Genomic DNA, 56,238 nt, shown 5'->3' with positions numbered 1-56,238 from the left:
AGAACTGGCGGCCGCGTTTCCCCCGGGCAACCTGCTGAACGTGACGCGGATGCTGGCGCATGCCCAGGGCGTCTGGGCGTCCTATGCGAAGACCGGCGGCCTTCTCGCGACGACGACGCTGCTGCCGGCGCGGCTGCGGGAACTGGTGATCCTGCGGATCGCTCATCTGCAGGTGTGCTCCTACGAGCTCGCTCAGCACGAGCCGCTGGCGCGCCGGTACGGCGTGACCGAAGAGGAGCTCGCCGCGCTGCGCGTCGATGGAGAACTCGACGACGGCGGGTTCGACGAGACGGAGCACGCGGCACTCGAGCTTGTCACGGAGATGATCCTGGAGAAGGACGCCGCCGACCGGACGTTCGACCGGGCGCACGCGGTGCTCGGCGACCGCGGCACGGTCGAGCTCCTGCTGCTCGCCGGTCAGTACGCGGGCCTGGCGTTGTTCCTCAACACGCTGAGGGTGGACGTCGACACGGACGCCGTCCCGGCCGTTCCCCGGATGTGATCGGCCCCTGCCCGTCGGCCCGTGATGACCCGCGCCCCCGCGGCGGCCGCCGCGGGGGCGCGGGTCACGCCGGTGACACCTGGGTCAGCCGGCGATGGGCGTGGGCGGCGGCGGGCCGGCGATGGAATGCCCGGCGGTGGTCTGTGCGGACCGTGCGCGGGCTCGCTTGGCGAGGATGAGCACGGACCCGAGCGTCACCAGAGCCAAGGCGATGATCAGGCCCGCGATGGACAGGGAGTTGTTGCCGGTGGCCTCCAGCAGCGCCACCATCGCCAGCGGCGAGAGCCCGCCTGCGAGGGCCGAGCTGACCTGGTAGCCCATGGAGGCGGCCGTGTAGCGGACCTCCGGGTCGAACAGCTCCGTCATCAGAGCGGTGTGCGGCCCGGACATCAGGGTCGACAGGATGCTGTAGCCGATGATGGCGGTGGCGATAAGACCGCCCTGGGCGGTGTCGATGAGCAGGAGCATCGGGACGGCGACCAACGCGACGGCCACCACTCCGGCCGCGAAGACCTTGAACCGGCCCACCCGGTCGGACAGGGCGGCCGCGGCGGGCACGAAGAACAGCGCGATGAAGCTGTTCACCAGGAATATGCCGAGCATCGTGTCGCGGGACACGTGCAGGACGCGGGTCGTGTAGTCCAGCAACCCGTTGGCGGTGATGTAGGTGCCGGCGCTGATGAGCAGCGTCGCGCATCCGGCCAGCACCACGGTGCCGAGGTGATGGCGCAGCACCATCCCGATCGGGGACTCGGCCTCCTGTTCGGCGGAGGCGCGTGCGGCGATGACCGCCCGCGAGTCGGGCGACTCCTCGACCACGCGGTGGACGTAGTAGGCGAGCGCGATCGTCAGGAAGCCGACCAGGAACGGCACGCGCCAGCCCCACTGGAGGAACGCCGCCCCCGGCGCGAGCTTGGAGGCCAGCAGGGCCACGCCCTGTGCCACGAGCGACCCGATCGGGGCGCCCAAGGTGATGAGGCTGCCGTAGACGCCACGCTTGTTCTCCGGAGCGTGTTCGGTGGCGAGCAGAGATGCCCCACCCCACAGCGCGCCCATCGACAGGCCCTGCAGAATGCGCAACACCACCAGCAGCAGGGGTGCGGCGACGCCGATGGTGGCGTACCCCGGCAGCAGGCCGATGCATCCGGTGGCGATGCCCATGAGGACGAGCGCGCCGACGAGCATCGGCTTCCTGCCGTACTTGTCGCCCAAGTTGCCGGCGACCAGTCCGCCGATCGGCCGGGCCAGGAAGCCCACGGCGAAGGTCGCGAAGGAGGCCATCACTCCGGCGGCGGCGTTGGTGGCTGGGAAGAACTCAGGTCCGAATACCAGCGCGGCGGCGAGTCCGAAGGTGAAGAACTCGTACCACTCGACCGCGGCTGCCCCCGCGACCGCCCCTACTACTCGTCGTCTGCGTGTGTCTGACAGGTTGTGCTCAGCCGAGCCCGGCATGGACCCTCCTCAACGTTCACCGTCGAACCACCCCAGGAGTGGCAGTGGTGGCCGGAGTGTAAGCCGAATCACTTAGCGAGCGCTAGATAAATTTCGCGGCTGTGTCATCCGTGTATTGATCGCCGGAATCCGGCGGTGAGAGTCCTTGAGTGTTCCCGGGGGGCCGCCTAGAATGCACTTACTTAGCGATCGTTAAGTAATTGAAAGTAGAGGTGCCCGATGAAGAGACGCCTGTTCACCGAGGAGCACGACGCTTTTCGGGATATGTGTCATCGCCTGCTGGCCGAGCGGGCCGCGCCGTACGCCGAAGAGTGGGAGGCCGCCGGCATCGTGCCCCGCTCGATCTGGACCGAGGCGGGCAAGCACGGCCTGCTCGCCTTCGAGGTGCCGGAAAGGTTCGGGGGGCTGGGCGTCTCCGACTTCCGGTACAACATGACCCTCAACGAGGAGATCGTCCGTACCGGGACCGTGGGAGTGGGCTTCACCCTGCACAACGACGTGGTCCTGCCGTACCTGCTCGAACTCGGCAACGAGGAGCAGCACGAACGCTGGTTGCCGAAGCTGGTCACGGGTGAGCTGATCACCGCGATCGCGATGACCGAGCCGGGCACGGGCAGCGACCTGAAGGCGATCACCACGACCGCGCGTCCCGACGGCGACCACTACGTGCTGAACGGCGTGAAGACCTTCATCACCAACGGGATGCTGTCGGATATGGTCATCGTCGCGGCCAAGACGGATCCCGCCGCGGGCGCCAAGGGCATCAGCCTGCTGGTGGCCGAGCGCGGCATGCCGGGGTTCGAGCGCGGCCGCAAGCTGGCGAAGGCGGGGCTCAAGTCGCAGGACACCGCGGAGCTCTTCTTCTCCGAGGTGCGGGTGCCGCGCGCCAACCTGCTCGGTGAGGAGGGCAAGGGGTTCTCCTACCTCATGCGCAATCTCCGCCAGGAGCGGCTGTCCATCGCGGTCAACGCGGTCGCGGTCATCGAGCGGGCGGTCGAGCTGACCCTGGACTACTGCAGGCAGCGCCACGCCTTCGGGCAGCCGATCGGAGCCTTCCAGAACACCCGGTTCACACTCGCGGATCTGACGACGAAGGCCGAGGTCGCAAGGGCATACGTGGACAGGTGCGTGGAGGAGATGCTCGCGGGCGAGCTGTCGGCGGCGGACGCGGCGGGCGCCAAGCAGTGGACCACCGACCTGCAGGGCGAGGTGATGGACACCTGCGTCCAGCTGCACGGCGGTTACGGGTTCATGGACGAGTACGAGGTCAGCAGGCTCTGGCGGGACAGCCGGATCAGCCGGATCTACGGCGGCACGAACGAGATCATGAAGGAAGTCGTCGGCCGCGCGCTCGGCGTCTGATCGGCAAGCCGCCCCCGACGGCCCTGGCGCACGACCACCGCGTCCACGTGGATGAGGAGGCCTTCGCGCCGCTCTCCACGTGACGCGCTCATCCGGTGGGGGACCGGTTGCGCCGCCGGGAGGCGGGGCGGCGCAACCGGGGATCTCTTCCCGCCCGGCTCAGCCGGTGACGCCCCAGTCCCGCAGGACGGCGCCGGCGCCGGTGCCGGCGCCCGGCTCCGGCGGAGCGGATGGCTCGGCCGGCCGGCTGCGCGAGAACCGCGGAGCCGGCGCGGCCTGTGGCACGCCGCCGTAGGAGGCGATCGTGCCCCGGGCGCCCAGATGGGCGTCCGTAGCGGCTTCGGCGAAGGTCAGCACGGGTGTGACGCAGGCATCGGTGCCGTCGAAGACCTTCGCCCAGTCGTCCCGGGTACGGCCGGCGAACGCCTCGGCGAACACAGCGCGCAGCATCGGCCACCCATCGCGATCGTGCTGCGCGGGCAGGCGCGCCGCGTCGAGGCCGAGGCCGTCGAGAAGCTGAGCGTAGAACTGCGGCTCGATCGCGCCGACGGCGACGTACCTGCCGTCGGCGCAGGTGTACGTGTCGTAGAACGGCGCGCCGGAGTCGAGCAGGTTCGAAGCCGGCGTGTCGTTCCAGGCGCCATGAGCACGCATCGCCCACAGCATCTGGGCCAGCGAGCTGGTGCCGTCGACGATCGCCGCGTCCACGACCTGGCCGTTCCCGGACCGCTCGCGTTCCCACAGCGCGGCGAGGACCCCCATGACGAGGTACATCGACCCGCCGCCGAAGTCGCCGACCAGGTTGAGCGGCGGGGTGGGGCGGGCGCCCTCCGTGCCGATCGCGTGCAGCACTCCGGTCAGGGAGATGTAGTTGATGTCGTGGCCGGCCTGCCGGGCCCGGGGGCCGTCCTGTCCCCACCCTGTCATCCGGGCATAGATCAGCCGTGGGTTGCGGGCGAGGCACTCGTCCGGGCCCAGCCCGAGGCGCTCGGTCACGCCGGGACGGAACCCTTCGATGACCACGTCGGCCCTGTCGATCAGGGCCAGGACTGTGTCCCTCCCGGCTGGGTCCTTCATGTCGGCGGCGATCGAGCGACGCCCCCGCATGAACCAGTCGCGCGCCGTCTCGGACGCCGGCTGGACGCCGTTGGACGGACGCTCGACGCGGACGACCTCGGCGCCGAGGTCCGCCAGCAGCATGGCCGCATGCGGACCAGGGCCGATGCCGCCGAGCTCGATCACCCGCAAGCCACTGAGCGGACCTGGCACGGCTCTCACTCCTTTCAGGGAATGGACGGCTCAGCGGGGGGACATCCGGATCGCGCCGTCGAGCCGGATGGTCTCGCCGTTCAGCATCGCGTTCTCGACGATGTGCGCCGCGAGAGCGGCGTACTCGGCGGGGTCGCCCAGCCGCGAGGGGTGCGGGACCTGCGCGGACAGCGAGGCGACGGCCTCGTCGGAAAGCTGGGCGAACAGCGGCGTGCGGAACAGGCCGGGGGCGATGGTGTTGACGCGGATCTTGAGGCTCGCGAGGTCGCGGGCTATGGGGAGGGTCATGCCGACGATCCCACCCTTGGAGGCGGAGTAGGCGGCCTGGCCGATCTGCCCTTCGAACGCGGCGACCGACGCGGTGTTGATGATGACGCCGCGCTCGCCGTCGACCTCGGCGGTCTGGCTGATGCGGTACGCGGCCAGCCGGATCACGTTGAACGTGCCGACGAGGTTGACCCGGACGACCTTGTCGAAGTCCTCCAGCGGGAACGGGCCGTTCTTGCCGACGGTCCTGATCCCGTTGCCGATGCCCGCGCAGTTCACCGCGACCCTGAAGTCGCCGAGCGACTGCGCGGCGCTCAGGGCGGCCTCGATCTGCTCGGTGTCGGTGACGTCCGCCGCGGCGAAGACCACGCGGTCGCCGAGCTCCTCGGCGACGGCCTTGCCACGCGAGGAGGGCAGGTCGACGATCACCACGCCGGCCCCCGCGGAGCGCAGCCGCCTGGCCGTGGCGAGGCCGAGGCCCGACGCGCCGCCGGTGACGAGTGCGACGCTCTTACTGATGTCCATGAGTGCTCCGTAGGGTGTGGGTGCTCAAAGCCGTTCGATGATGGTCGCGTTGGCCATGCCGCCGCCCTCGCACATGGTCTGCAGGCCGTAGCGGCCGCCGGTCGCCTCCAGCTGGTTGACCAGCGTGGTCAGCAGCCTGGTGCCGGAAGCCCCGAGCGGGTGACCGAGCGCGATCGCGCCGCCGCGCGGATTGAGCCGCTCGGGGTCGGCGCCGATCTCGTGCTGCCACACCAGGGGGACCGGCGCGAACGCCTCGTTCACCTCGTACGCGTCGATGTCGTCGATGGACAGCCCGCTGCGGGCGAGGATCTTCTGGGTTGCCGGGATGACGCCCGTGAGCATCAGCAGCGGATCGCTTCCGGTCACCGCGAAGCTGTGGAAGCGGGCGCGGGGGCGCAGACCCAGCGCCGACGCCCTCTCCTCGCTCATGATCAGGGCGGCGGAGGCGCCGTCGGTCAGCGGGGAGGAGTTGCCCGGGGTGATCTTCCAGCCGATCTCGGGGAACCGCTCACCGACGGCCTCGTCGTAGAAGGAGGGCCTGAGCCCGGCCAGGCCCTCGACGCTCGTGCTCGGTCGTACGGTCTCGTCCACGGTGACGACGTGCTCGGCGCCGTCCGGGCCGGTCACCGTGATCGGCACGATCTCGTCGTCGAATCCGCCGGCGGCGGCGGTCGCGGCGGCGCGGGCGTGCGACCGCGCGGAGAACTCGTCGAGCAGGTCGCGGTCCTGCTTCCACCGGCCGGCGATGATCTCCGCCGAGACGCCCTGATTCACCAGGCCCTCGGGGTAGCGGGCGGCGACGGCGGGGCCGAATGAGTCCTTGCCCATGGTGGAGGAGCCCATCGGGACACGGCTCATCGACTCCACGCCGCAGGCGATGACGATGTCGTAGGCGCCGGCGATCACGCCCTGTGCGCCGAAGTGCGCCGCCTGCTGGCTGGAGCCGCACTGCCGGTCGACGGTGGTGCCGGGAAGCGACTCGGGGAGACCCGCGCCCAGCACGGCGCTGCGGGCGATGTTGCCCGACTGCTCGCCGCCCTGCGACACACAGCCGGCGATCACGTCGTCGATGAGGCCGGGATCGAGGTCGTTGCGCTCCACCAGGGCGCGCAGCACCCGGGACAGCAGGTCCGCGGGGTGGATGCCGGAGAGCTGCCCGCCGGGCTTGCCCTTGCCGGAGGCGGTGCGGACGACGTCGACGATAACCGCGTTGGTCATGGCGGCCCTTTCTTCAGGTGAGCGGGGAATTCAGCGTCCGGTCCAGCCGGGGAGGCGCTTTTCGGCGAAGGCGCGGGTGCCCTCGGCGGCGTCCGCGCTGGTCACCAGCGCGGACATCTCGTCGTCGTTGAGCTCCCACAGCCGCGGGTCGAGGTCGGAGCCGTACTCGGAGTTCCGGTACAGCATCCGCTTGGTGGCGACGACGGAGAGCGGGGCGTTGGCGGCGATGGCCTCCGCCAGCTCGATCGCGGCGGCCACCGTGCGTTCGGCGGCCACCACGCGGTTGACCAGCCCGAGCTGCCGCGCCGTCTCGGCGCTGATCGGGTCGCCCGTCAGCGCCAGCTCGACGGCGATCTTGAAGGGGATCTGGCGTGGCATGCGGATCAGCCCGCCGCCGGCGGCCATCAGACCGCGCTTCACCTCGGGCAGGCCGAAGGTCGCCTGCTCGCTGGCGACCACCAGATCGCAGGCGAGAACGATCTCCGTCCCGCCGCCGAGGGCGAATCCGTTGACCGCGGCGATGATCGGCTTGCTGACGAAGCGCTTGATCAGGCCGGCGAACCCCCATTCGGGGTGGCCGTCGGCGGCGGTCGAGCGCCCCGCGGCGATCTCCTTGAGGTCGGCGCCCGCGCAGAAGGCGCGTCCGGCGCCGGTGATGACGCCGACGCGGAGATCGGGGTCCTTCTCCAGGGTTTCCATAGCGGCGCCCACCGCGGTGCTCAGCGCCGCGTTCACCGCGTTGAGCGCCGAGGGGCGGTTGAGGGTGATCAAGGCGACGTGACCGCGCCTTTCCAACGTCGCGGCGGCCTCAGCGGCCGAGGAGCCGTTCGCCGGCGTTTCCATGTGCCTCCTTTGGAGCGAATTCTACTTAGCGCTCGCTAAGTGCCTTGCACGGTAGGTCCCCCGGAATCCGCCTGTCAACCTCGCCCAGGGCGGCGTTCACAGCATGGTTCGCGACATGGTTCGTGGCATGGTTCTCGGCATCGTTCACCACGTGGCGGTCAGCCCGCCGTCGACGACGAGCGCCTGGCCGACCATGAAGTCCGAGGCGGGGGAAGAGAGGAAGAGGAATGCCCCGGCCAGGTCGTCCGCGGTGCCCCAGCGGCCGATCGGGGTGCGCCTGCGCACCCGCTGATCGAAGGTGGCCCTGCTCTTGACGTCGGCGGTCATCTCGGTGTCGATCCATCCCGGGCACAGGGCGTTCACGCTGACGCCGTGCCGGGCCCACTCCGCGCCGAGCGCCCTCGTCAGGCCGAGCAGACCCGCCTTGCTCGTGACGTAGGCGCTGAGGTGGGTGTCGGCGACGAACCCCAGCACGCTCGCGACGTTCACGACCTTGCCCCAGCCGCGTCCGGCCATGCCGGGGGCGAGCGCGCGGGTCAGCAGGAACGCCGAGCGCAGGTTGAGCCCCTGGACGCGGTCCCAGTCCTGCTCGGATAGATCGATCGCCGAGGCCGCCACGTTCGCCGCCGCGTTGTTGATCAGGATGTCGACGACGGCGGAGTGCCGCTCCAAGCCGCCGACCAGCGCGGCAACCCCGTCGCCGGACGTGAGGTCGGCTGTCACGACCAGCGGTTCGTTCCGCAGGGTGGCCGCCACCTCTTCGAGTCTCGCGGTGTCGCGCGCGCAGAGCACGACCCGGGCGCCCGCCGCGTCGAGGATCCGCGCCGCCCGCACGCCGATGCCCCGGCTCGCCCCGGTGACCAGCGCCGTCCGGCCGCTGAGGTCGAACAGCGCCGCCGCTGACGACGGCTTCTCCGGTCCCGCCATGGTCATGATGGTTCCGTCCCTTCGTGGTCTCGAGCGTCACCGGCCGGCGTCACTTGTGCTCCGCCGTACTGGCATGCTCTTATTCTTTTAGCGAACGCTAAGTAAGGAGTGTAGGGCTTCGCGTGCGGGAGATCCGCGCCGCCCGGCCCGCGCATCCGCACCACAGCAAGGGAGCCTCGGTATGTCGCGCGATCAGCCGGTGACGGCCGCCGCCGGTCCGGCCGGGATCGAGCCGCCGGCGGTGAGCCGGTGGCTGGCCGGACACATCGAGGGCGTGGCCGAGCCGGTCGAGTTCTCGCTGGTCTCGGGCGGTCGGTCCAACCTGACGTACCGGGTCACCGACGCCGCCGGCGCCGTGTGGGCGTTGCGCCGCCCGCCGACAGGCGGCGTGCTGAGCACGGCGCACGACATGAGCCGCGAGTGGAGGTTCATCAGCGCGCTCGCCTCCACCGGCGTGCCGGTGCCCCACCCGCTGGGCTACTGCGCGGACCCGGCGCTCACCGGCGCCGAGTTCTACGTCATGAGCTACGTCGACGGCGTGGTGCTCGCCGACGAGGAGTCCGCCGCGCGGCTGTCACCGGCGGCGCGACGAACGGCGGGCTTCGCGCTGATCGACGTGCTCGTCGCGCTCCACGCGGTCGGCCTCGACGCCACCGGGCTGGGCGACCTCGCACGCCCCGAGGGATATGTCGAGCGGCAACTGCGCCGATGGCGGCGCCGGCTGCATGAGCACGGCTCGCCCTACCTGGCGCTGCTCGACCACGTCCACGACGCTCTAGCCGCCCACATCCCGGAGCAGACGAGCGGAATCGTGCACGGTGACTACCGTCCCGGGAACCTCGCGTTCGCCGAGGACGGCCGGGTCGTCGCCGTCTTCGACTGGGAACTGGCCACCGTGGGCGATCCGCTCGCCGACCTCGGCTGGCTCATCGCCTCGTGGGGACAGCCCGGCGACGACCGTCCGGCGACGATGGAGAGCCCCAGCACGGCGCCTGGCTTCCCGGCACGGGACGAGCTCGCCGGCAGGTACGCGAAGCTGTCCGGCCGCGACCTGTCCGCGCTGCCGTACTACGTGGCTTTCGCGCGCTGGCGGATGGCCTGCATCAACGTGGGCGTGCGCGCCCGCTACCTGGCCGGCGTGATGGGCGACGACGGCTACGACGTCGAAGCGCGCGCGGACCTGGAGCGCCGGCGGGCCGAGGCCGCCCTTGAAGACATCGAACGGCTGGGCCTGGCCTGACGGGCACGCCCACGATCCCGCACCGGAGTCACAGCCCCGTCACCGCCGCCGTCAGGAAGGAACCAAATGGCCTGGGATTTCTCGACCGAACCGGAGTTCGAGGAAGAACTGCGCTGGATGCGCGACTTCGTCCGCGCCGAGATCATGCCGCTGGAGACCCTCGACCTGGAGCAGGACGCGCTCGACCGCGCGACCGCGCCGCTCAAGGAGGAGGTCAGGCGACGAGGTCTCTGGGCGGCGCACCTGCCGCCGGAGCTGGGCGGCGGCGGATTCGGCCAGGTGAAGCTGGGCCTGATGCACGAAGTCCTCGGGGCGTCGACCCATGCCCCGGCCGTCTTCGGCAACAGCGCGCCCGACTCGGGCAACGCCGAGCTGCTCGCGCTGGGCGCGACGGAGGAGCAGAAGCGGGAGTGGCTGTACCCACTGCTCGAAGGCAAGCTCCGCAGCGCCTTCTCGATGACGGAACCCGGCGCCGGAGCGGACCCCACCCTGCTCACCACGCGGGCCGTACGCGATGGGAGCGAGTGGGTCATCAACGGCCACAAGTGGTTCACGTCCAATGGCTCCATCGCCGATTTCCTGATCGTCATGGCGGTGACCGACCCGGATGCCGAGCCGCGCCGCCGCGCGTCGATGATCGTGGTCCCGGCCGGCGCCCCCGGCGTGCGTGTGCTGCGCGACGTGCCGTCCATGGAGGACCCGAGCGGGCGGTTCGGGCTGGCGGGCGGCCACGCCGAGATCCGTTACGACGACGTCCGCGTGCCGATGGCGAACCTGATCGGCGGCGAGGGCGACGGCTTCCTGCTCGCGCAGAAACGCCTGGGGCCCGGCCGGATCCATCACTGCATGCGCTGGCTCGGCCAGTCGCGGCGGGCGTTCGACATGCTCTGCGAGCGTGCGGTGACCCGGTACGCGCACGGCTCGGTGCTCGCGGACAAGCAGATGATCCAGGACTGGGTGGCGAGCTCGGCCGCGGAGATGCGGGCCGCCCGCCTGATGACCCTGCACGCGGCCTGGACGATGGACACGCACGGCTCGCGGGCGGCTCGCGCCGACATCGCGATGATCAAGTTCTACGGCGCTTCGGTGCTCTACAACGTGATCGACCGGGCGATCCAGGTGCACGGCTCCCTTGGCTACACCACCGACCTTCCCCTCGAATCGATGTATCGGTACGCCAGGGCGGCACGGATCTACGACGGGCCCGACGAGGTGCACAAGGTGACGCTCGCCCGCATGATCCTCAGCCGGTACGACCCCGCGGAAGTGCCCACCGAACACGTGCCCACGCGCCGGGAGGCCGCCCGGGCCAAGTTCGCCGCGCTGCTCGGCCAGTTCTCCGCGGACGACTGAGCCTCCGACCCCTGACCATCGCGACAAGGAGTTTCACCATGGATTTCGATCTACCGGAGGAGCTCGCCGGGCTGCTCGGCGAGCTGGACGCGTTCATCGACAGGGAGATCCGCCCGCTGCAGGAGCAGGACGACAACGAGCGCTTCTTCGATCACCGGCGCGAGTACGCCCGGACCGATTTCGAGGCGGGCGGGACGCCGCGGGCGGAGTGGACCGAGCTGCTGCACGAGATGTTCCGGCGGGCGGACAGGGCCGGCTGGCTGCGGTACGGCCTGCCGAAGGAGGCCGGGGGGAGCGGCGGCTCGAACCTCGCGATGGCGGTCATCCGCGAGCACCTCGCGAGCAAGGGCCTCGGCCTGCACAACGACCTGCAGAACGAGTCCTCGGTGGTGGGCAACTACCCCTTCGTCCACATGCTGCTGGAGTTCGGCACTCAGGAGCAGAAGGACGAGCTCCTGGAGGACATGATCACCCGCCGCAAGGGCCTCGGGTTCGGCCTCACGGAGCCGGGACACGGCAGTGACGCGACCTGGCTCGACACCACCGCGGTCCGCGCCGGGGACGACTGGGTCATCAACGGCGTCAAGCGGTTCAACTCCGCGATGGACACGGCCACCCACGATGTGATCTTCGCGCGCACCTCCGGCTCGCCCGGCCAGGCCAGGGGGATCACGGCGTTCATCGTGCCGGTCGGGACGCCCGGCTTCTCCGTCGACTTCCACTGGTGGACGTTCAACATGCCGACCGATCACGCCGAAGTGACCCTGCGCGACGTGCGGGTGCCGTCCTCCGCGATCTTCGGAGAGGAGGGAGAGGGGCTCGCCGTGGCGCAGACGTTCGTCCACGAGAACCGGATCCGGCAGGCCGCGGCCGGGGTCGGCGCCGCGCAGTTCTGCATCGACCGGAGCGTCGAGTACGCCCGGGACCGGGTGACCTTCGGCAAGCCCCTGGCCGAACGGCAGGCGATCCAGTGGCCGCTGGTGGAGCTGCACACCGAGGCGGAGCTGGTCCGCACGCTCGTGCGCAAGACGGCCTGGGAGCTCGACCGGCGCCACCACATGGAGATCAGCGACAAGGTTTCCATGTGCAACTACCGGGCCAACCGGCTGGTGTGCGACGCCGCGGACCGGGCGATGCAGGTGCACGGCGGCCTCGGCTACACCCGGCACCAGCCGTTCGAGCACATCTACCGCCACCACCGCCGCTACCGGATCACCGAAGGATCCGAGGAGATCCAGATGCGCAAGGTGGCCGGTTACCTGTTCGGCTTCGCGGGGCCGCGCAAGCGATGAAGGACGTCGAGGGCACAGACCTGGCCGTACGGCTCGCGCGCCGGCTCGGCGAACTGTACGGCGCGCCGGTGGAGGTGTCCAGGCTGCGCCGGTTGCCCGGCGGCGCGAGCATGGAGACGTGGGTGCTGCGGGCCCGGCCCCAAGGCGGACCCGCACGCGACCTGGTCCTCCGCAGGGAGCCGCCCCGCGACCACGAGAAGCCGGGCACCGTGATGGCGCGTGAGGCGGCCGTCATCGCCGCGGCGGCGAGGGCCGGAGTGCCGGTCGCCGAGCTGGTGGACCACGGCGTGGACGACGCCGCACTCGGCTCGCCGTACCTGCTCACCGCTTTCGTCGAGGGGGAGACGCTCGCGCGGCGCATCCTGCGCGACGCGGAGTTCGACGGGGTGCGCCCGGCGCTCGCTCGCGAGTGCGGCCGAGTGCTGGCGCGCGTCCATTCGATCCCGCCGTCCTCCCTGCCCGGTCTGCGGCGGCGGGCCGATCCCTTGGAGGAGCTGGCGAAGACCTGGGAGAGGTTCGGCGAGCCGTCTCCCGCCATCGAGATCGCCCTGCGCTGGCTACGCGAGAACCGGCCCGCGCCGGCTCCGGACGCCGTGGTGCACGGGGACTTCCGCAACGGCAACCTCATCGTGCACCCCACGGGGCTGCGCGCGGTGCTCGACTGGGAGCTCGCGCATCTCGGCGATCCACTCGAGGATCTCGGGTGGCTCTGCGTGAAGGCATGGCGATTCGGAAGCGCGTCGCCGGTCGGGGGCTTCGGCACCCGCGAGGAGCTGTTCGCCGGATACGCCGAGGTCGCCGGAGCCCGGCCTGATCCGGCCGCGGTCCGCTGGTGGGAGGTGTACGGCACCGCCGGCTGGGCGGTCGGCTGCCGCGTCATGGCCGAGCGTCACCTCAGCGGCCAGGTCCGCTCCGTGGAGCCGGCGGCCGTGGGCAGGCGGGCGTGTGAGCAGGAGCACGACCTGCTGCTGGCCCTCGGTGTGCCGCCGCCCGTCGTTCCCGGCATGGCCGCGGCGGAGATCGACGCCGCCGACCTTTACGGCAGGCCGAGCGCCGCCGAGCTGGTGGAGGCGGTCGCGGAGTTCCTGCGGACGGAGGCGGCGCCGGGCACCGAGGGCCGCGTGGCCTTCCTGTCGCGGGTCGCCGCCAACGTGCTCGACGTGGTTCGCCGGGAGCTCGACATGGGTGAGCGGCAGCGGCGGGAGAACGCGGGCCGCCTCGCCACGCTCGGGTTCGCCGGCCGTACGGCACTGGCCGAAGCGATCCGCGCCGGAACCGTGCCGATCGACGACGCGCGGGTCATCGCGGCGGTCCGGGCCGAGGTCACCGACCGTCTCACCGTGGCGAATCCCCGCTATCTGTCCCAGCCGGCCGATGCCGAGGGATACCCCGGCGTTCGAAGCTCGATCGTTTGCAAGGAGAGTCTGTGATCAGGACGCGGTTCTGTACGGTGTTCGGAATCGAGCACCCGATCGTCCAGGGCGGCATGCAATGGGTCGGCCGGGCCGTCCTGGTGGCCGCCGTGGCCAACGCGGGCGCGCTGGGGCTCATCACGGCCCTGACCCAGCCCACACCGGAGGACCTGGTCAAGGAGATCGAGCGCTGCCGCGATCTCACGGACCGGCCGTTCGGCGTGAACCTGACGATCCTCCCGGCCATCAAGCCGCCGCCCTACGCCGAGTATCGCGACGCGATCATCTCCGCGGGTGTGCGGATCGTGGAGACGGCCGGGTTCAACCCCGCCGAGCATGTCGGGCACTTCCACGCCGCCGGGGTGAAGGTGCTGCACAAGTGCACCAGCGTCCGCCACGCGGTGAAGGCTCAGCAGCTCGGCGTCGACGCGGTGAGCATCGACGGTTTCGAGTGCGCGGGGCATCCGGGAGAGGACGACATCCCCGGGCTGGTCCTGATCCCGGCCGTCGCGGACAAGATCACTATCCCGATGATCGCGTCCGGCGGTTTCGCCTCGTCCGCGCGACGACATGAATGAACGTTCGCTAGAATCGCGGCGTGGTGAAGAAGGCGGATAGCGCGGCGGGCGCCGGTGGCTGGCGGGTCTACGAAGAGCTCAGCCTGCCGCCGATCCTCGCCAACGCCATCGAGGCGTTCGAGGAGCACGGCTATCACGGGACCACCGTCCGGGACATCGCCCGGCGTGTCGGGGTCACCGTGCCCGCGCTGTACTACCACTACGAGAACAAGCAGGCGTTGCTCGTCGAGCTGCTGATGTCCTCGATACAGACGCTGCTCGAACGGTGCGAAGCCGCTCTCGCGGAGGCCGGCGACGACCCGGTGAGGCGGTTCTCCGCGCTCGTGGAGTGCGTCGTCCTGAACATGGCCTATCGGGGGTCGCAAGGCCTGCTCGACTCGGAGATCCGGAGCCTGGAGCCGGAGAACCGGGAGAAGTACGTCGGCCTGCGCGACGAGCTCGAGGCGAAACTGCACGCCATCATCATGGAAGGCGTGGACCTCGGCGTCTTCCGCACCGAATACCCCGTCGAAGCCGGCCGAGCCGTGCTGACGATGTGCCAGGCCGTGGCCAGATGGTACCGGCCGAGCGGTCCGCTGCCTCCTGGCGAGCTGGCGGAGCGATACGTCGCCATCGGCCTTGGAGCGGTCGGCTACAAGCCGCCCACGAGGCGCAAGCCGCGCCCCGGGGCCGACGCCGGGAAGCCGGGCGAACGCTGAGCCGGGCGAACGCTGAGCCGGGGGAAACGCGCAGCGTGGGGCGGGCGCGGAGCCCCTGGTGAACGCTGGGCGTCGCGGGCGCCGAGCCATGCCCGGCCGCGCGCTGTTCTTCGCCGCCCCGTCTCCTGCCGGAATGACGCCGGGTCCCATTTCACTATTGCTGTCTTAGCGATCGTTAGGTAAGTTCCCACTGAGTGCGTGATGCGCCGAGAGGGCGACACGCGACGACGGTGTGGTGAACAGGGCACCGTTCCTCGAGTCCGATCCGCTCACCGTCTCCTCGCCATCCGGTACGGCCGGCATGCGCGCTGCTCGGTGTCTACAGGAGAGTCGAATGTCTGGATCAGTGACCGTTCCCCCTGATGTCCTTGTGTCCCAGACTGACGCGATCGCGACGGTGACGCTCAACCGCCCCCACCGTAAGAACGCGGTGAACGCCGGGATGTGGCGGTCGCTCGCCGCAGCCTTCACCCGCCTCGGTGAAGATCCGGAAGTCAGGGTCGTCGTCCTGACGGGGGCGGGTGGCGACTTCTGCGCCGGCGCCGACCTGTCCGGCTCGCCGGGGGAGGCGCATCCGCTGGAGGCGATGCGCCAGGTCAACCGCGTGGCCACGCTGCTGCACGAGATGCCCAAGCCGACGGTGGCGAAGGTGTCCGGCGTGGCGGTGGGCGCGGGATGGAACATGGCGCTGGCCTGCGACCTGGTGATCGCGGCCACGGACGCGAGATTCTGCCAGATCTTCGCCAAGCGCGGCCTGTCACTGGACTTCGGCGGCTCCTGGCTGCTGCCCCGGCTGGCCGGCATGCAGCGGGCCGCCCGGCTGGCCCTGCTCGCCGAGTTCGTCAGCGGGCGGGAAGCCTACGACCTGGGCCTGGCCGCATGGGCGGTCGAGCCGGGCGAGCTCGACGCGTTCGCCGGCCACATCGCGGCCAAGCTGGCCGCCGGGCCGCCCGTGGCGCTGGCCCGGACCAAAGCCCTGCTGCACGCGGGATCGAGCTCCACGATGTCGCAGGCACTGGAGGCGGAGGCGGTCAGCCAGGTGGCCAACTTCGCGTACGCCGACACGGCCGCGGCGTTCGAGGCGTTCGCCAGCCGCACGGAGCCGGTGTTCACCGGCCGGTGGTCACGGGAACCGGCCAAGTCGTCCTGAGCCGATGTCCTGAACCGATGTCCTGAGCCGACGTCCTGAGCGCTGTGGAAAGGAGCCCCGATGGCCGGCGACGCGTACAGCGAGATCACCTACGAGCTGGACGGGCACATCGCGACGATCACGTTGCGCCGCCCCGAGCGGCTCAACGCGTTCACGCAGGAGATGGCCCGGGAGCTGGTCGACGCCTTCGACCGCGCCGACACCGATGACGAGGTGCGAGTCGTCGTGATCACCGGCGGAGGCCGGGCCTTCTGCGCGGGCGCCGACCTGTCCTCCGGCGGCAGCACGTTCGACCTGGACACGCGGCCTGATGAGGAGCCCGCGCCAGAGACGATCGACGGCGTGCCGCGCGACGTCGGCGGCGTCGTCTCGCTGCGCGTCGCGGCCATGCTCAAGCCGGTGATCGCGGCGATCAACGGGCCCGCGGTCGGCGTGGGCGTCACGATGACGCTGCCGATGGACATCAGGCTGGCAGCCGAGTCGGCGCGGTTCGGGTTCGTCTTCGCCCGGAGAGGGCTCGTCCCGGAAGCGGCGTCGAGCTGGTTCCTTCCCCGTGTGGTCGGCATCGCGCAGGCCATGGAGTGGGTGGCCACGGGCCGGGTGTTCGGAGCGGAGGAGGCCAGGGCGGGCGGGCTCGTCTCGCGCGTCTATCCCGACGCGGACCTTCTGCCGGCGGCCTACGCGCTGGCCGCCGAGATCGCCGAGAACGCCTCGCCGGTGGCGGTGGCGGTCTCCCGCCGGCTGCTGTGGGGGATGCTCGGCGCGGCCGGTCCATGGGAGGCGCACCGGCTGGACTCCAAGGCGATCTACGAGCTCGGCGGGTCCGCCGATGTCGCCGAAGGAGTCACCGCGTTCCTGGAGAAGCGGCCGGCCCGCTTCCCGTCGCGCGTGAGCACAGATGTCCCGGACGGCATTCCCCGCTGGCCTGGGCGGGACCATCCGGCGCGCTGACGACGAAAGGACGGCGATGACGATGAGGACGACGAGGACGACGAGGACGACGAGGACGACGAGGACGACGATGGGTATGCGGGACGACGAGGTGGTGGCGGCCGCGGGGCGCATGTCCTTCGGCAGCCAGCTGGCACGCACGGCGCGGCGGTTCCCCGGCCGTACGGCATACCAGCTCGATGATCGGGTCTGCACCTACGCCGGTCTCGATGAAAGGGTCAGCCGGGTCGCGAGGGCGTTGCGAAGCCGCGGGGTGGGTCGCGGGGACCGCGTCGCGGTGCTCATGCGCAATCGCCTGGAGACGGTGGAGGCCTACTACGGCGTGTGCCGGCTGGGGGCCGTCGTCGTGCCGATCAACTTCCGGCTGGTGGCCGGCGAGGTCTCCTACATCCTGCGGGACTGCGCGGCGACCGCGCTCATCGTCGACGGCGACTCGGCCGGCGTCGCGGCGGCGGCTCTTTCCGAGGCGGACTCCGTGCGGGTCGTGCTGGCGACCGATTCGGCGGAGGACGTGTTCCCGGTTCGAGCCGGGGCGGAGGCATACGAGACCGCGCTCGCCGCGACCCACGGGGACGCCCTCGACGTCAACAGCGACGTCAACAGCGACGTCAACACGGACATCGACATGGCCGTCGACGTAGCCGAGTCTGACGCGGCGTTCCTCATGTACACCTCCGGCACGACCGGCCGCCCGAAGGGTGCGGTGCTGACGCACCAGAATCTGGCCATGGCGTGCATGCTGCAGGGTCTGTCGATCGGCGGGACACCCCCCGACGGCGAGGTCGCGATGCTCGGCGTTCCGATGTTCCACATCGCCGGCGTCGGCACCATGCTGCCGTCGCTTCTCAACGGCGGCCGGGTGGTGGTGTACTCCGCCCCCGCCTTCGACCCGGTGGCCGTCCTCGACCTGCTGGAACGCGAGCGGATCACCAGTTGCTTCTTCGTGCCGAGCCAGTGGCAGGAGATCTGCGCCGTGCCCGGAGTCAAGGAGCGTGACCTGGCGCTGCGCAAGCTGTACTGGGGCGCCGCGCCCGCGGCTCCGTCGCTCCTGCGCGCACTCGCCGACACGTTTCCCCAAGCGCCGGCCTACTCGGCCTTCGGCCAGACGGAGACGAGCGCGACCACGTGTCTCCTCCGGGCCGAGGACGCCGATCGCAAGATGGGATCGGTGGGCAGGCCGTTGCCCGGGGTCGAGGTGCGGATCGTGGACGAGGCGATGCGGGACGTGGCCCCCGGAGAGGTCGGCGAGATCGTGTACCGCGGGCCGACCGTGATGCGGGAGTACTGGAGCAAGCCAGAGGCGACCGCCGAGGCGTTCGCCGGGGGCTGGTTCCACTCCGGGGACCTCTGCCGGATGGACGACGACGGCTTCATCTGGGTGGTGGACCGGAAGAAAGACATGATCATCTCGGGTGGTGAGAACATCTACTGCGCCGAGGTCGAAGCCGCGATCGACAGCCATCCCAAGGTCGCCGAGGTCGCGGTGATCGGCGCGCCGCACGAGAAGTGGGGCCAGACGCCGGTCGCCGTCGTGACGGCGGCGGACCCCTCGGATCCGCCGAGTGAGCAGAGCGTCATCGACCATTGCCGGGCCCGTCTGGCGTCGTACAAGAAGCCGACGGCGGTGGTGGTCGTCGAGGAGATGCCGAGGACCGCGACCGGCAAGATACAGAAATTCGAGCTACGCCGGCTGTTCGCCCAGGGGAACTGATCACCCGAATCCCGCAAGTCACATCGCCGGCTCGTTGCGAATTTAACGAGCGCTAAGTAATTTCAAACGGCAGGCCGCAAACGGCGGGCAGGAGTGGAAAATGATGGATCTTGGCAGTGCCGCCGGGGCGGCGCCCGGCAGGCCGGCCGTCATCATGGCGGAGTCGGGCGAGGTCACCACCTATGCCGAACTGAACGCGGAGTCCAACCGCGTGGCCAACCTCCTGTTCGACCTGGGGCTGCGCCGCGGCGACCATATCGCGTTCATGCTGGAGAACCGGGCCGAGCTTCTCGCGGTGGCCTGGGCGGCCCAGCGTTCCGGCCTCTACTACACCCCGGTCGGCACTCGCCTGACGGCCGACGAGGTGGCCTACATCATCGGCAACTGCGAGGCGCGGGTCTTCGTGACCTCCGCCGCGTTCGCCGAGGTGGCCGGCGTCGCCGTACGGTCATGCCCCGGGCTGAAGCTGCGGCTCGCGCTCGACGGGGAGATCGAGGGGTTCTCCGGCTACCGTGAGGCCGTGGGCCGCTTCCCGGGCACTCCGCTGGCGGAGGAGTGGGAGGGGCAGTCGATGATCTACTCGTCCGGCACCACGGGCCGCCCCAAGGGCGTCAAGAGAGCACTGAGCGGTAAGCGGCTCGGTGACGACCCCGCGCAGATCGGCGTTCTCCCTTTGCTGTCGATGCTGGAAGACGTCGTCTACCTCTCCCCGGCCCCGCTGTACCACGCCGCGCCGATGAACATGTGCGTCGCGCTGCTCCGCCTGGGGGCCACTCTCGTCATCATGGAGCGGTTCGACGCGGAGAAGGCTCTCGAGGCGATCGAGCGCCACCGGGTCACGCACACCCAGATGGTGCCGACGATGTTCATCCGCCTGCTGCGGCTGCCGGCGGAGGTGCGATCCCGCTACGACCTCGGCAGCCTGCGCCTCGCCATCCACGCCGCCGCCCCCTGCCCGGTGGACACCAAGCGGCGGATGATCGAGTGGTGGGGGCCGATCCTGACCGAGTACTACGCGGGCACCGAGAACATCGGAATGACCCTGTGCGACTCGGAGGAGTGGCTGGGCCATCCCGGCACAGTCGGCCGTGCCATCGCGGGCACGCTGCACATCCTCGACGAGGACGGACAGGAGCAGCCGGCGGGGGTCCAGGGCGCCGTCTACTTCTCCGGCGGCGCCGACTTCGAGTACCACGGTGATCCGGAGAAGACCGCGGCGGCGCGGGATCCGCTCGGCCGGGGCTGGGCCACCCTGGGCGACATCGGCTACGTCGACGCGGACGGGTACCTCTTCCTCACCGACCGCCGGGCCCACATGATCATTCGCGGCGGGGTCAACGTGTACCCGCAGGAGAGCGAGAACATCCTCGCCATGCATCCGAAGGTCGGCGACGTCGCGGTCATCGGCGTGCCCGACCCGGACCTCGGCGAGGTGGTCAAGGCCGTGGTGCAGCCGGTCGACCAGGCCGACGCCGGTCCCGCGTTCGAACACGAGTTGCTGGCGTACTGCCGGGAGCGGCTCGCTCGCTACAAGTGTCCTGATTCGGTCGACTTCGTCAGTGAACTGCCGCGTCAGGCGACCGGCAAGCTTCACAAGCGGCTGCTCAGGGATCGGTACGCGGCCCCGCAGGCGTCCGCCGGTCGGTGATCGGCCGTCCGGACGCGGCCCGCGCGCCGGGCTCCGACGCCGGAGCGGTTACAAGCTCAAGAAACCAGGAGGTGGCATGTCCGCGGAGAGAAGCCGTGAAGTGATGCGGCTCTACGTCGAAGAAGTGCTCGGCAAGGGCAAGGTCGAACTGCTGGATGACATCGCGGATCCCGATGTCGTCGACCACGCCGCGATCAGGTACGGATGGCGGCAGGGCATCGACGGGTGGCACGACCATGTCCGGCACTTCCTCGTCGGCGTGAGCGATCTGAGGGTCACGCTCGACAACGTCGTGGCGACCAGGAGCCGGGTGGTCGGCGTCTGGACCTTCACCGCCGTCCACTCCGGGCTGTACATCGGCATCCCGGCCACCGGCCGGACCATCACCGGCACCGCGGCGAGCATCTTCACGTTGCGTGACGGCAAGGTGGTCGACTACGCCGTGGTCTCCGATCACGGCGCGGTGCGCGCGCAGATGGGCGTGGACGATCCCGCGAGCGCCGGTTGAGCACACGTTGAGCACACGCGGGCGTCCGTACGGAGGACACGCCGAGCCGCCGACGGCTCGATCACTATTGGAGATATGCCGTGAGCATGCTTGACCTGAGCGCCGACGAGGTGCTGAGCACGACTCGGGCGGTCCGGCGGCGCCTGGACCTGGAACGCCCGGTGGATCGGCGCCTGATCGAGGAATGCCTCGAGATCGCCGTCCAGGCGCCGAGCGGGAGCAACAGCCAGCAGTGGCGCTTCGTCGTGGTGGGCGATCCGGAGGTCCGCGGCCGCATCGCCGAGGTCTACCGCAAGGCGTTCGAGGACTACCGGAACAGTCCGTACAACGCGGGCAACCTGTTCGCCGGCGACCCCGGACGTCATGCGGAGCAGCGACGGGTCTTCGGCTCGGCCGAACACCTGGCGGACAACCTGCATCGGGTCCCCTACCTGTTGATCCCGATAGCGAAGGGGCGGTGCGAGCGGCTGACCACCGCCGGCGAGCAGGCCGCCTACTGGGCCGGAATCCTGCCCGCGACCTGGAGCTTCATGCTCGCCGCCCGTGCGCGCGGGCTGGGCACGGCCTGGACGACCATGCATCTGCCGTACGAGCGGGAGATGGCCGAGATCATCGGCAATCCGTACGAGAAGACGACCCAGGTGGCGCTGATCCCGGTGGCCCATACGATCGGCGTCGACTTCCGCCGGGCGCGCCGGCAACCGGTGGAGTCGGTGACGCACTGGGACCAGTGGTGACCCGCTGAACCGGTCGCCGCCGCCGCGTACCGCTATTATCGGCGCCTCCGAAAGCCCCTTGACGGTCGCCCAGCCCCAAGAGATCATTTCCGTGTCACGAGTTAGAAAAGTTTATTAACTAGCCTGGTGACACTGGCGACAGCGATTCGGCGCCCGGCAAGGGCACTTGGGGAGGTGGGCCGGTGTCCAGGCCGCGGTGGGGCGTGACGGGTGTCTTCGCGCTGTCCGGAGTGTGCTGCGCCCTGTGGAGCGCCACGCTGCCCACGCTGATCGGGCATCTCCGCCTGAGCCCGGGGCGGATGGGCACGGTCCTCCTGCTGACCGGTCTCGGGTCGATCCTGGTCATGCCCCTGGTGGGGCGGCTGTGTGACCGCTTCTCCAGCCGCGCCCTAGTCACGGTGTGCGCTCCGGCGGCGGCGCTGTGCCTGCTGGCCCCCGCGACGGCGGGCGGCTACCCGGCGCTGCTGGCCGCCGGGCTGCTGGTCGGCGCCGGGCTCGGCGCGCTCGACGTGTCCATGAACGCTCAGGCCGTCGCCGTAGAGACGGCGGAGGGCCGGCCGCTGATGTCCGGGTTCCATGGGGTGTGGAGCCTGGGCGCCGTCGCGGGAGGGGCGGCGGTCGCCGCCGGGCTCGCCGCCGGTCTCGACCTGCGTGTCCTGCTCGCAGCCGCCGGAGTGCTCTGCGCCGTCCTGTTCGCCGGACCGCTGCCGCTCCTCCGCGTCCCCGCCGGAGCGGCCGTCGTCGGGGGGAGCGTCGCGGCAGGCGGGAGCGACGTCGCGGCAGGCGGAGGCGGCGCGACCGGGCACGGGGAGTCGCCGGCGTCCCGCGCCGCGGGCCGGGCCCCGCTCGCGTCGGCGCTGATCCTCCTGCTGGGGCTGCTCGCGATGGCGGGCTTCATCACGGAGGGCGCAGGCTACAGCTGGGCAGTCCTCCACGCCACCAGCGACGTGCACGCGAGCCCGGCGACGGCGTCGCTCGTCTACGCCGTCTTCGCCGCCGCGCTCACCTGCTCGCGCCTGGTCGGCGACCGGGTGCGCGCCCGGCTGGGGTCACGCCGGGGGATCGCCGCCGCGGGGGCGACAGCGAGCGCCGGCTACGTGCTGGTGCTGCTCGCGCCCCATCTGCGGGCCGGGGGAGTGGCCGCCGAGTTCGCCGGGTGGGCGGTCGTGGGCGTCGGCCTGGCCACCGTCGTGCCGACGCTGTTCAGCGCGGCCGGGTCGGGTGGCGGTGAGGTCGGCCGCGCCCTGTCCCGGGTCACCACCCTCGCCTACGTCGGGGCGCTGGCCGGGCCCGGTCTGGTCGGCCTGCTCGCCGATCGGACCTCGCTCACCACCGCTCTGCTGCTGCCCGCCGCCCTCGCGCTGGCCATCGGTCTCCTCGGACCCTCCGTGGTGGGCCGGGCGGCCGGTGACGGCCCGTCCCCGGCCGCCGAATCGGCCGGCGCCGCCGTCTCGCCGACCGTGGCGACCTCCGAGCCGTAGCCCCGCCGGCGCCTCCAGGACGCGGGCACAGGTAGGGCCTCCGCCGGAGCCGGCACGCCGTACAGATATCGCCGTACAGACACCGCCGTACAGACATCACTGAGACCGCCACCGCCGCCGACGCCCTGGTCACGCCGACCCGACCCGAGTCCGAAGGGGAGTCTCTTTGAACCACCACACCCGCCCGGCCGAGCTGGTCATCCCCGACGACATCGCCCTCGATTCCGCGACGCCCCCGGCCGGCTCACCCGGCGCCGCCCTGCTGGCGATGAGGGGTCTGTTCCGCGGCCCCTCCGACCTTGTCGACCCCGCGCTGTACGCCCAGGTCGGCTCGGGGGCCGCCACGCTGGGGCGCACCCGGATGCGGCTGGAGCCCGCCACGACGGTGAGCGGCAACACCTACTTCGGGCGCTTCCCCGCGTCCCACTGGCAGCGGTGGACCAGGATCCCCGAGGTCACCGTACGGCTGACCGCCACCGGCTCTGGCCGGTTGCTGCTCGGCGCGTCCGACTCCCACGGCGGCACCCGGACGGTGGACGCCCACACCGTCACCGAGGCGGCGGACACCGAGATCACGCTGACCGCCCAGCTCGACCGTTTCCTCGACGGCGGAGCCCTCTGGCTGGACGTCAGCACCGGCCCCGGAGAGCGGTTCACCGTGGCGGACGTCCGGTGGACCGTCCCCGCCCCGGCCCGGCCGCGCCGTACGGCGGCGACCATCTGCACGATGGACCGCCCCGACGCCTGTCTGGGCAATCTCACCGCCCTCGCGGACGACCACACCGCCCTTTCCACGCTGGACGCCGTGTACGTCGTCGACCAGGGCGGTGACCGGGTCCGCGACCGGGCCGGGTTTCCCGAGGCCGAGCTCGCCCTCGGCGGCCGGTTGCGCTACCTCACCCAGCCCAATCTCGGCGGCGCGGGCGGCTTCAGCCGGGGCCTGTACGAGGTGGCGGGGATCGCGGCGGACGGCCAACTCCCGCCTGATGTGCTGTTCATGGACGACGACGTGCTGCTGGAGCCCGACCTGCTGGTCCGCATGACGGCCTTCGCGGCGAGCGCCGCCCAGCCGCTCATCCTCGGCGGCCAGATGCTCACCCTGCTGCACCCGAGCCGGCTCCACGCCGGGGCCGAGTTCACCGACCTCGACCGCGCCAGGCCCGGCGCCCTGATGCCGCACAGCCCGCACGAGGCCGACCTGATCGCCCCCGACCCGCGCACGGGCCACCCCGAGCGTCAGGAGCTGCGGCTGGACGCGGGGTACAACGGCTGGTGGGCCTGCCTGATCCCGGCCGAGGTGACGGCCGCCATCGGCTACCCGCTGCCGCTGTTCTTCCAGGGCGACGACGCCGAGTACTCCTACCGGGCCCGCGCCCACGGCTTCCCGACCCTCACCCTGCCGGGCGCCGGGCTGTGGCACACCGACTTCGCCTGGAAGGACCGCGACGAGATCAACCGCTATTTCATCGTCCGCAACTACACCATCATCTCGGCGTTGCACGGCCGCTTCCCGCTGCCTACGCTGGTCCGCACGCTCGTGGCCGAGGTCGTGCCGTACCTGCTGGGCATGCAGTACGGCGCGGCGGCCACCGTCATCGCCGCCGTGGAGGACTTCCTGGCCGGTCCGGAGGTGCTCGCCGACGGCGGCCAGGAGGCCCTGGCCCGGCTGCGGCGGCTGCGCGCCCGGCATCCCGAGACCCAGTGCCATCCGGCCACCGACGTGCCGGGGCTGCCCTCCAACGCGATCGTCATCGCCGACCCCGCTCCCGGCCCCCGCCTGCGCGACCTCGCGCTCCTGAAGGGCCTGCTCGCCCCGCTCCTCGCCACGCTGGGGGCGCCGGGCCGTACGCCCGCGCGCCGTCCCCATGGTGTGACGGGCCTGCCGAGCGATGGGGGAGAGGGGCAGGGCGGGCGGGTGTACGCGGCGGTGCGGCACGCCGACGCCCACTGGTGGCACGTCGCCGCGCTGGGCACGGCCGTGGTGACCGACGCCTCGCAGCGCGGGGTCCGGCTGCGGCGCTACGACTCCGCCCGCCAGACCAGGCTGACCAGGGCGGCCGCCGCCGTCCTCTGGCGGCTGCTGCGCGAGGGGCCGCGGGTGCGCGAGCGCTACCGGGCCGCGCTGCCCGCGCTGAGCAGCCGGGAGAACTGGGCCCGCCTGTTCGGCTCGTCCCCGGACGGAGCCCGCTGATGCGCCGCGGGCCCTTCGCGGGAGCGGATCTGGTGGTCGTCGGGGCCGGGTTCTTCGGACTCACCGTTGCCGAGCGGGTCGCCGAGGAGCTGGGCCGCAGGGTCGTCGTGCTGGAGCGGCGCGGCCACATCGGCGGCAACGCCTACTCGGAGGTCGAGCCGCGCACCGGCATCGAGGTGCACCGGTACGGCTCGCATCTCTTCCACACGTCCAACACGCGGGTGTGGCGCTACGCCCGCCGCTTCACCCAGTTCACCGACTACCGCCACCAGGTGTGGACGGTGCACCAGGGCCGCGTCTATCCGATGCCCTTCAACCTCGCCACCATCTGCGGATTCTTCGACCGGCAGCTCAGTCCGCAGGAGGCCAGGGCGCTGATCGCCGAGCAGGCCACCGAATATGACCCGCGGACGGCCGACAACCTGGAGCACAAGGCCATCTCCCTCATCGGGCGGCCGCTGTACGAGGCCTTCGTGCGCGGCTACACGCGCAAGCAGTGGCAGACCGACCCGGACCGGCTTCCCGCCGACGTGATCACCCGGCTGCCGGTGCGGTACACGTTCGACAACCGCTACTTCGACGACCGCTACCAGGGACTGCCCCGGGACGGTTACACCGCCTGGCTGACCCGGATGGCCGACCACCCGCGCATCGACGTGCGGCTGGACACCGACTTCGCCGCCGTCCGCGACCGCGTCCCGCCCGGCGTCCCCGTGGTCTACAGCGGGCCGATCGACCGCTACTTCGGCTACCGCGAGGGCGTGCTCGGCTGGCGGACTCTGGACTTCCACACCGAGGTGCTCGACGTGGGGGACCACCAGGGCACCGCCGTGCTCAACTACGCCGACGAGTCGGTGCCGTACACCCGGGTGCACGAGTATCGCCATCTGCACCCCGAGCGCCACTATCCGGAGGACCGCACGGTCATCGTCCGGGAGTACTCCCGCTTCGCCGGCCGTGAGGACGAGCCGTACTATCCCGTGGCCACGGCGGAGGACCGGGCCCGGCTGCTGCGCTACCGCGCCCTGGCCGAGCGGGAGAAGGACGTGTACTTCGGCGGCCGGCTCGGCAGCTACCGCTATCTCGACATGCACATGGCCATCGCCTCCGCGCTGTCGCTGTATGGGAACCGTCTGGCCCCGCGCTGGGGCGTATGCCCCGATCCCGCCGATCTGGCCGACCCGGCGGACCACGGCCAGACGGGAGCCGAATACGATTCCCGGGCCGACCCAGTGACTGCGTCTCTTACCGGCCCCGTGCTGCCGGACCCCGCCACCATCGCCACCGGACCACGACCCTGAGGACATCGCCGCACATGACCGCTGGAACGCATCCCCGCCCCCGCCTCATCGCGACCGACCTGGACGGCACGGTCGTCCGCAGCGACGGCACCATCTCCGCGCGCACCACCGCGGCCTTCGCCCGGATCGAGCCGGCCGGCGCCCAGTTCGTCTTCGTCACCGGCCGCCCGCCCCGGCTGATGGGCTCGGTCGCGGACGCGGTCGGCTCGCACGGCACCGCGATCTGCTCCAACGGGGCCTTCGTCTACGACATGCACACCCACACCGTCATCGACGAGTACGCCATCGACACCGCCACTCTCGCCGAGGCCGCCCGCCGCCTGCGCGAGGCGATCCCCGGCATCGGCCTGGCCGTGGAGTACGCCCATGAGATGGCCGGCGACGAGCTGTACGAGCCGTGGGACTGGGAGGCCGACATCACCGTGCAGCGGCCCGGCGAGGACAAGCTGTGGAGCCGCCCGGCCCCCAAGCTCGTCGGCCGCCACCCGACCCTCTCCGCCGACGACCTGCTGGCGCTCGCCGCCCCAGCCATCGGCGACCTGGTCACCGTCTACCACTCGAACGGCCTGCGCCTGGTCGAGGCCATCGCCCCCGACGTCAGCAAGGCCCACGCGCTGACCCGTTTCGCCGGCGGGCTCGGCATCACCCCCGACCAGGTGGTGGCCTTCGGAGACATGCCCAACGACCTGCCGATGCTCGCCTGGGCCGGGACCTCGTACGCCGTCGCCAACGCCCACCCCACCGTCCTCGACGCGGTGAGCCACGTCATCCCGTCGAACGACGAGGACGGCGTCGCCAAGATCATCGAGGAGTTGTTCCCGGCCTGACCGGCTCTTCCGCGATCACGCCGCTCAAAGGTTCCCAACCCCCAGCGGCGTGATCGCTTCGAAGGTGCGCTGACAACCTCGGTCTTCCATCGCGGCGGCTGGGCGCGCGTCAGGGGCTCCAGTCCGGTGGGGCCGCGCCTCCACGATGTCCAGCGCATGTCCGGGAAGCCGGTCACGACAGTGGCCTGGTTCCCGGCAGGTCGCCGTTCAGCGCCGTGTTCGGGTCGTAGCCGAGATAGATGATCGGCTGCCAGTAGCAGGGGTGTGTGTCACCGTGCAGGCTGGCGCCCAGGCGCGAGTACGGCGCTGCGACCTGTGCGCCGCTGTCCAGGGTGGACGCGAACGCCCAATCCGTCGAGACGGTCTTGTCCAGCGTCACGCCGACGTAGTTACCGCGGATAAGGGGCTACGGCCCCAGCCTGGGCGGAACGCGTTGCGCCTTACGCCATGAGGGCGGCCACCGGTGAGTAGTCGATGTAAATGCGGTAGTCGTGCACCAGGCCGTCGTGGAACTTGAAGGTGACGCAGCAGGGGACGCTGACTGACGCGCCGTCGGGTTGTCTGCTGTAGCGGACGGTCATCGCGGTCACGATGACGTCCTCGTCGCCGCCGGCCTGCCAGACATCGTTGATCTCGTGCCGCATGTTGATCGGCCTCTGCGCGGCAGATCGCGCGGAGGCGATGAGTGCCTCCTTGCCCTTGATCGGCTCGCTGTTGGCCGCGACGAGGAGGACGTCGTCGGAGACGGCGGCCGCGATGGCGTCGATGTCATCACTGTCGACGGCGGCAAAGAACGACCGGGCCCATTCGGCGGGCTGTGAAGGCTTGAGCACGTCTGTCCTCTGGTCAGGCAGGTGGAAGTTGTCAGGAGAAGTAGGCGGTGGATTCCGGCGAGGAGTGGCCGCTGACGGTTACACATCACTGGACGCGTGATCCAGTGGCACGCCCGGCTCCCGACCCCCGTCATCGGGACTCGCCGGTCTGCGACGCGGCCGGCTCGTGGCCGGTGACGGCATGCGGACGGGCGAAGCGGACAACCTCGCCCGATCGGGCGGAATCGATTATTACCGCTAGAGTCGATCGTGGGCAAGCCCTCGTCGGCCGGCGTCCGGGTGTCTCTGGCGCCGGGGCGGGGCCGTAGGGCCTCCGCGCGATCGGGTCGCCGTCCACTCCACCGGCGTACGGCCGGAAACACGGGAAGGGCCGGCCGGGGAGGTCGTCGGTGGACCCCGTGCGGCAAGGCGCGGTGCCGGACGAGGTCCAGCCGATCGGTGAGATCCGCGCTGGAGACAAGGGCGACTTCGTCATCGACGACCGCCGCTGCCGGCGCGGATCTCAACCGTCCCCACGGCACTGTCCGCGGGACATCTCCTAGTCGACGACCTTCACGTAGTCATGCGCTTCGGAGTAGCCGAGACGGTTGTTGCCGTTGAACTTCACGCGCCAGGTGCCGGACCGGTAGGCCCGGACGTTGGCCCGGAAGCTGCCGCCGGAGTCGGTTGCGATCGTTCCGACGTTCCTCCAGTCACCGGAGCCGCTGGAGTGGAAGTAGACGCTGATGCGCTGGCGGCCGACGTGGTACCCGTCGGTCGCGCGGCTGCGCAGCCTGCCGCCGAGAGAAATCCGATCACCCTTGTGGACTCGCTCCGGCGTTACGTAGAAACCGGTGATACGGGTTTCCCGGCTGTCATTCCGGGAGTGGTGCCACTTGATGTGCAGGCCGCCCTTGTGGCCCCACTGGTTCCAGGAGTGGTCGTAGTTCCAGTAGTGGTTGCCATAGTTCCAGTCGTTGTCGTTCCACCAGTTTCCGTGGTGGTTCCACTGGTGGTCGTCGTGGTTCCCGTGGTGGTTCCACTGGTGGTCGTCGTGATTCCCGTGGTGATTTCCGGCGTGGTCGGAGTTGTCGTCTGAGTCGTTGTCGGAGTGGTGGTCTCCGTCGTTGTGGTGGTTGTTGCCGTGGTCCCAGTCGTGGTCGCCATGGCCGTCTCGAGTCTGGCGGTCTCCGGTGAGTGCCCGCGAGGAGGAGTCGGAGTTTCCGGGGACGACCTGCTGGGTGTTCGTGCTGATGAGCAGGTTCTTCTGCTCCTGCCCGTGCCCGGACGCCACGTCCGCGTACGCCGGAGCTGAGGCCGCCGCGAGCGCGAGAGCGCCGACGGCGACCGCACCAATGGTGGTGGCGATTTTCCGTGCCATTTTTGCTTCCTTTCTCCGTTGAAGCGCACCCGATCGGGTGTATGTAAACCATAACGCCCCATTCTGGGAGACTATTGCCAGGAAAGGAGTCTGATAAATCACATGTGTCATTTGGCACATATACAGCCGGCCGCCCCCGCGAACAGCAAAAGCCCGCGCAATCGCGATCCCGCACGGAAATCGCGGGATGGCGGTTGCGCGGGGTACGCGGTTTACGCGATGTATTAGGAGCGGCCGTGCCTGGCCCGGCGTGCGGGAATCAATGCGGCACTCACCACGGCAACAATTCCGACGGCGAAACCGATCAGGAAAACAGTGCGAAATCCGTCCTTCGAAGGCACGGCGATGCCGCGGAAGGACTGGCTGGTGCTGGCCAGCACCACCCCGCCCACGGCGCTGGAGGTCGAGGTGCCTATCGCCCGCATCAACGAGTTGAACCCGTTGGCGGCCGCCGTCGCCGACGGCGGGATGGCCCTCATGATCAGGGCGGGCATCGCCGAGTAGGCGAACGCGATGCCGGTGCCCGTCACGGTCGAGGTCAGGACCACCTGCCAGGCCGCCCCCATCAGCTCCAGGCCCAGCGCGTAGCCGGTGGTCGCGATGGCCGCACCCAGCAGCAGCGAGGTCTTCGGGCCCCGTGCCGCCGACAGGCGCGCGGACAGGGGAGAGACGACCATCATCACCAGGCCCGCCGGAGCCATGCACAGCCCCGCGGAGATCAGCGACATGCCGAGCCCGTAGCCGGTCGCCCGGGGCAGCTGCAGCAACTGCGGAAGCACCAGGGACTGCGCGTACAACACGAACCCGACCAGGATCGAGGCGACGTTGATGAGCAGGACCGGTGAGCGTCCGGTGGCGCGGAGATCCACCAACGGCTCGGCGGTGCGCAGCTCGACGACCGCCCAGACGGCCAGGACGATGACGGCGGCGGCGAACAGGCTCATGACCGTGGTGCTGGTCCAGCCCCAGTCGCCGCCCTTGGAGATCGCCAGAAGCAGGCAGATCAGCCCCGCCGACAGGCCGAGCGCGCCCGGAACGTCGAAGCGGCCCGGTGACCGCATCTGAGACTCGGGCACGAAGAACGCGGTCAGAACGATCGCGGCAACCCCCAACCCGGCCGAGATCACGAACAGCAGATGCCAGTCGAGGTGCTGGGCGATCGCGGCGGAGGCGGGCAGGCCCAGCGCGCCGCCGATGCCCAGGGAGGAGCTCATCAGCGCCATCGCCGACCCCAGGCGTTCCTTGGGGACCTCGTCGCGCATGATGCTGATGCCCAGGGGGATGACGCCCATGGAACTGCCCTGCAACGCCCGGCCGATGACCATCGGCAGCAGCGACGAGGTGGCCGCCGAGACCAGCGAACCCGCCACGAGCAGGCCGAGGCTCACGAAGAAGATCCGGCGTTTGCCGTACATGTCGCCGAGCCGGCCCAGGACGGGGGTGGCGACGGCACCGGACAGCAGAGTCGCGGTGATGGCCCACGTGGTGTCGGAGGCCGGGGCGTGCAGCAGGACCGGTAGCTTCGGCAGCAGCGGTGCCAGCAACGTCTGCATGACCGCGACGACGATGCCCGAGAAGGCCAGGACGAGCACGGCGGCGCCACCGCGCCCGGTGGCGGGTTCAGGTGGGGAGGCCATGGGCTTTCCGTTGACGTCGACGGCGCCGGGGGTGACCTGAGTCCCCGAAGCGCTCATCATGACGGCTGCTTCGGGGGCGCACGCGCTGGGGGAGTGGCTCACCTGGCGTACCGACCACGCGAATCGGTCGGTACGAAGCACACGCGCGCCATGACACGCCCCCCTAGATGGTCTGTTGTGCAGATTGTCTCGACTTAAGACTGTGCATGGCGTGGTGGTTTGTCAAATCGTTCGCGGTTTATTGCTGCATGTCGCTGTATGAGGCAGATCGTCCTGTTCTGAAGGTTCGCGCCTGTCGCGGTGATCGCCTCTCAGCCCTCGGGGTCGGGTCTTGACGTCACGGGAACCTCCCCTAAGTTCCGTAACCAGACCGTGCCCGGTGGCGAGGAACACGTCGTCGCGTCCGGGAAGCCGGTCGATGACGGGCAGGCCGTCGGGCAGCAGCGGGCAGCCGCCCGGACAGTCCCTAATCCTCGTTGAGACCGTCGTCGGTGTCGTCCACGTTCGGGGCGGCGGGGTTGATTGGGCCGCCCGCTGGTGCGGGTGCGGTTGGACCAGCTGCGGTACGCCTCCTTGCGGGCCCGGCCGGCGTCGACTTGGGACATGCCGGAGTAGTAGAGGAGGTCGGCGGCCTCGTCATCGAACTCCTTGGACCGTTCGGGCAGCCGTCTCGCGGCTCTCCTGAGGGCAGAGGCGGACATCCCCAAAATGTGGGCGGCCGCATGGATGTCACCCTCCGCGAGGAGGTCGACGGCCGTACGTTTGCCCTCCTGGGCCTCCTGAAACAGTCGCTCCGCCTCGACCGTGGTGTCAGGGACGCGACCCGCAGGGGCGGATGGTGAGCGAGGCCGCCTGGGCTGTCTCGGTCAACAGCCCGGTCACCTCGGCGGCGATAAGCTGCCCGGCGGCATCGGGATCCCCCTCATGCGGGGAGCTGCCCCCGCCGCCGTCGGCGATCGCGCCGAGCAGGTCCTCGTCGTAGCCGAGCCCATACCCGAGCGTGGTGACCGAAACGTCTGAACCAGCACGGTGACCTCGTCATAGCGGTCCAGCGGGACCGCACAGCGACATCGCGCTGGCTCGCAAGGACGCGGACGCCCTCAAAGCCGAGTCTCGCTTCAGTCAGGCGGCCGAGGTGCTGGCGCCACTGGTGGAGCCCGCCACGCGCACGTTCGGGCCGACGAACCCGGACGTGATCGAGCTGCGCATCGAGCTGGCCGACGTGCTGTTCCCGGGCGGCGACTATCGGCGTGCGGCTGTCGAGTTCGCCACGCTCGCGGCTGACCTGGCCGAGCGGGGTCGGCCGGACAACGATCTCGTGCTGCGCTTCCGGCTGATGGAAGCGAACTGTCACGCGGCGGCGGGGGAGACGACCTTGGCACTCGAACAGCTCGGCAGGCTGCTGGAGGACGAGAAGCGGTTCGGCGTGGACGAGGATCGGGTGCTGGAGCTGCGACGCCAGATCGGTCTCCTGGAGCTTGGCGCCGGGCACCTCGTCCAGGCCAGTAATGCGCTGACGGACCTCTTACCCGATCTGGAGCGTCGGTACGGCCTTCGCCACCCAGGCGTGATCAAGGTCCGGGAGATCCTGGACGGCTTGGACGGTGACCGCTGACATGGCCAAGCTCGGAATCGACAGGGGCTTCCTCCGCGACTTCGGCAGTTCGGCTACGCCTGACGAGCAGGCGGCGGCCAGTTGAACGACCCGCCGCGCCAGGCCTCATCGGGTCGTGAGCTCTTCAGCGACCCGGCGCCAGGCGTCCAGGGCTGTGTCTATCTCCCATGGGCCGATGTCGCGGTGGGTCACCATACGGACCTGGCCGGCGACCGTGCTCACCAGGACGCCGCAGGCCGCCATCGCCGAGACCCACGCCGAAACCGGGCGGCCCGTGGACGTCACGTCGGCGAAAAGGATGTTGGTCTGCACGTCCGCCGGATCCAGGGAGCCCGGCAGGATGTCGGCGACGCCCTCGGCCAGCCTGCGGGCGTTCGCATGGTCGTCGGCCAGCCGCCGCGGGCCCTCCTCCAGCGCGATCAGCCCGGCCGCCGCCATGATCCCCGCCTGCCGCCAGGCCCCGCCGAACACGACCCTGAGGCGGCGGGCCTCGCGGATGAACTCGGCGTCGCCGGCCAGCAGCGAGCCGATCGGCGCGCCCAGCCCTTTGGACAGGCACACCATCAGCGCGTCGACCTCCGCCGCGTACTCGCTCACCTTCGCGCCGGTCACCGTACACGCGTTGAAGAGGCGGGCACCGTCCAGGTAGAGCGGCACGCCGCGGTCGGCGCACACCGCGTGGATGGCGCGGACGTCCGCGACCGGCATCGCCGCGCCGCCGCCGACCTGGTGCGTGTTCTCGATGGTGACCAGATCGACCCTGGTCACGTCGTACGGGTCTGGTTCGAGCGCGGCGGCCACCTGCGCCGCGGTCAGCAGGCCCCGCGAGGCCGCCCGGACGCGGCGGAACGCGATCCCCGACAGCACGGCGGACGATGACGCCTCCACGCCGCAGGTGTGCGCGGACTCCTCCGACACCACCAGATGGCCGGAGCGTGCGAACACGTGCATCGCGACCTGGTTGCACATCGTTCCGGTCGGCAGGTAAAGGGCCGCCTCACGCCCGGTGAGCTCGGCGAGCCGTTCCTGAAGGCGGTTCACTGTGGGATCGTCGCCGAACCAGTCGTCACCGACCTCCGCGTCGGCCATCGCCCGGCGCATGGCCGGCGTCGGCTTGGTCACCGTGTCCGAACGAAGATCGACGTAGGGGCCGTCCGAGACTGATCTCATAGAAACCCATTCTTCATCCAATGGCGTCGATCTCCTATGCCGCCGGGGCCGGCTGCCGGCTCAGGGGCCCGCAGCCTTGGATGGCCGTTGTGCGATCCGGCGGCTGCGGCGTCACAGACGAGGTACGAGGCCCTCGGGACGCCAGACGACGCCGCGGCGCTCATGGGCCAGCAGTCGCTCCACGGCGTGTGCGATGCGCGGCCGAGTTCGCGTTCCAGCAGGTGGAGCGCGAGGTCAAGACCGGAGGTGACACCGGCGCCGGTCACAAGGTCGCCGTCGACCACCCGGGCGTCTACCGCGACGGCGCCGGTGGCCTCCAGGACGTCCATGCCCATGTGGTGGGTCGGCGCGGTCCGCCCGTGAGAGTCGAAGGTCCCACCGCGCGAGGACTTCGGTTCCCCAAGGCCGAGCCGTACGGCACTGCTTCGCTGTCATGGAAAGGAGTTTGCTTGAGCCAAGCGAAGCGACAGCGAAAGGGGCCTGACATGGCGATCATCGAGGGACGCGACCACCAGGGCGAGCACGCGGCCCCGGCTCCCGCACTTCCCACCGAACTCCACACCACGAAGCCCGTGAACTACGTCTGGGCAACCGCCCGGATCGCGATCGGGTGGGTCTTCCTCTGGGCCTTCGCCGACAAGTTATTCGGCCTCGGCTTCGCCACCCCCGGGAAGCGTGCCTGGATCAACGGCGGCAGCCCCACCACGGGATTCCTGAAGGGCACGGCCGACCACACGTTCGGCGGATTCTTCTCGGGCCTGGCGGGACAGGGCTGGGCTGACTGGCTGTTCATGATCGGACTCGCCGGCATCGGCGCGGCCCTGATCCTCGGCGCGGGAGTCCGCATCGCGGCCGTCACCGGCGGGGCGCTGCTCGTGCTCATGTGGGCCGCCGAGCTGCCGCTGGCCAACAACCCCTTCGTGGACGAGCACCTGATCTACGCGATCGTGCTGGCCGGCCTGGCTCTCGCCAACGCCGGAGACACCGTCGGCATCGGCCGGTGGTGGGGAAACACCGACCTGGTCAGGCGCTACCCGATCCTCAAGTAGCTCGATTCCCCTCAACGCCCGCAATCCCTCTCCCCTTAATCCCCCATCAACCAGCCCGGCTCCCCGCGGCGCCCGCTCTCACCGAGAGGGGGCGCCGCCGCCTGAGCGGGCAGTGGCCGTACGGCCCGCCGACACTTGTCCCGGCGTAGAAGCTCAAGGAAGACACGATGATCAGATCGCGGAAACGGTGGCAGGATCTCTCCGAGCGGCAGAAGGCGGTGATCCTGACCGTCGCCTCCATCGAGCTCTCGCTCACCGCGACGGCCGCCGCGGACCTGTTCACCAGGCCGGCCAGTGGGATCCGAGGGTCCAAGGCGCTGTGGTGGCCGCTCCTGCTGGTCCAGCCGTTCGGCCCGATCGCCTACCTGACACTCGGCCACAGACGAACCCCCTGAGGGGGACCGACGAAGGTCCCGCCGCCACGGGGAAGAACGTCTCTGGCGCCGGGGCCGCCGGAGAACGATTGTGTGTATGACGCCGAACTGATGTCCGGCCGCGTCGCGCGGCCGGTGAACCCCCCGAGGAGACGTCATGGCGACGAGATCGGCGCTCGTGCTGGTCGCGGTGCTCGGCCTGGCCGCGTCCGGCGCCGCCGTACCGGAAAACAGGCCCGCGCCGGTGTGGCATGCGGTGTCCGCGAGCGGGACGGTGCACTCCGGCGTGCCCGCGACCGCGAGCCGGATCGCGGAGCCGGGTTCGGCCGGCGCGCGAACCGCCGATGCCGCCGCACCGGCCCGTACGCTGAAGCCGGGGGACAAGGGCGCGGACGTGCTGGCTCTGCAGCGCAGGCTCACCGAGCTGGGGTATTGGCTCAGCACGCCGAGCGGCACCTTCGGGCCGCTCACCACCCAGGCGGTTTACGCGCTGCAGAAGGCGGCGGGCCTGCCCAGGGACGCGGTCGTCGGGCTGCGGACCCGCCGCGCCCTTGAGCTGGGCGTCCGGCCGGGGGCCCGCACGGACAGCGGGAAGGTCGTCGAGGTCGACCTCGCCAGGCAGCTTCTGCTGCTGGTCCGCGACGGCGACGTGGTGCAGATCTTCAACACCTCGACCGGCAGCGGACAGCTTTACACCAGCCGCGGCACGGTACGGCGGGCGGTGACTCCGGCCGGCCGCTACCACTTCTACCGCAAGGTCGACGGGTGGGACTCGGGGCCGCTGGGCGCGCTCTACCGGCCGGTCTACTTCAATGGGGGAATCGCGGTCCACGGCTACGGCTCGGTGCCGCCCTACCCCGCTTCCCACGGCTGCGTGCGCGTCAGCCTGGCCGCGATGGACTGGCTCTGGAAGACCTCGTGGCTCCCCATCGGGCGGACCGTACTGGTGCGGTGACGGCCCCGTGCCGGCGTCGGCCCGGGGGGGTCGGCCGTGCCGAGTGGGGCCGGGCGTGGATCATTGTCGGGCCGGGGGGCCTGCCGTATGGTTCGGCTACACGCCGCCGATCGCCAGGGAGAAATCTTGCCCGACCTCGTGGCCCCCCAGCTCGTCGTCAACAGCCGGATGATCTACTTCGGGTGGGTGCCGGCCGATCCCGAAGCCGTCGCTGCCCTGGTGCCCGATGGCCTCCAGCCGATGGCCAACCGGCAGGTCTTCATGAACCAGTACGTCGTCGACCGGCCCGAGCAGACCTCGGGCTTCGGCGCGTACTCGCTGACCTACATAGGCCCGGACCTGGAAGACGCCTATGCCCCCGACGGCGTCACCCCCGGCCGCTGGTGGACGCACTACTTCAACTCGAGCGCCGTGGTGCGGGAGTACGCGAAGGCGCGTGGCGTTCCCGCCACCGTCGGCCGCACGACGATCGAGGTCACGGGCAAGACCCTGGTCGCGACCACCGAGTCCGGCGGGGTGCCGGTGATCCGCACGACCGCGCGGGTCGGTCACACGGGTACGGCGGTCAACCGCGGCCAGCTCCGCTACATCACAGAGGTCGGCGGGCACAAGGTCAGCGGGAACTACCCGTTCGTGGCGGAGCCGGTCGATCCGTTCGAGGTGGTGTCGCTGGAGTTCCTGGAGCCGAGCCACTCCGTCTACGCGCTTCGCCCCGCCGACCCGCTGCAGATCACGTGGGGCTTCTACTCGCCCCGGTCGTCCTTCGCCTATCCCGGCGGAGAGTCCGTGATGGACTGACGCGGGCCGTACCGGTGCGGGTTACGCCGAGGGCGGCCTGCCGTATCAGCAGAGGGCTGCGAGGTGCGCGAGGCCGGCCAGGGCCGGGTGGCCGGGCCCGACCCGCGTTTCGAGGATCTGGTGCGCTTCGGCCGCCAGCGCCGACGCGCGCCCGGTTTCCCCGCGCTCGGCGGCGAGGACGGCCAGGTTGTTCAGCGTCAGCGCCACCTCCGGGTGGTCCGGCCCGAACGCACGGCGCTTGCCGTCCAGTGCGCGCAGGTAGAGCGACTCCGCCTCGCCGTACGAGCCCTGGCCCGCGAGTACGGCGGCGAGGTTGTGCAAGTTGACGAGGACGTCGTGGTGCTCCGGGCCGTACCGCTCGCTGAAGAAGCCGACGGCCCTCCTCAGCAGCGGCTCCGCCTCGGCTAACGCGCCACGCGCCTGCATTAGGACGCCGAGGTGGGCTTCGTCGGCCACGACAGCCGGATGATCAGGGGGAAACGCCACGCGGTGCAGCGCGAGCGAGCGCCGAGCGTACTCCTCGCCCTCCTCCAGGTCGCCCCGGCTGTGGGCCAGGCCGGCGAGGTTGTGCCAGAGACCGGCGAGCGCGGGGTGGCCGGGGCCGTGCGCCTCTTCCAGTACGGCAAGGGCACGCGTGTAGCAGGCGTGAGCCTCGTCGAGGCGGCCGGCGAACTTGTAGAGAACGCCCAGGTCGTTGTGGAGCGGCGCCAGCTCCACGGCGTCGTATTGAGGCGTCGCCTCGGCCAGTGCCGTCAGATAGAGCTGTTCGGCCTCGGGGTACCGGCCCTGACGGCGCAGACTCCCCGCCAACCCGAGGTCGGCCTGGATGCGCAGCCGCAGCAGAACCCCGCTCTTGGCCGGCAGCGCTCCCATCACTGCGACGGCACGCCGATGGCAGGCCTCGGCCGCCCGGTGCTCGCCGAGCTCGTCCTCGGCGCCGCCCAGCAGGGTCAGCACGTTCGCGACGTCGGGGTGGCCGGGGCCGGCGTGCTCCTCGAAGAGCTCGAGGGCCCGCCGGCACAGGCGCACGGTGTCCGGGTAGCGCTGGTCGTCCCACGCGGCCAGAGCCCGCCCGTGCAGGGCGACCGCCTCGTCGAGAGGGTCCGATGCCGTGATCACTGTTCCTCCTCTCGCGCCACCCGTGCCGTGGATCAGCCGACCCGGGTCAGGGCCTCGCTGTGGTTGGTGGCCAGGCCCGGCGTGCCGGTCTGCGTCCGGATGGTGGTGATCGCCTCGCTGTGGTTCTGGGTGAGGCCGGGGGTGTCCGGCTGGGTGCGGACGATAACCGGGGCGATGATCGAGTCGTTCATCGGGTGTCTCCTTCTTCGTGCTCTCGGGCTGGGCTCGTTGAGCGTCTCTCGCGACGCTTGGACAGTGCTTGGCGGCGACTTGTGCGCAGACGCCCCTTGGTTCCTCCACTGGGGGGAACCACAAGTGCTCTCGTAGTGGCCGCCAAGTGGTCGCGTTCACCGTTTGCACGTGCCTGACGGACGACGAAGCGGCTGGGATACGACCATGCGTGAGAGCGGCGGTGCGGCGGTGGGCGGAGCCCGCGCCGGAGGAGTGCCCGTGGTCCTGCTCGGCCGGGGCCACCTCGGCAGTGCGATGATCGGGCGGTTGGCCGGCGTGAGGCGGTCGTTCGCCGAGCTGTGGCGGGCGTTTCCCCCGGCTGTACGGTTTCTCCTGCTCGGCGACCTGATCAGCGCGGCGGGCATCGGGCTGACCCAGCCCTATCTCGTCATACTGCTGCACTCGGTGAAGGGCGTGCCGCTGGTGGCCGCCACGGCGATGACCTCACTTCTGGCGCTGGCCGGCTTCCCGGGCAACTGGCTCAGTGGCACGATCGCGGACCGGGTGGGCGGGCACCGTGCCATGACGGCGGGCCTGGGCGTCACGGTCTGCGGGCTGGCGCTGCTCGCCGCCGGTGACGGTGTGGTGTTGCTCGGAGTGGCTGTGGTGTCGGTCGGATTCGGCTGGTCGGTGACCCTGCCGGCCTACTCGACGCTCATCGCCGGGCTGGTCCGGCCGGTGGATCACGCGCGTGCGTTCACCGTTCAGTACGCCCTGTTCAACGCGGGGATGGGGGCGGGTGCGGCGGCCGGAGCGCTGGTCACGCATCACGCGGTGGGGGGAGACCTCCCGCTGCTGTGGTGGGTCGCCGGGGTGACCTGCGCCGCCGCCGTCGTCTTCGTCCGGATCTCACGCGCCAAGGCGACCGTCCCTCCCCAGACCCCGGTCGCCTCGGACGATCTCCTGGCCGCGTCCCAGAGCGAGTCCGGTGCTCCTGCGGCCGTAATCGACGCGACTTCGGCCGCTCCGGACGCGTCTCCCCAGGCGGCCCTCGGTGGTTACCGGCGGGTCCTCGCGGATCGGGCGCTGCTGCGGGTGCTGCTCGCCGCGGCGTTGACCTCCGCGGCCGGTTACGGCGTCTACGAGTCCGGGCTGCCGGTGCTCGCGGTGATCTCGGGGGATCCGGCCGCTATGTCCTGGGCGAGCGTGGCAAACTGTGTGACCATCGTCGCGGGCCTGCCCCTGACGCTGGGCCTGACCAAGCGGCTACGGCCGCCGGGACTGCTGACGGTGACCGCCCTCGTATGGTCGGCCGCCTGGCTGCTGTGCGCCGCGGAGTCGCAGAGCCACCTGTTCGGCGCGTCGGTGACGTTGCCCCTCGCGGCGGGACTCGTGGGCATCGGGGAGTTGTTCATGGCGGGTGCCCTCCCAGCGACGGTGAACGAACTGGCTCCCGAGGCGCTGCGCGGTCGCTACAACGCCACCCTGACCATGGCCATCACCTCCGGCATGTGGGCCGGCCCCCTCCTGGCGGCGGGGGCCACCGCGCTCGGCCAGGTCTCGTCGCTCTTCCTCATGGCGGTGGCCCTCTTGGCCGTCGTGGTCGTACTCGTACGCCGGCCACGCCCTTCGTGGTGAACCTCGTCCCAATCGCCGGCTGGGCCAGGCCGGCACGTCCATCATGGACGCGCCGGCCCGCCGCGTCAGGATGATCAGTCCTTGTCGTAGTACCAATCGGTGCAGAAGCTGGCGGCGTTGAAGCGGACGCAGGCGCGCATCCAGTTGTGCAAGTTGCTCAGGTCGTTGGAGAACTTGGAGTTGAACGGGCCGCACTGCGTCCAGTGCACGCCGCCGTCGTAGGAGCGGTCGACCCACGACTGGTCGCCGGACTTGTAGCCGCTCCGGAACGCGGAGAAGGAGTGGTCGCTCAGCCGCTGGTTGACCAGCGCGAAGGTCACCGTACGGCCTCCCTGGGTGACGGTGCGCGTCTTCACGTCGTGGTCCGCGATGCCGTTGCCGGGCCAGCTTCCGCAGTTGGTGTCCGCCACGGCGGCGGACGAGCCCACGGCGACGAGCAGAGGAACGGCCAGCACGGCGCCGGCGAGAACGGCGGCGGTCTTCCGGGAGATTGACATGTGTTGCCTTCCTGCGAAGGGGCGGACGATCATCGGTGAGTCTGCCGCACAACGGACCGGGCATGGCGCCAATTAGCGGCGATCTGCAATGGATGGGATGATTCCATCCCCTTTCACCTGGCCCTTTTTCGTCGCGCTGGGACGGCCGTCAGGCGGTGGGAAGCCAGAGCGGCGCCCTGCCGGCGGGTGCGGGCAGGTCGTCGGTCGCGGCCGAGCCGCAGCCGCCATGCGTCAGCTCCCGGGTTACTTGTCCCACGGGAGGCGGCCGCCGGTGAACTGGGTGGTGAAGTCGTCGGCGAGTTCGGTGATGGTCTGTCTGCCTTCCAGCCGGGACAGCCACCGCTGGGCAGCCCGGCTTCGCCGTACTGGACGCCGAGGAGGTTGCCGAGAGTGTCCTGTACGGCCTCCGGCAGCGGCCTGCCCTGGACGAGGAAGAACACGAGCCCGGCGAACGCGCCCCCGCCGCGAGGTAACCGGTGGGATGCCCGTGGGTGATCTGGGCGCACCTGGCGGCGAGGTCGAAGGCGTCGCGCGCGTCGCGGGCGGCGAGGCCGAAGGGCGCCGACCGCATCACGGTGCCGCAGCCCTTGGAGCCTGGATTGACCGGTCCCGGCGTTCCGGGAGCGGCGAGCGGACCGAGGTCGGCGCGCAGTCCGGACAGGCGCGCGTTGCCAGGCGCGCGGCGGGAATAGAGCCACGCCTGCTCGCGAAGCCGGCCGGTCCGGACGAAGCTGTCGGAGGGCGGCGGGGAGTGGTATCGCTCATCGGTGATCTCCTCTCGCGCGGCTGGACCGACCGTAGCGACAGAAGGACATTCCGCATCGCTTCCTGGCGACCGAGGCTGTCGTCGTGAATCCGTGGCCCTCCCCACGTTTGATCTCAAGTGCGCGTGATCGTCAACCTCCGCCATGGGTGAGTCGTCTTCTTGTCTGTCCTTCTCACCCGTTGATCAGAGGAGCGCTGTGCGCTTTCGTTCTTTGTTATCCGCCCTAGTCGTGGCCGCCGGCCTGCTCACCGCCCCCTTCGCGGTCCAGACGGCCGAGGCGGCCCTCACCACCCCCTCTTCCTCTCAGTCTTCATCGGCGAGCTGCTACAGGCAGGTCGGTGACCACTGGGAATGCGTGACCCCTGGAGCTTTCTGCCCGGCCGCGGCTCACGGCAAGTACGGGTACTCCGAGGACGGCGACACCTACCAGTGCGTTCAGGACGGCTCGTACTGGCGGTGGAAGCCCGCCGGTTCTTCGACCGGCCCGGCCCCCAGCCCGACTCCGAGCCCGACTCCGAGCGCGACCCCGAGCCCCACGCCGACCCCCACGCCGAGTGGGAAGCCCACCAAGGCGAAGTGCTCCCGGGCCTACCTGCCCCTTCCGGACCCGAAGTGCCAGCCCGGGGTGCGCAACCCCGCCGTCACGCAGGCGACGATCGCGACGACCATCTGCAAGTCCGGCTGGAGCAAGATAGTTCAGCCCTCGAAGTTCTACCTTGACGCGCTGAAGGCCAAGCAGATCTCCCAGTACGCATACAAGGACACGAAGCCGTCGCACTACGTGGAGGACCACCTCATCCCGCTGTCCCTGGGCGGCGCGTCGAAGAGCGTCAAGAACCTGTGGCCCGAGCCGGTGTTCAAGGTGGGTGGGAAGAGCGCGTCCGACAAGAATCGCGTGGAGCTGACCCTGTGGAAGGCCGTCTGCGCCGGTGACGTACAGCTCGCGCCCGCGCAGAGGGCGATCGCGAAGGACTGGCGCACCGCGCTGAAGAAGCTCGGCCTGTAGCCCGAGAGCCGGCTCGGCGGATGGCGCCGCTGAGCCGGCCTGGGCGCGCCTACGGAACCCGGCGTGATCATGCATGGATTCCCGGAAAGGGGCGTAACCGGCGACGATCCTCCCCGTGATCATGCGCACTTTCCCCGGAACGGCGTCCCGCCTGCGCCGGGCCTCATCGTGATCATGCAGTCTTCAGGTGGAACCTCCCTCCGGCGGGCGGCTGAGCACCGGCCTCCGATGGGATGCCGGCCCGTGGGCGGTGGGGCTTCGCCGGGTTCGCGAACACCCCTTGTCGGCACAATTTCGCGGTCGATGGACAATGAGCAGGTGAGCAGGCATGTCCGCTCCGTGATCAGAGTCGAGGGGATCGTGCAGGGGGTCGGTTTCCGCCCCTTCGTGTACGGCCTGGCCACCCGGCTCGGTCTCGACGGGCTGGTCGGCAACGACGAGAGCGGCGTCTTCATCGAAGTCGAGGGCACGCCGGCCCGGGTCGAGGAGTTCCTGACCGTCCTGCGGGGCAGCCCGCCGCCCCTCGCGGTGATCGAGCGGATCACCGCCGGCCTGATGCCCGCCACGGGGGAGCTGGGATTCGTCATCGCGCGGAGCGCGACGGGCGGCGACCGGCGCGCGCTGGTCTCTCCGGATGTGGCGACCTGCGCCGACTGCCTGCGCGAAATGGACGACCCGGAGGATCGGCGGTACGGCTACGCCTTCACCAACTGCACCAATTGCGGGCCCCGGTTCACCATCGTCCGGGACGTGCCGTACGACAGACCGAACACCACGATGGCGGCCTTCGCCATGTGCGCGGACTGCGCCCGGGAATATCACGACCCCGCCGACCGGCGCTTCCACGCGCAGCCGGTGTGCTGCCCCGTCTGTGGGCCGCGGCTGCGGCTGCTCGACCGGAACGGCCGGGAGACGACGGGCGACCCCCTCGCCTACGCCGTGGAGATGCTGCTGGGTGGGCGCGTGCTGGCGATCAAGGGGCTCGGCGGATATCACCTGGCGGCGGTCGCCGTGTGCGAGCCCGCCGTGGCGGCGTTGCGGTTCCGGAAGCATCGCGAGGACAAGCCCTTCGCGATCATGGTCCCCGATCTGGCCGAGGCGCGGCGGCTGTGTCACGTGGACAAGGCCGAGGAGCGCCTGCTCACCGATCGAGCCCGTCCCATCGTGCTGCTGCGGCGGCGTCCCGAGACCGACGTGGCGCCGTCGGCCGCGCCGGGCAACCGCTGGCTCGGCCTGATGCTGCCCTACACGCCGCTGCACCACCTCCTGCTGCGCGGGCTGGGCCTGCCTGCCGTACTGACCAGCGGAAACGTCTCGGACGAGCCGATCGCGTACATCGACGGCGACGCCGTGACGCGGCTGGGCGGCATCTCCGACGCCTTCCTCACCCACGACAGGCCGATCCACATGCGTACGGACGACTCGGTCGTACGGGTCTTCCGTGGCCAGGACCTGCCGGTCCGGCGGTCCCGCGGCTACGTGCCGCATCCGCTCCCGCTGGCCTGGGACTTCCCCCGGCCCGTCCTCGCCTGCGGCGCCGAGCTCAAGCACACCTTCTGCGTCGCCAAGGGCAGGCACGCGTTCGTCTCCCACCACATCGGAGACCTGGAGAACTACGAGACCCTGCGGTCCTTCACGGAGGGGGTCGCCCACTTCCGGCGGCTGTTCCAGGTCACGCCGGAGGTCGTCGCCCACGACCTGCACCCGGAGTACCTGTCCACCAAGTACGCCCTGGCCCACGAGGGAGCCGACCTGGTGGGCGTGCAGCACCATCACGCCCACATCGCCTCGTGCCTGGCCGACAACGGCGTCGCCGGGCCGGTGATCGGTGTGGCGTTCGATGGGCTCGGATACGGTCTGGACGGGACGCTGTGGGGCGGTGAGTTCCTCATCGCCGACCTGGCCGGATTCGATCGGGTGGGCCACCTGGCCACTGTGCCGATGCCCGGGGGAGTGGCGGCGATCAAGCAGCCGTGGCGGATGGCCGCGGCCTATCTCGACGTCGTCTACGGAGGCGACATCCCCGGGGATCTGGCAGTGGTACGGCGCAACGCCGCGCGGTGGGAGGCCGTGGTGGCGCTCGCCCGCCGCCGGGTCAGTGCTCCGCTGACGTCGAGCATGGGCCGTCTGTTCGACGCCGTCGCGACGATCGTCGGCGACCGCGACACGATCAACTACGAGGGTCAAGCCGCGATCGAGCTGGAGCAGCGGGCCGACCCGCAGGAAACCGGCACGTACGGCTGCCGCCTCGCGGTCGAGACGTCATCGACAGCCCCCGGCACGCCGCGCGGCTCCGCCGGCGTGCCGGACCGGGTGCGTTCCGGTGTGCCGGCTCTACCGCCCGGCTCCGCGTCTTCCGAGGTGCCCGGCCCACGGCGAGACTCTGCGCGTTTCAGCGTGCCGGAGTCCGCGCCGTTCGCTGGGGCGGGGTCCGCGCTCTTCACCGTGCCGGGCGCGGAGCTCGTCCGGGCGGTCGCCGACGATCTGCGCGCGGGCACGGACGCGGCAGTGGTCGCCGCCCGGTTCCACAACTCGGTCGCCCACGTCATCGCCGATGGCTGCGCCCTGCTCCGCGACGCCGGCGGCCTTTCGACGGTGGCGATGTCAGGAGGCGTGTTCCAGAATCATCTGCTGCTGGAGCGGGCCACGGCCCTGCTGGAGGATCGCGGCTTCCACGTGCTGCTCCACAGGCGCGTGCCACCGAACGACGGCGGCATCAGCCTCGGCCAGGCGGCCGTGGCCGGGGCTCTGGACAGGCGGCGCTGACGGGCAGCACTGACGGGCAGCACTGACGGGCAGCACTGACCAGCACTGACCAGCACTGACAGGCGGCGCGGGCCTGCGGCGCTGACCGCCGCAGGCCGCTTCGGCCGTGCGGCACACCCATCGCATGATCGCGTCCCAAAGGGCAGGTCGCGAGCCATGGCGAGGAACCCGTGCACGATCACGCGGGGTGGTCAGCCGCCTTGGTCGCCTGCGGGCAGGGTGGGGCTCTCCTCGTCGATGGGCTCCTGCTTCCCGACTCCGGTGGAGTCGTCCGTGGTGCCGGTCGGGCGTCGCGCCTTTCCGGTCGCACCGGCGGGCTCCCGCCCGGGCTCCTGCTCCTGGTCGGCGATCTCCTCTCCCTGCCTGGACGCGCTCGTGCCCACGTCCTGCGGGGATCTCGCCTCCGTGTCGGTCGCGGAGACGCCGGACCGCTCCTCCTCGGACTCCTCACGTCCGGGGCCCGGCGCGCCGGCCGCCTCGGGTGAGAAGGCCCGGTCGCCCGCCTGGGCGGCCTCCTCGCTGCCGCGTTCGACATCGGGGGAGTAGCCGTGCTGGTCCTCTCCCTCGAACCGGCCTGGCTCTGTCGGGTGGTCTGTCTCCTTCATGGTCGGCACCTCCTTTCAGAGGGCTCAGCAGATCCGGGGCAGTGGATCGCCGACGAGCACGTCGACGATGCGGGTGCCGCCGAACGACGTCTTCAGCAGCACGAGCCCCGGAGGGTCGTCCTTGACGTGGCCGATGAGCGCCGCGCCCTCCCCGAGGGGACGCGCGCGCAGGGCCGCGAGGGCCGCGTCCGCCGCCGGGCCGTCCACCACCGCGATCATGCGTCCCTCGCAGGCGACGTAGAGCGGGTCGATGCCGAGCAGCTCGCACGCGCCTCGCACGCCGGGCCGTACGGGAATGGCGTCCTCGTCGACGACCACGGCGACGTCCGAGGCGCGGGCGACCTCGTTGAGGATCGTCGCGACCCCGCCGCGGGTGGCGTCCCGGAGGCAGCGGACTCCATCGGGGCAGGCGTCGAGCAGCGCCGTGGTGAGGCCGCTCAGCGGGGCGGTGTCCGATGTCAGGTCGGCCTCGATGTCCAGCTCGCCCCGGGCCAGCATGATCGTGACGCCGTGCTCGCCGATCGGCCCGGACACGATGACCGCGTCGCCCGGCCGTGCGCCGGCCACGCTGAGGCTGATCGGCCGGTCCAGCAGTCCCACGCCGGCCGTGTTGACGTAGCAGCCGTCGGCCTTGCCCCGCTGCACCACCTTGGTGTCACCGGTCACGATCTGCACGTCCGCCGCGGCGGCGGCCTCGGCCATCGACGTGGTGATGCGCCTGAGGTCGGCCACCGGGAAGCCCTCTTCGAGCACGAACCCGGCCGACAGGTACAGCGGGCGCGCCCCGCACACCGACAGGTCGTTGACCGTCCCGTTGACCGCGAGGTCCCCGATGTCGCCTCCGGGGAAGAACAGCGGGGAGACCACGTAGGAGTCGGTCGTGAAGGCCAGGCGGGCGGAGCCGATGCCCAGCACGGCGCCGTCCTCCAGAGGCTCCAGCAGCGGGTTGCGGAACGCTTCGAGGAAGACCGCCTCGACCAGGGTCTGCGTGGCCTTGCCCCCGGAGCCGTGGGCCATGGTGATGTGCTCCTCCTTCACCCTGGCCTTGCGGTGGCGCGCCCGGTCGATCCGTTCCAGCACCTGCTCCTCACGGCTCGGCGGGCGCGTGTCGGCGGCGTGCTCACGGATGGCGGCCTCGGCCCATCCGGCGGTCCTCTCGATGCCCGTCCCCTGGGTGTCCGCCGCCATGTCCGTCCTCTTGATGTCCGTCCTCTTGATGTCGGTCACCGTGTCGCCTCCCTCACCCGCTCCCGGGAGAAGCGGCCGAAGTTGTAGTACGCCGCGCAGGCGCCCTCGGAGGAGACCATGCAGGTCCCGATCGGCGTCTCCGGCGTGCAGGCGGTGCCGAACACCTTGCACTCCCACGGCTTGAGCACGCCCTTGAGGACCTCGCCGCACTGGCAGGCCTTGGGGTCGGCCACCCGGCTGCCGGGGATCTCGAAGATCCGCTCGGCGTCGAACGCGGCGTACTTCTCCCGCACCTTCAGCGCGGAGTGGGAGATGAAGCCGAGCCCGCGCCACTCGAAGTACGGCCGAAGCTCCATGACCTCGTTGATCACCTTGAGCGCCTTGAGGTTGCCCGCCCAGGGCACGACGCGGGCGTACTGGTTCTCGACCTCCGACCGCCCCTCGGCCAGTTGCACGAGCAGCATGTAGATCGACTGCAGGATGTCCAGCGGCTCGAACCCCGCCACGACCAGCGGCTTGCCGTAGTCGCGGGCGATGAACTCGTACGGCCGGCAGCCGATGATCGTCGACACGTGGCCGGGGCCGATGAAACCGTCCAGGCGCAGGTCGGGGGAGTCCAGGATCGCCTTGATGGCGGGGATGATCGTCACGTGGTTGCAGAAGATCGAGAAGTTGCCGATCTCCTCGGCCGCCGCGCGCAGCACCGTCATGGCGGTCGACGGGGCCGTGGTCTCGAAGCCGATCGCCATGAACACCACGTGCTTGTCCGGGTTCTGCCGGGCGACCTTCAGGGCGTCCAGCGGCGAGTAGACCATGCGGATCTCCGCGCCCTGGGCCATCGAGTCGAAGAACGATCCCCGCCCGCCCGGCACGCGCATCATGTCCCCGAACGAGGTCATCACGACGCCGGGTTGCTCGGCGATGTGGATGGCGTCGTCGACCCGGCCCATCGGGATCACGCACACCGGGCAGCCGGGGCCGTGGACGAGAGTGATGGTCTCGGGCAGGTAGTCCTCCAGCCCGTGCTTGTAGATCGTGTGAGTGTGGCCGCCACAGACCTCCATGAACTTGTACGCGCGGCCCGGCTCACAGAGGCTCGCGATCTTCGCTGAGAGGGCCCGCGCCTTCTCGGCGTCGCGGTATTCGTCGACGAAGCGCACCGCGGCTCACCCCCGGTCTATCGAAGAGTCACGGAGCGCGGCCAGTTCGTCGTCGTAGGCCTGGCCGATGCCCTCCAGGAAGTCCAGCGCGGCCCTGGCCTCGACCTCGTCGATCTTCGACAGGGCGAAGCCGACGTGGATGAGGATCCAGTCGCCCGGCTGGAGCCGCTCGTTCTCGAGCAGGCCGACGTTGATGGCCCGCCGGACTCCGCTCACATCGACCTTGGCGAGGTCAGTATGGCCCGGCAGGATCTCCACGATCTCGCCGGGGATGCCCAGGCACATGAGACGCCTCCGCGATCTGGATGGATTCGAGGACGAGACGGTCGCCGCCCTCGGTGTCGATGTCGGTGCCGCCGCATTCGTGGCACACCGCGAAGGCGTCGTCGGACGTCGTCGAGTGCCCGCAGGTGCGGCAGGTGACGCGGACGGGCTCGGTCACCAGGTCGAGCTCCGCGCCCTCCGCGACGGTTCCCTCGGAGACCATGGCGAACGCGTGGTCCATCGCGGGCCCGGCGATGCGAAGCAGGACTCCCGCCCGCACCCGCGCCCGCCGTACCCGCCTGCCGTTCGCGCGGCGCTCGACGGCGTCCACGATGGCCTCGGCGATCCCGAACTCGTGCATGACCTTCGTCACCTCGCTGTGCCCGGCGGCGCGGCGCGCTCGCCACGCCCGGCCGGGGCTACGGGAGACCCCCGGAGGACCATTTTCCTGATCTCCAGGTAGCGCTTGATGTCAGGGAACGACTGAATGAGCAGCGCCACCACGCCCAGCGTGGTCATCGCGATGAGTAGGCGTTTCAGCATCGTTCCTCCTCCTTGTTCCTTGCCGAGGGCTTCTTGACGTCGAGCTTCTTGGTGGGCTTTTCGCCGTGGGCGGTGGCCCGGGGCGCCGCCCCTTCCGCGATCAGTTCGAGGACCAGCTCAAGGACCAGCTCAAGGACCAGCTCGGCCGCCCTGCCGACGGCGTCCGCGACCGGCCGGCTCAGCTCCATGCCCGGTGAGGTGTCGTACGGCTCGCAGCCGACGAGCAGCACGCGCCCGGCGCCGTCGCCCCTGTCGGCCCACTCGCCACGGTCGCCCGAGTCGCCCGAGTCGCCCCGGTCCCGCGCGAGAGTGCCGGCGAGCGCGAGGACCGCCTCCGGGGTCATGGCGTGGCCGTCGACGAACGCGCCGAACGCGGCGGAAGCGCCGGCGTCCCCGGGCGACACACCCGCCGGTTCACCCGGTGAGGGCTCCAGGACGTAGAGCGTGCCGGGCACCTTGCCGCGCGGCGCGGCGTCCACCAGGATCGCGGCGTCGTAGCGGCCCGCGGTCAGCTCGTAGGCGAGGTGGATGCCGCGGATCCCGAAGTCGGCCACCTCGACGCCTTCCGGCAGGTCCGCTCCGGCCAGGCGCCGGGCCACCGCCACGCCGAAGCCGTCGTCGCCGAGGAAGACGTTGCCAACACCCGCCACCAGGGTCCTCATGCCGTCTCCTCCCCGTCGCCGTCGCCGATCGGCTCGACCTCGTCCGGCGCGAAGTAGAGGAAGCGCCCATGGGCCCGGTGCAGGTCGGCCGCGGGGTCGTCTTCGAGGGTGACGGCGAGGTGCCGTACCCCGTCGACGTCGAGCAGCACGGCCTCGACCCGGGCGGTACGGCCGGCCAGGAACATGTCGTGGGCGTCGGCGCGCCGTCTCCCGGGGTTCAGCCGGACCCGGCTGCCCCTGGCGATCACCGTTCCGGCGACGATGACGCTGTCGGTCTCCGGCGACACGCCGGTGTCCGCGCCGGGATTCCACCACGGGGTGGGCGCGCCGTCCTGCGCCGGATCGTCCTGCGCCGGGCCGTCCTGCGGCGGGACGCCCTCCAGCTGACCGTTCTCGACCGGCCCCTCGTCCACGGGAGCGCCCACGTAGCGGATCGCGCCGTGGAGCCGTTCGAGCAGCTCGGGCGGCAGGTCGCCGGTCCTCTCCAGAATCTCGGCCACGCGCGGGTCGGTGGCCGCGGCCTCCCGCTTCTCCTCGTCGGTGAGGGTCATCGTGCGCAGGCTGAGCAGCTCGTCGATCTCCGTCGAGTCGAACAGGTCGCCCGGGCTCTCGGGGGCGATGGCCGGGTAGTCGTACAGGATGATCGGCGACGACAGCACGACCTCGCGGTGTCCCGGGTCGCCGACCAGCACGGGCCACGTGTGCTCGTTGTGACAGGCCTCCGCGGCCTCCCTGGCCCACTCCGGCGGGTCGAGCAGCGAGACGAAGGTCCCGCCGGACACCCCGATGAGCAGATGGGCGGCGATCAGCGACCCGCGCAGAGCCTCCGCCCGTGACGCGTCGTCTCCCTCCCACGCGGTGGTGTTCTCCACCCCGACGCGCAGCTTGACCAGGCCGTACGGCCCGGCCAGCCGTTCGGCTCGGGCCAGGAGCGACGCCCGCACCGGCCGGTGCTCGGCGACCACGCGGCCCAGCCGCTCGCCGGCCGGCCCGATGATCGGCTCGACCGACTGGTCGCCCGGAACGCGGACCTCGATCATCCGCTCGGCTCCGATCAGATCCGCCACGGGCAGGACGGCTCCCGCCTCCCGCTCGGTCGCCTCGTCGAAGGTGATGTAGATCCGCTCGCCGGCGGCCAGCTCGGGGACGGGCCGGTGGCCCTCGCCCTCCGCCTGCTCGACGGTCCGGGCCTTGACGTGCAGGAAGCGCAGGCGGACGTCCAGCAGGGCGTCCTCCGCCGGTTCGAGGAGGCATTCGGTGACGCTGGATGACGGCTCGCCGGTCGAGGAGAAGCCTCGCGGGACGAGCACGCCGAACTGCCAGCGCATCCGGTTCTTCGCGGCGGACGCGCGGTAGGGGTAGAGCAGGTAGCCCTCGTAGAGGACGGCGTCGGCGACGCGGCGGGCCGTCTCCATCGGCGCGCTCATCCCCGTGCCCCCCTTATGTCGCGTGCTCCCCTCATGTCGCGTGTCTCCTTGATGTGTGTGTCGCGTGCGTCCCCGAAACGGCCGGCCTCCTCGAACGGGAGCGCCTCGTCGTGCCGGAGCGCCTCCCCGGGTTGGTGCCGGAGCAGCGCGTTCACGGCGTCGTCCCAGGTGGCCAGGGCCCGTTCCGTCTTGAACCGGTGCAGGTCCCGCAGGGTGTCGCGGCTCAGCCGGAGCCAGCCGGAGCCGGGGAAGTATCGGTCCATCAGATCCCGCCACACGGCCACCGGCAGCCGGTAGCGGGTCTCGCAGTCCCAGGGCACCTGCCGTACGGAGAAGCCGGTCTCGGTCCTGGCGAAGACGGTGCCGCTGAAGAGCAGGAGCAGCGGGACCTCTCCGTCGTCCAGCGACGCGAAGTACTTTCCCGCGGCCACTTCCAGGTCGTAGCTGCAGGGCACCGGCAGGTCGATCTCCGTCGTCCCCGCGAAGCCCGGCACCATGGCCGTCACGTGGGCGAACTGCATCGGCTTCAGCGTGTCCCCCCACCGGGACGGCCGGCCGAAGAGATCCGCGAGAAGCGCGGTCTCGCTCTCGCCGTACCGCCTGCGCTGCGGTTCTACGCGGATCTGGCATCGCAGCGCGATGGCGTGGACCCCGGCCGCGGACGGATCGGCGATGCGCAGCCGGAACATCAGCGTCGGAGAGGCCGCGTAGGCCTCCGCCCGCGCGTCCAGGCAGTCGAAGCGGAGCTCAGTCGCCATCGTCCCCTCCCGGTGGTACGACTTCGCCGCGACGGCGCAGGTCGGCGAAGAAGCCGTCGATGGCCTCCCACGCCTCCCGCCCGCCGTCGAAGCCCTTCCAGTGCAGCCGCACCAGGCCGACCAGCCGGTAGCAGGCGTCGATCGGCACGAGATGGCACGCGAAGCCGTCCGGCCGGCGGTCGACCAGCAGCGCCTCGACGTCCGGCTCGGCCCCGGCAAGCGCCGGGTTGGCCTCCAGGACTCCTTCCCATGTCTCCATCGGGAGAAGCGACTCGGTGGCCCCGCCGGGACTGGGATAGAAGGCGACGGTCCGGCCGAGCGCGGAATTGCGGAAGAAGAACGCCGTGCGGACGGGGATCTGCAGCTCGTCCCAGTCGGCCGCCGAGATCCGGAACGACGGCGCGAAGAGGTAGCGCTCCGGCACGGCCCGGTACCGGCCCCCAGCGGCTCCCCTCGGGGCGAACAGCAGGTAGCACCCGCGGCACGTGCACAGCAGGGCTCGGCTCTCGAGGTTCACCACGTGGCCGTGGTGCTCTCCGAGCGGCTCGGCGCACATCTCACACCGCTCCACGGCCTCCTGAGGGCCGGCCTGCGGGGGCTCGCGGAACCGGCGCAGCCCGGTGGTCATGAGACCTCCTCCGGCACGGGCTCCGGCACGGGCTCCGGAACGGGGCACGGCCCGGGCGGCCGCGGCTGGATCTGCAGCAGCGGGCTCGCCGGGCTGGTCGCGCCTTCGGCGGCCACCCCTTCCACCTCGACCCCCGACACTTCCGGCGCGGCCTTCGCGATGGCCCGTTCGATCGCGTGCGTGACGGTGATCTGGGAGGACGGGCAGCCGTCGCAGGTGCCCTCCAGCCGGAGCCGCACGATCCCCGCCGGGTCGACGTCCAGGAGCTCCACCCCGCCTTCGTGCAGGCCCAGGTAGGGGCGCACCTCGTCGAGCGCCGCGCGGACCCGCTCCGCCGTCGTCAGCGGGTGGAGGTCGTGCACCACGAGCAGGCCGGAGACGAGGTCGTCACGGGTCAGCCCGCGCAGCACCTCGGCCGCGCCGGTCTCGGTGACGATCTCGACGACGCGCTCCAGCGCCGCGCCGTACAGCTCGACGAGGACCCGCACGAGCTCCTCCGCTTTCGCGCGGGCCCGCGCGTCGGCCAGCGTGCCGAGCTCGGCGATCAGCGCGTCCACGCGGTCGCCGGCCGCCTGTACGTCGCGAGCTCCCGGCATCGGTCGCGTCTCCCTCCCTCTACATCAGGCCGTCTACATCAGGCCGTCTATGTCACGCCGTCTATGTCACGGTGAACCCGTGGGGGCTGTGGACGGTGCGCAGCTCCCTGCCGCCGCCGAGGTACATGTGCACGCCGCAGGGCAGGCACGGGTCGAAGCTGCGGACCGTGCGCATGATGTCGATGCCCTTGAAGGTCTCCGGCGGGTTCTCCTCGAAGATCGGCGTGTTCTGCACGGCGTCCTCGTACGGCCCGGGCGTCCCGTGGACGTCGCGGACGCTGGCGTTCCAGGGCGTCGGCGGGTACGGGTGGTAGTTGGCGATCTTGCCGTTCCTGATCACCATGTGGTGGGACAGCACGCCGCGGACCGCCTCGGTGAACCCGCAGCTGATCGCCTCGTCGGGCACCGTGAAGGGTGTCCAGGTCTTGGTGTGCCCCTGGCGCACCTCGTTCAGCGCCTGCTCCACGAAGTGCAGCGCGCACGCCGCGGAGTACGCCTGGAAGTACGTCCTGGCCCTGTTGCGTTCGAGCGTGTTGGACAGCGGCCGGCCGTCGCGCTCGGGGATCGTCCACTCGAACGTCGTCTCCGGCCTGGTGACCGTCTTCGGCAGGTTGATCAGCACGCTGTGGCCGGTGGCCCTGACGTAGCCGATGTCGACGAGCCCGTTGAGCGCCGTGGACCACAGCCGCGCGAGCGGGCCGCCGCCGGTGTCGAGCGCCAGCAGATTCTCCCCGTCGAACCAGCGCGGCGACATGACCCAGCTGTACTTGTCGGTGAAGTCCCGCTTCTGCGGATGCGGGATGGTGTGCTGGTTCCAGGGGTGCCGGATGTCGACCGGGTTGCCGAGCGGGTCCTGGGTGACGAACGGCTCCATGTCCGCCCAGTCCTCGTAGTAGGAGCTGCCGAGCAGGATGCGGATGCCGAGGTTGATGTCCACCAGATCGTTGGTGATCAGCTTGCCGTCCACGATGACGCCGGGGGTGACGAACATCCTCCGGCCCCAGTCGCTCATGTTCTGGTAGGTGAAGTCGCAGTACTCGGGGTCGTTGAGGCTGCCCCAGCAGCCGAGCATGACCCGCCGCCGGCCCACCTGCTCGTACCCCGGGAGCGCCTCGTAGAAGAAGTCGAACAGGTCGTCGTGCATGGGGACGACCCGCTTGAGGAACTCGACGTACCGCATCAGCCGGACCAGGTAGTCCGTGAACACCTGAACCGTGGCGACCGTGCCGACCCCGCCCGGGTAGAGCGTCGAGGGGTGCACGTGCCTGCCCTCCATGAGGCAGAACATCTCGCGGGTCGTACGGCTCATCGCGAGCGCCTCGCGGTAGAACTCCCCTTCCAGAGGGTTCAGCGAGCGCATGATGTCGGCGATCGTCCGGTAGCCGTGCTCGGCCGCGTGGGGCGCCTCGGTCCGCTCGGCCTGCGCCAGCACGCCGGGGTTGGTCTCGCGGACCATCTTCTCGCAGTAGTCCACCCCGACGAGGTTCTCCTGGAAGATGTTGTGGTCGAACATGTACTCGGCCGACTCGCCCAGGTTGATGATCCACTCTCCGATGGCCGGCGGGGCCACGCCGTACGCCATGTTCTGGGTGTAGACCGAGCACGTCGCGTGGTTGTCGCCGCAGATCCCGCAGATCCGGCTGGTGATGAAGTGGGCGTCGCGGGGGTCCTTGCCCTTCATGAAGATGCTGTAGCCGCGGAAGACCGACGACGTGCTGTAGCACTCCGCGACCTCCCGGTTGGCGAAGTCGACCTTGGCGTAGATGCCGAGACTGCCGACGATCCGGGTGATGGGATCCCAGGCCATCTCGACCAGTTGACGTTCCTTCTCCGGTGAGTACGTCATGTCAGCTCCAGGGCGCCTTGTATCCGGTGAGCAGCTCGCGGCCCCGCCTGCGCCACTTCGGCTCCTTGTCCACCGTCTTGAAGGTGAAGTTGCGCAGGGTGCGGATCACCGTGCCGTAGGCCTCGCTGGCGGTCGCCGAGACGCGAGCGCCCGGCGGCTCGTCCATGAAAGGCATGAACTTGTCGGGGAAGCCCGGCATCGTGCAGGCGATGCAGATGCCTCCCACGTTGGGGCAGCCGCCGATGCCGTTGATCCAGCCGCGCTTGGGGACGTTGCACTTCACGACCGGTCCCCAGCAGCCGATCTTGACGAGGCACTTCGGCGAGCCGTACTCGGTGGCGAACTGGCCCTGCTCGTAGTAGCCCGCCCGGTCGCAGCCCTCGTGCACGGTCATGCCGAACAGCCACGTCGGGCGCAGCGCCTCGTCCAGCGGGATCATCGGCGCCTGGCCCGCGAGCTGGTAGAGCAGGTAGAGGATCGTCTCCGACAGGTTGTCGGGGTGGACCGGGCAGCCGGGCACGTTGACGATCGGCAGCCCCGCCTTGGACCGCCAGTCCCATCCCAGGTAGTCGGCGACGCCCATCGCACCGGTGGGATTGCCGGCCATGGCGTGGATGCCGCCGTAGGTCGCGCAGGTCCCGGCGGCGAGCACCGCGGTCGCCTTGGGCGCCAGCCGGTCCAGCCATTCGCTGGTCGTCATGGGCTGCCCGGTCTCCGGGTTGTTGCCGAACCCGCACCAGTAGCCCTCGCGCTTGATCGACTCGTTCGGGATGGACCCCTCGATGACCAGCACGAACGGCTCCAGCTCGCCGCGGTCGGCCTTGTACCACCACTCGATGAAGGTGTCCGCGCCCTGCATGGGGCCGCACTCGAAGTCGATCAGCGGCCAGTGCACGGCGATTTTCGGGAGCCCCGGAAGCGCCCCCAGCACGATCTCCTCGATGCTCGGCTGGGTCGCCGCCGTGAGCGCCACGGAGTCGCCGTCGCAGCTCAGCCCCGCGTTGATCCACAAAATATGGATCAACGGTTCTTCCTGCGCTCGCGATGTGGTCTCTTGCGTATCCGTCGGCGCGGTCATTGCGCCTCACCACCCTCGGGCGGATCGAACATGGTTTCAGTTGGTGCTGTCAGTTGGCCGCGGTGGCGGCACCGGAGCCTGGCCTGCCTGAGCCTGGCCTGTCTGAGCCTGGAGCCTGAGCCTCGGCTTCCGGGCCGAGCCGCGTGAGGGCGCCCTGGGTCAGCTCCCAGAGCGCGTGGTAAACGGTGGTCTGGGCCTCCTGGATGCGGTGCACCGAGGACGATGGCACCACGAACAGGTGATCGATGGTGCCCAGCTCGGCCATCTGCCCGCCGTCGTAGCCGGC

Annotated in this window: 55 protein-coding genes and 1 pseudogene (2 of these 56 running past the window's edge); 26 read left to right on the top strand and 30 right to left on the bottom strand. The window is 70.6% G+C overall.

All coding sequences use genetic code 11. The features are described 5' to 3' along the window. A protein-coding gene (locus ABH927_RS23240; RefSeq protein WP_370024434.1) for a carboxymuconolactone decarboxylase family protein crosses the window boundary here: on the top strand, positions 1–502 show its 3' portion. Its footprint begins 32 nt before the window's first position; the window shows 502 of its 534 coding nt (coding positions 33–534); the start codon falls outside the window, past its left edge; it ends in the stop codon at positions 500–502. 84 nt (positions 503–586) lie between these two features. On the opposite strand, the gene ABH927_RS23235 is transcribed toward ABH927_RS23240, so the two are convergent. After that, on the bottom strand, positions 587–1,954 hold the full coding sequence (locus tag ABH927_RS23235) for an MFS transporter (protein WP_370024432.1): 1,368 nt from the start codon (positions 1,952–1,954) through the stop codon (positions 587–589). A gap of 219 nt (positions 1,955–2,173) precedes the next feature. Here ABH927_RS23235 and ABH927_RS23230 point away from each other — a divergent pair, with 219 nt between their 5' ends. After that, a complete protein-coding gene (locus ABH927_RS23230) occupies positions 2,174–3,316 on the top strand; it encodes an acyl-CoA dehydrogenase family protein (protein ID WP_370024430.1) in 1,143 nt (380 codons plus the stop codon). A gap of 159 nt (positions 3,317–3,475) precedes the next feature. On the opposite strand, the gene ABH927_RS23225 is transcribed toward ABH927_RS23230, so the two are convergent. The 5 genes from ABH927_RS23225 to ABH927_RS23205 all read right to left on the bottom strand — a co-directional run bounded on the left by ABH927_RS23225 (position 3,476) and on the right by ABH927_RS23205 (position 8,371). Beyond that, positions 3,476–4,585, bottom strand: a complete 1,110-nt coding sequence (locus ABH927_RS23225) for a CaiB/BaiF CoA transferase family protein (protein ID WP_370024428.1) — start codon at positions 4,583–4,585, stop codon at positions 3,476–3,478. Positions 4,586–4,615: 30 nt separating this feature from the next. Beyond that, on the bottom strand, positions 4,616–5,377 hold the full coding sequence (locus tag ABH927_RS23220; protein WP_370024426.1) for a 3-hydroxyacyl-CoA dehydrogenase: 762 nt from the start codon (positions 5,375–5,377) through the stop codon (positions 4,616–4,618). A 24-nt stretch (positions 5,378–5,401) separates the two neighbouring features. Further along, positions 5,402–6,595 (bottom strand): acetyl-CoA C-acyltransferase, encoded by a 1,194-nt coding sequence (locus tag ABH927_RS23215; protein ID WP_370024424.1) that lies wholly within the window; start codon positions 6,593–6,595, stop codon positions 5,402–5,404. 30 nt (positions 6,596–6,625) lie between these two features. Beyond that, a complete protein-coding gene (locus ABH927_RS23210; RefSeq protein ID WP_370024422.1) occupies positions 6,626–7,438 on the bottom strand; it encodes a crotonase/enoyl-CoA hydratase family protein in 813 nt (270 codons plus the stop codon). A 144-nt stretch (positions 7,439–7,582) separates the two neighbouring features. Further along, complete coding sequence (locus ABH927_RS23205) at positions 7,583–8,371, bottom strand: SDR family NAD(P)-dependent oxidoreductase (protein ID WP_370024420.1); 789 nt, start codon at positions 8,369–8,371, stop codon at positions 7,583–7,585. Positions 8,372–8,546: 175 nt separating this feature from the next. Here ABH927_RS23205 and ABH927_RS23200 point away from each other — a divergent pair, with 175 nt between their 5' ends. From ABH927_RS23200 to ABH927_RS23125, 16 genes and pseudogenes are all read left to right on the top strand, one after another. After that, positions 8,547–9,605, top strand: a complete 1,059-nt coding sequence (locus ABH927_RS23200; protein ID WP_370024419.1) for a phosphotransferase family protein — start codon at positions 8,547–8,549, stop codon at positions 9,603–9,605. 66 nt (positions 9,606–9,671) lie between these two features. Next, a complete protein-coding gene (locus tag ABH927_RS23195; RefSeq protein ID WP_370024418.1) occupies positions 9,672–10,958 on the top strand; it encodes an acyl-CoA dehydrogenase family protein in 1,287 nt (428 codons plus the stop codon). Between the two features lie 38 nt (positions 10,959–10,996). After that, entirely contained in the window at positions 10,997–12,250 is a 1,254-nt protein-coding gene (locus tag ABH927_RS23190; protein WP_370024417.1) for an acyl-CoA dehydrogenase family protein, read from the top strand. Beyond that, positions 12,247–13,680 (top strand): phosphotransferase family protein, encoded by a 1,434-nt coding sequence (locus tag ABH927_RS23185; protein WP_370024415.1) that lies wholly within the window; start codon positions 12,247–12,249, stop codon positions 13,678–13,680. The genes ABH927_RS23190 and ABH927_RS23185 overlap by 4 nt, the downstream gene beginning before the upstream one ends. Further along, a pseudogene (locus tag ABH927_RS23180) lies at positions 13,677–14,216 on the top strand (NAD(P)H-dependent flavin oxidoreductase); the annotation flags it as partial. The gene ABH927_RS23185 and the pseudogene ABH927_RS23180, both read left to right, overlap by 4 nt. Positions 14,217–14,260: 44 nt before the next feature. Then, positions 14,261–14,938 (top strand): TetR/AcrR family transcriptional regulator, encoded by a 678-nt coding sequence (locus tag ABH927_RS23175; RefSeq protein WP_370024413.1) that lies wholly within the window; start codon positions 14,261–14,263, stop codon positions 14,936–14,938. Between the two features lie 370 nt (positions 14,939–15,308). Next, complete coding sequence (locus ABH927_RS23170) at positions 15,309–16,088, top strand: enoyl-CoA hydratase/isomerase family protein (protein ID WP_370024411.1); 780 nt, start codon at positions 15,309–15,311, stop codon at positions 16,086–16,088. A gap of 60 nt (positions 16,089–16,148) precedes the next feature. Next, a complete protein-coding gene (locus tag ABH927_RS23165) occupies positions 16,149–17,039 on the top strand; it encodes an enoyl-CoA hydratase-related protein (RefSeq protein ID WP_370024409.1) in 891 nt (296 codons plus the stop codon). Positions 17,040–17,061: 22 nt separating this feature from the next. After that, positions 17,062–18,750, top strand: a complete 1,689-nt coding sequence (locus ABH927_RS23160; RefSeq protein WP_370024407.1) for a long-chain-fatty-acid--CoA ligase — start codon at positions 17,062–17,064, stop codon at positions 18,748–18,750. Between the two features lie 100 nt (positions 18,751–18,850). Further along, positions 18,851–20,398 (top strand): acyl-CoA synthetase, encoded by a 1,548-nt coding sequence (locus ABH927_RS23155; protein ID WP_370024405.1) that lies wholly within the window; start codon positions 18,851–18,853, stop codon positions 20,396–20,398. A gap of 76 nt (positions 20,399–20,474) precedes the next feature. Then, a complete protein-coding gene (locus ABH927_RS23150) occupies positions 20,475–20,906 on the top strand; it encodes an ester cyclase (protein ID WP_370024403.1) in 432 nt (143 codons plus the stop codon). Between the two features lie 86 nt (positions 20,907–20,992). Further along, on the top strand, positions 20,993–21,643 hold the full coding sequence (locus ABH927_RS23145; RefSeq protein ID WP_370024541.1) for a nitroreductase family protein: 651 nt from the start codon (positions 20,993–20,995) through the stop codon (positions 21,641–21,643). A 182-nt stretch (positions 21,644–21,825) separates the two neighbouring features. Then, positions 21,826–23,124: an MFS transporter gene (locus ABH927_RS23140; RefSeq protein ID WP_370024401.1), complete on the top strand. Its 1,299-nt coding sequence runs from the start codon at positions 21,826–21,828 to the stop codon at positions 23,122–23,124. 166 nt (positions 23,125–23,290) lie between these two features. Further along, on the top strand, positions 23,291–25,315 hold the full coding sequence (locus ABH927_RS23135; protein ID WP_370024399.1) for a glycosyltransferase: 2,025 nt from the start codon (positions 23,291–23,293) through the stop codon (positions 25,313–25,315). Further along, positions 25,315–26,616, top strand: a complete 1,302-nt coding sequence (gene glf / locus ABH927_RS23130) for a UDP-galactopyranose mutase (RefSeq protein ID WP_370024397.1) — start codon at positions 25,315–25,317, stop codon at positions 26,614–26,616. The genes ABH927_RS23135 and glf overlap by 1 nt, the downstream gene beginning before the upstream one ends. A 14-nt stretch (positions 26,617–26,630) precedes the next feature. Beyond that, on the top strand, positions 26,631–27,443 hold the full coding sequence (locus tag ABH927_RS23125) for a Cof-type HAD-IIB family hydrolase (protein WP_370024395.1): 813 nt from the start codon (positions 26,631–26,633) through the stop codon (positions 27,441–27,443). A 172-nt stretch (positions 27,444–27,615) separates the two neighbouring features. Here ABH927_RS23125 and ABH927_RS23120 read toward each other — a convergent pair whose 3' ends face one another. The 4 genes from ABH927_RS23120 to ABH927_RS23105 form a co-directional block, all read right to left on the bottom strand. Next, entirely contained in the window at positions 27,616–27,822 is a 207-nt protein-coding gene (locus ABH927_RS23120; RefSeq protein WP_370024393.1) for a hypothetical protein, read from the bottom strand. A gap of 61 nt (positions 27,823–27,883) precedes the next feature. Continuing rightward, complete coding sequence (locus ABH927_RS23115) at positions 27,884–28,276, bottom strand: nuclear transport factor 2 family protein (protein ID WP_370024391.1); 393 nt, start codon at positions 28,274–28,276, stop codon at positions 27,884–27,886. A gap of 538 nt (positions 28,277–28,814) precedes the next feature. Next, complete coding sequence (locus tag ABH927_RS23110; protein ID WP_370024389.1) at positions 28,815–29,636, bottom strand: hypothetical protein; 822 nt, start codon at positions 29,634–29,636, stop codon at positions 28,815–28,817. A gap of 224 nt (positions 29,637–29,860) precedes the next feature. Beyond that, positions 29,861–31,333, bottom strand: coding sequence for an MFS transporter (locus tag ABH927_RS23105; RefSeq protein WP_370024387.1), 1,473 nt, complete (start codon positions 31,331–31,333; stop codon positions 29,861–29,863). A 1,075-nt stretch (positions 31,334–32,408) separates the two neighbouring features. Here ABH927_RS23105 and ABH927_RS23100 point away from each other — a divergent pair. Continuing rightward, entirely contained in the window at positions 32,409–32,888 is a 480-nt protein-coding gene (locus ABH927_RS23100; protein ID WP_370024385.1) for a hypothetical protein, read from the top strand. Positions 32,889–32,993: 105 nt separating this feature from the next. Here ABH927_RS23100 and ABH927_RS23095 read toward each other — a convergent pair whose 3' ends face one another. Together ABH927_RS23095 and ABH927_RS23090 are read right to left on the bottom strand one after the other, a co-directional pair. Further along, positions 32,994–34,058, bottom strand: a complete 1,065-nt coding sequence (locus ABH927_RS23095; protein WP_370024383.1) for a low specificity L-threonine aldolase — start codon at positions 34,056–34,058, stop codon at positions 32,994–32,996. Next, a complete protein-coding gene (locus ABH927_RS23090; RefSeq protein WP_370024381.1) occupies positions 34,055–34,387 on the bottom strand; it encodes a hypothetical protein in 333 nt (110 codons plus the stop codon). Before ABH927_RS23090 ends, ABH927_RS23095 begins: the two co-directional genes overlap by 4 nt. A gap of 156 nt (positions 34,388–34,543) precedes the next feature. On the opposite strand from ABH927_RS23090, the gene ABH927_RS23085 reads away from it, so the two are divergent. From ABH927_RS23085 to ABH927_RS23070, 4 genes are all read left to right on the top strand, one after another. Then, positions 34,544–35,107 carry a hypothetical protein gene (locus ABH927_RS23085; protein WP_370024379.1) on the top strand — a complete coding sequence of 188 codons (564 nt, stop codon included), beginning with the start codon at positions 34,544–34,546 and terminating at the stop codon, positions 35,105–35,107. A gap of 167 nt (positions 35,108–35,274) precedes the next feature. Further along, entirely contained in the window at positions 35,275–35,502 is a 228-nt protein-coding gene (locus ABH927_RS23080) for a PLDc N-terminal domain-containing protein (RefSeq protein ID WP_370024378.1), read from the top strand. Positions 35,503–35,638: 136 nt separating this feature from the next. Further along, entirely contained in the window at positions 35,639–36,436 is a 798-nt protein-coding gene (locus ABH927_RS23075; protein ID WP_370024376.1) for a L,D-transpeptidase family protein, read from the top strand. A gap of 126 nt (positions 36,437–36,562) precedes the next feature. After that, a complete protein-coding gene (locus tag ABH927_RS23070) occupies positions 36,563–37,234 on the top strand; it encodes a hypothetical protein (RefSeq protein ID WP_370024374.1) in 672 nt (223 codons plus the stop codon). 45 nt (positions 37,235–37,279) lie between these two features. Here ABH927_RS23070 and ABH927_RS23065 read toward each other — a convergent pair whose 3' ends face one another. Then, positions 37,280–38,353, bottom strand: a complete 1,074-nt coding sequence (locus ABH927_RS23065; protein WP_370024372.1) for a tetratricopeptide repeat protein — start codon at positions 38,351–38,353, stop codon at positions 37,280–37,282. A gap of 32 nt (positions 38,354–38,385) precedes the next feature. Then, positions 38,386–38,544, bottom strand: a complete 159-nt coding sequence (locus tag ABH927_RS23060; protein WP_370024370.1) for a hypothetical protein — start codon at positions 38,542–38,544, stop codon at positions 38,386–38,388. 205 nt (positions 38,545–38,749) lie between these two features. On the opposite strand from ABH927_RS23060, the gene ABH927_RS23055 reads away from it, so the two are divergent. After that, a complete protein-coding gene (locus ABH927_RS23055) occupies positions 38,750–40,162 on the top strand; it encodes an MFS transporter (RefSeq protein WP_370024368.1) in 1,413 nt (470 codons plus the stop codon). Between the two features lie 74 nt (positions 40,163–40,236). Here the strand turns inward: ABH927_RS23055 and ABH927_RS23050 are convergent, their stop codons facing one another. Further along, positions 40,237–40,659, bottom strand: coding sequence for a hypothetical protein (locus ABH927_RS23050; protein WP_370024367.1), 423 nt, complete (start codon positions 40,657–40,659; stop codon positions 40,237–40,239). A 148-nt stretch (positions 40,660–40,807) separates the two neighbouring features. Beyond that, the gene (locus ABH927_RS23045; RefSeq protein WP_370024365.1) at positions 40,808–41,569 is read right to left on the bottom strand and encodes an ADP-ribosylglycohydrolase family protein; all 762 of its coding nucleotides are present in this window, start codon (positions 41,567–41,569) and stop codon (positions 40,808–40,810) included. Positions 41,570–41,780: 211 nt separating this feature from the next. Here ABH927_RS23045 and ABH927_RS23040 point away from each other — a divergent pair, with 211 nt between their 5' ends. Both ABH927_RS23040 and hypF read left to right on the top strand, forming a co-directional pair. Further along, on the top strand, positions 41,781–42,431 hold the full coding sequence (locus ABH927_RS23040) for a hypothetical protein (RefSeq protein ID WP_370024363.1): 651 nt from the start codon (positions 41,781–41,783) through the stop codon (positions 42,429–42,431). A 318-nt stretch (positions 42,432–42,749) separates the two neighbouring features. After that, positions 42,750–45,197 carry a carbamoyltransferase HypF gene (gene hypF, locus ABH927_RS23035; protein ID WP_370024361.1) on the top strand — a complete coding sequence of 816 codons (2,448 nt, stop codon included), beginning with the start codon at positions 42,750–42,752 and terminating at the stop codon, positions 45,195–45,197. Between the two features lie 191 nt (positions 45,198–45,388). Here the strand turns inward: hypF and ABH927_RS23030 are convergent, their stop codons facing one another. The 14 genes from ABH927_RS23030 to ABH927_RS22965 form a co-directional block, all read right to left on the bottom strand. After that, positions 45,389–45,802, bottom strand: coding sequence for a hypothetical protein (locus ABH927_RS23030; protein ID WP_370024359.1), 414 nt, complete (start codon positions 45,800–45,802; stop codon positions 45,389–45,391). 24 nt (positions 45,803–45,826) lie between these two features. Continuing rightward, positions 45,827–47,029, bottom strand: a complete 1,203-nt coding sequence (gene hypE / locus ABH927_RS23025; RefSeq protein WP_370024357.1) for a hydrogenase expression/formation protein HypE — start codon at positions 47,027–47,029, stop codon at positions 45,827–45,829. Beyond that, positions 47,026–48,150, bottom strand: coding sequence for a hydrogenase formation protein HypD (gene hypD, locus ABH927_RS23020; RefSeq protein WP_370024355.1), 1,125 nt, complete (start codon positions 48,148–48,150; stop codon positions 47,026–47,028). Before hypD ends, hypE begins: the two co-directional genes overlap by 4 nt. Positions 48,151–48,156: 6 nt before the next feature. Then, on the bottom strand, positions 48,157–48,435 hold the full coding sequence (locus ABH927_RS23015; protein ID WP_370024354.1) for a HypC/HybG/HupF family hydrogenase formation chaperone: 279 nt from the start codon (positions 48,433–48,435) through the stop codon (positions 48,157–48,159). Beyond that, a complete protein-coding gene (locus ABH927_RS23010; RefSeq protein WP_370024352.1) occupies positions 48,383–48,775 on the bottom strand; it encodes a hydrogenase maturation nickel metallochaperone HypA in 393 nt (130 codons plus the stop codon). Before ABH927_RS23010 ends, ABH927_RS23015 begins: the two co-directional genes overlap by 53 nt. A gap of 8 nt (positions 48,776–48,783) precedes the next feature. Next, positions 48,784–48,957 carry a DUF6893 family small protein gene (locus tag ABH927_RS23005; protein ID WP_370024351.1) on the bottom strand — a complete coding sequence of 58 codons (174 nt, stop codon included), beginning with the start codon at positions 48,955–48,957 and terminating at the stop codon, positions 48,784–48,786. After that, on the bottom strand, positions 48,951–49,619 hold the full coding sequence (locus tag ABH927_RS23000; protein ID WP_370024350.1) for a hydrogenase maturation protease: 669 nt from the start codon (positions 49,617–49,619) through the stop codon (positions 48,951–48,953). The genes ABH927_RS23005 and ABH927_RS23000 overlap by 7 nt, the downstream gene beginning before the upstream one ends. Next, positions 49,616–51,046 (bottom strand): hypothetical protein, encoded by a 1,431-nt coding sequence (locus ABH927_RS22995; protein WP_370024348.1) that lies wholly within the window; start codon positions 51,044–51,046, stop codon positions 49,616–49,618. Before ABH927_RS22995 ends, ABH927_RS23000 begins: the two co-directional genes overlap by 4 nt. After that, entirely contained in the window at positions 51,043–51,804 is a 762-nt protein-coding gene (locus ABH927_RS22990) for a DUF6084 family protein (protein ID WP_370024347.1), read from the bottom strand. Before ABH927_RS22990 ends, ABH927_RS22995 begins: the two co-directional genes overlap by 4 nt. Beyond that, positions 51,794–52,432, bottom strand: coding sequence for a DUF5947 family protein (locus ABH927_RS22985; protein ID WP_370024345.1), 639 nt, complete (start codon positions 52,430–52,432; stop codon positions 51,794–51,796). Before ABH927_RS22985 ends, ABH927_RS22990 begins: the two co-directional genes overlap by 11 nt. Continuing rightward, a complete protein-coding gene (locus ABH927_RS22980; protein WP_370024344.1) occupies positions 52,429–53,028 on the bottom strand; it encodes a NifU family protein in 600 nt (199 codons plus the stop codon). The genes ABH927_RS22985 and ABH927_RS22980 overlap by 4 nt, the downstream gene beginning before the upstream one ends. A 61-nt stretch (positions 53,029–53,089) precedes the next feature. Further along, a complete protein-coding gene (locus ABH927_RS22975) occupies positions 53,090–54,874 on the bottom strand; it encodes a nickel-dependent hydrogenase large subunit (protein ID WP_370024342.1) in 1,785 nt (594 codons plus the stop codon). 1 nt (position 54,875) lies between these two features. Next, positions 54,876–55,898: a hydrogenase expression protein HypE gene (locus ABH927_RS22970; RefSeq protein ID WP_370024340.1), complete on the bottom strand. Its 1,023-nt coding sequence runs from the start codon at positions 55,896–55,898 to the stop codon at positions 54,876–54,878. A gap of 103 nt (positions 55,899–56,001) precedes the next feature. Beyond that, positions 56,002–56,238: the 3' portion of an SIS domain-containing protein gene (locus ABH927_RS22965; RefSeq protein WP_370024338.1), read on the bottom strand. It continues 552 nt past the right edge of the window; 237 of the gene's 789 nt are visible here — the last part of the coding sequence; its start codon lies off the right edge, out of view — the gene reads right to left on this strand; its stop codon occupies positions 56,002–56,004.

The sequence above is a fragment of the Planotetraspora sp. GP83 genome, from assembly GCF_041262585.1.
Classification (GTDB): Bacteria; Actinomycetota; Actinomycetes; order Streptosporangiales; family Streptosporangiaceae; genus JAOEGB01.
Note: the sequence above shows the minus strand (reverse complement) of the source record. Positions and strands in the feature narration are given on the sequence as shown.

Coding starts and splice junctions, on each gene's coding strand:
- ABH927_RS23235 (WP_370024432.1), bottom strand. CDS start 1,954: ATGCCGGGCTCGGCTGAGCACAACCTGTCAGACACACGCAGACGACGA.
- ABH927_RS23230 (WP_370024430.1), top strand. CDS start 2,174: ATGAAGAGACGCCTGTTCACCGAGGAGCACGACGCTTTTCGGGATATG.
- ABH927_RS23220 (WP_370024426.1), bottom strand. CDS start 5,377: ATGGACATCAGTAAGAGCGTCGCACTCGTCACCGGCGGCGCGTCGGGC.
- ABH927_RS23215 (WP_370024424.1), bottom strand. CDS start 6,595: ATGACCAACGCGGTTATCGTCGACGTCGTCCGCACCGCCTCCGGCAAG.
- ABH927_RS23210 (WP_370024422.1), bottom strand. CDS start 7,438: ATGGAAACGCCGGCGAACGGCTCCTCGGCCGCTGAGGCCGCCGCGACG.
- ABH927_RS23205 (WP_370024420.1), bottom strand. CDS start 8,371: ATGACCATGGCGGGACCGGAGAAGCCGTCGTCAGCGGCGGCGCTGTTC.
- ABH927_RS23200 (WP_370024419.1), top strand. CDS start 8,547: ATGTCGCGCGATCAGCCGGTGACGGCCGCCGCCGGTCCGGCCGGGATC.
- ABH927_RS23195 (WP_370024418.1), top strand. CDS start 9,672: ATGGCCTGGGATTTCTCGACCGAACCGGAGTTCGAGGAAGAACTGCGC.
- ABH927_RS23190 (WP_370024417.1), top strand. CDS start 10,997: ATGGATTTCGATCTACCGGAGGAGCTCGCCGGGCTGCTCGGCGAGCTG.
- ABH927_RS23185 (WP_370024415.1), top strand. CDS start 12,247: ATGAAGGACGTCGAGGGCACAGACCTGGCCGTACGGCTCGCGCGCCGG.
- ABH927_RS23165 (WP_370024409.1), top strand. CDS start 16,149: ATGGCCGGCGACGCGTACAGCGAGATCACCTACGAGCTGGACGGGCAC.
- ABH927_RS23160 (WP_370024407.1), top strand. CDS start 17,062: ATGAGGACGACGAGGACGACGAGGACGACGAGGACGACGAGGACGACG.
- ABH927_RS23155 (WP_370024405.1), top strand. CDS start 18,851: ATGATGGATCTTGGCAGTGCCGCCGGGGCGGCGCCCGGCAGGCCGGCC.
- ABH927_RS23150 (WP_370024403.1), top strand. CDS start 20,475: ATGTCCGCGGAGAGAAGCCGTGAAGTGATGCGGCTCTACGTCGAAGAA.
- ABH927_RS23145 (WP_370024541.1), top strand. CDS start 20,993: ATGCTTGACCTGAGCGCCGACGAGGTGCTGAGCACGACTCGGGCGGTC.
- glf (WP_370024397.1), top strand. CDS start 25,315: ATGCGCCGCGGGCCCTTCGCGGGAGCGGATCTGGTGGTCGTCGGGGCC.
- ABH927_RS23125 (WP_370024395.1), top strand. CDS start 26,631: ATGACCGCTGGAACGCATCCCCGCCCCCGCCTCATCGCGACCGACCTG.
- ABH927_RS23110 (WP_370024389.1), bottom strand. CDS start 29,636: ATGGCACGGAAAATCGCCACCACCATTGGTGCGGTCGCCGTCGGCGCT.
- ABH927_RS23105 (WP_370024387.1), bottom strand. CDS start 31,333: ATGATGAGCGCTTCGGGGACTCAGGTCACCCCCGGCGCCGTCGACGTC.
- ABH927_RS23095 (WP_370024383.1), bottom strand. CDS start 34,058: ATGAGATCAGTCTCGGACGGCCCCTACGTCGATCTTCGTTCGGACACG.
- ABH927_RS23090 (WP_370024381.1), bottom strand. CDS start 34,387: ATGGACGTCCTGGAGGCCACCGGCGCCGTCGCGGTAGACGCCCGGGTG.
- ABH927_RS23085 (WP_370024379.1), top strand. CDS start 34,544: ATGGCGATCATCGAGGGACGCGACCACCAGGGCGAGCACGCGGCCCCG.
- ABH927_RS23080 (WP_370024378.1), top strand. CDS start 35,275: ATGATCAGATCGCGGAAACGGTGGCAGGATCTCTCCGAGCGGCAGAAG.
- ABH927_RS23075 (WP_370024376.1), top strand. CDS start 35,639: ATGGCGACGAGATCGGCGCTCGTGCTGGTCGCGGTGCTCGGCCTGGCC.
- ABH927_RS23060 (WP_370024370.1), bottom strand. CDS start 38,544: ATGAACGACTCGATCATCGCCCCGGTTATCGTCCGCACCCAGCCGGAC.
- ABH927_RS23055 (WP_370024368.1), top strand. CDS start 38,750: ATGCGTGAGAGCGGCGGTGCGGCGGTGGGCGGAGCCCGCGCCGGAGGA.
- ABH927_RS23050 (WP_370024367.1), bottom strand. CDS start 40,659: ATGTCAATCTCCCGGAAGACCGCCGCCGTTCTCGCCGGCGCCGTGCTG.
- ABH927_RS23045 (WP_370024365.1), bottom strand. CDS start 41,569: ATGGCGGAGGTTGACGATCACGCGCACTTGAGATCAAACGTGGGGAGG.
- ABH927_RS23030 (WP_370024359.1), bottom strand. CDS start 45,802: ATGAAGGAGACAGACCACCCGACAGAGCCAGGCCGGTTCGAGGGAGAG.
- ABH927_RS23015 (WP_370024354.1), bottom strand. CDS start 48,435: ATGTGCCTGGGCATCCCCGGCGAGATCGTGGAGATCCTGCCGGGCCAT.
- ABH927_RS23010 (WP_370024352.1), bottom strand. CDS start 48,775: ATGCACGAGTTCGGGATCGCCGAGGCCATCGTGGACGCCGTCGAGCGC.
- ABH927_RS23005 (WP_370024351.1), bottom strand. CDS start 48,957: ATGCTGAAACGCCTACTCATCGCGATGACCACGCTGGGCGTGGTGGCG.
- ABH927_RS23000 (WP_370024350.1), bottom strand. CDS start 49,619: ATGAGGACCCTGGTGGCGGGTGTTGGCAACGTCTTCCTCGGCGACGAC.
- ABH927_RS22995 (WP_370024348.1), bottom strand. CDS start 51,046: ATGAGCGCGCCGATGGAGACGGCCCGCCGCGTCGCCGACGCCGTCCTC.
- ABH927_RS22990 (WP_370024347.1), bottom strand. CDS start 51,804: ATGGCGACTGAGCTCCGCTTCGACTGCCTGGACGCGCGGGCGGAGGCC.
- ABH927_RS22985 (WP_370024345.1), bottom strand. CDS start 52,432: ATGACCACCGGGCTGCGCCGGTTCCGCGAGCCCCCGCAGGCCGGCCCT.
- ABH927_RS22980 (WP_370024344.1), bottom strand. CDS start 53,028: ATGCCGGGAGCTCGCGACGTACAGGCGGCCGGCGACCGCGTGGACGCG.
- ABH927_RS22975 (WP_370024342.1), bottom strand. CDS start 54,874: ATGACGTACTCACCGGAGAAGGAACGTCAACTGGTCGAGATGGCCTGG.